Genomic DNA, 54,972 nt, shown 5'->3' on the forward strand with positions numbered 1-54,972 from the left:
CCCTACACGTATCGCTGAAATCGGGTGCCGCTCGCTGAATCCGTAGCGGGTTTGCATTACCGCAGGCTGGGCCTGCGCGTCTGTCGAGCCTGGTCGCGACTTCATGCGCTCAAGGCTCTTGTGGCTCAAGGCTTTGTTTCCGGGAACATCGCGCTCTGTGCGGCGAGATTCCCGTCGGACGGCCTCACGTCCTGAAAGGGTTGCGCTCGGCAGGGGATGGTAGGTTGTCGATCATCCGCTGACCGGGCCGCTTTTGGCGGCGTTCGCGACTATAGCAGCAATGATTAAGTGCTTCAATTCCATAAAAAATTGTTATGATTCCTGGCATGACTACTGACAATTCTCCAACCTCCGGCGTCCAGCTGCTTGAGGTTGCGCCGGAGCATGCCGGCCAGCGTATCGATAATTTTTTGCTTGCCCGCCTCAAGGGCGTGCCGAAAACCCTCATCTATCGCATCCTGCGCAAGGGCGAGGTGCGGGTGAACAAAGGGCGGATCAAGCCCGAGTACAAGCTGCAGGCCGGCGACATCGTGCGAGTGCCACCGCTACGCCTGGCTGAGCGTGACGAGCCGGCGCCGTTGGCGCAGAGCCTGTTGGAGCGCCTGGAGGCGGCCATCGTCTACGAGGACAAGGCGCTGATCGTGCTGAACAAGCCGGCCGGCATCGCCGTGCATGGCGGCAGCGGCCTGAACTATGGGGTGATCGAGGCGTTCCGCCAGCTGCGCCCCGATGCCAAGGATATCGAGCTGGTCCATCGCCTGGATCGTGATACCTCGGGTCTGCTGATGATCGCCAAGAAGCGCAGCATGCTGCGCCACCTGCACGAGGCCCTGCGCGGCGATGGTGTGGACAAACGCTATATGGCCCTGGTGCGCGGCAGTTGGCCGACTTCGAAGAAAAAGGTCAGCGCTCCGCTGCTGAAGAACAATCTGCGCTCGGGCGAGCGCATGGTCGAGGTCAATCCCGAAGGCAAGGAGGCGCTCACCGAGTTTCGCGTGCTGCGCCGCTTCGGCGAGTTCGCCACCCTGGTCGAGGCCAGTCCGATCACCGGGCGTACCCATCAGATTCGCGTGCATGCCAAGCATGCCGGGCATTGCATCGCCGGCGACTCCAAGTACGGCGAAGACGAGTTCACGCGCGAGGTGCGTGAGCTGGGCGGCAAGCGTCTGTTCTTACATGCCTATCAGCTGAAGATCGAGCTGCCGGATGGCCAGCGCCTGGAATTGGAGGCGGCGGTCGATGATATGTGGGGTGCGACCCTGGAGCGCCTCGGTGTCTGACTCCCGGTCGTCGAGCTATCAACTGCTGATCTTCGACTGGGACGGCACACTGGTCGATTCCATCGGGCGCATCGTCGAATCCATGCATCGCGCCGCCGATTCCTGTGGACTGCCGCAACTCAGCGATGAGGCGGTCAGGGGCATCATTGGGCTGGGCCTGCCGGAGGCGATCCAGACGCTTTACCCCGAGTTGGACGAGGCGGCAATGGTCGAGCGCTTCCGCGTTGGCTATGCCGAGCATTACATGGCGCTGGAAAACGAGCCCTCGGCGCTGTTTCCCGGGGTTGAGGAGTCTCTGCAGGCTTTCCGCGAGCAGGGCTATCAGTTGGCTGTGGCGACCGGCAAGAGTCGCCGGGGTTTGCACCGTATCCTGGAAGGACGCGGCTGGCTGGAATATTTCGATGTCACGCGCTGCGCGGACGAAACGGCGAGCAAGCCGCATCCGCGCATGCTCCATGAGATCCTGGCGCATTGCGCCGTAGTGCCCGAGCGGGCGCTGATGGTGGGCGACTCGGTCTTCGACCTGCAGATGGCGCGCAATGCCGGTGTCGATTCGGTTGCCGTAGGCTTTGGGGCGCAGCCGCTGGAGAGCCTGCTCGGCCACGGGCCGCGGCTGGCGATCAATGAATTTCCCGAATTGCGTGCCTGGCTGGAAGGGCGCGCACCCGTTAGAACTGTCGAGGTAGGCGAGTATGTCGGATGAATGGAAAGCGTCGACCACCGCTGGTGGTGACGAGAAAGCCTGGAAGCTGCTGGAAAAGACCCTGCAGGCCGGAGTGGTGGAGCAGCGTCGTGCGCGGCGCTGGGGCATCTTCTTCAAGCTGCTGGCGTTCGTTTATCTATTCGGCGCGCTGGCCCTATTCGCGCCGGGCCTGAAGCTGGACAAAGCGGCGTCTTCGGGCGAAAGCCATACGGCGCTGATCGAGGTGCGCGGCATGATCATGGCCGACGAGGAGGCCAGTGCCGACAATATCGTCAGCAGCCTGCGCGCGGCCTTCGAGGACAAGAAGACCAAAGGCATTGTCCTGCGCATCAACAGCCCAGGCGGTAGCCCGGTACAGTCCGGCTATATCTACGACGAGATCAAGCGCCTGCGTGGCGAGCACCCGGACACCAAGGTGTACGCGGTAATCAGCGATCTGGGCGCCTCCGGCGCCTATTACATCGCCAGTGCTGCCGATCAGATCTATGCCGACAAGGCCAGTCTGGTGGGTTCCATCGGTGTCACCGCGGCCACCTTCGGCTTCGTCGGAGTAATGGAGAAGGTCGGCGTCGATCGCCGCGTCTACACCTCGGGTGAGCACAAGGCCTTCCTCGATCCGTTCCAGCCGCCGAAAGCGGAAGAAACCCGTTTCTGGCAGGGTGTGCTGGAAACCACCCACAAGCAATTTATCGATAGCGTGAAGAAGGGGCGCGGCGAGCGACTCAAGGTCGATCAGCATCCGGAGCTGTTCTCCGGGCTGATCTGGTCCGGCGAGCAGGCCTTGGAGCTGGGGTTGGTCGATGCTATGGGTAGCAGCAGCTACGTGGCGCGCGAAGTGATCGGCGCCAAGGATATCGTCGACTTCACTCGCGAAGAGAATCCCTTCGATCGCTTCACCAAGAAGCTTGGCACTAGCGTGGCCGAGCGCCTGGCGCTGTGGATGGGCTTCCAGGGGCCGACGCTGCGCTGAGTTCTGTTGGAAGTGAGCAGGCCCGGCCTTAGTCGGGCCTCTTCCTTTATATAGGGCTCAGGGAATGGCGACGCCTTGCCTGTCCAGCATCTGCACCAGGCGAATCAATGGCAGGCCGATGAGGCTGGTGCCGTCTTCGCCCTCGGTGGTGCGGAACAGGCTGACACCCAGGCCTTCGGCCTTGAAGCTGCCGGCGCAGTCGTAGGGTTGCTCGGCCTCCAGGTAGCGGGTGATCTGATCCTCGCTCAAGTGGCGAAAGTGTACGGTGAAGGGCACGGCATCCACCTGGCATTCGCCGGTGGTGCTGTCGAGCAGGGCCAGGCCGGTGAGAAAGGTCACGCTGCGGCCACTGGCTGCCAGCAACTGGCTGCGGGCGCGACTGAAGTCATGGGGCTTGCCGAGGATCTGTCGGTCGAGCACGGCGGCCTGGTCCGAGCCGATGATCAGGTGCGCGGGATGCAGGTCGCTCAGGGCCCTTGCCTTGGCTTCGGCCAGCCGACGTACCAGTGCTTCTGCGTTTTCTCCCGGGTGTGCCGTCTCGTCTATGGCTGGCGAGGCCCAGGTGAAGGGCTGGCGCAGGCGGGTCAGTAGTTCGCGGCGATAGGGCGAGCTAGAGGCGAGTACCAGCGGCAGCATGATCGATCTCCTGACCGGAATTGCGAGAGGCGGGGGCGATTCTAGCGACCGTGGTGGCCGACGGACAGGGCGGAAATTCCTTTGACAGGGGCGGGGGGCATCCCTAGAATACCGCGCCTATGTCGAATGGGCCGATTCCACCTCACGTTGATCCGCGCAAACTCGCCGATCGCGCTGCCACCCTGGAAGGGGAGGTGCCGCTGGCCAGTTTCGAGCGACTGTGCGACTCGCTGGAAGATAATTCCGGCAAGGTGCGCGCGAAGCTGGTCTTCGAACGTGGCGAGCGCCGAGCTGTGAGTATTCACAGTGAGCTCGAGGTTGAGGTCAAGATGGTTTGCCAGCGTTGTCTGGAACTGGTCGCCCTGCCGATCCGCAGCGAGTGTCATTACGCGGTGGTGAAGGAAGGTGCGGATACCCAGTCGCTGCCCAAGGGCTATGACGTGCTGGAAGTGGGTGAAGATCCATTGGATCTGCTGACGCTGGTCGAAGATGAGCTGTTGCTCGCTCTGCCCATCGTTCCAGCCCATGCCCCTGAGGATTGCCAGCAGCCGGCCGGTGCCAACGAGCCCGAGTCGAGCGAGGACGAGGTATCGCGGTCCAACCCGTTCAGTGTTTTGGCGCAGTTAAAGCGTGACCCAAACGTTTAGGAGTTATTGAGTTATGGCTGTTCAGCAGAACAAAAAATCCCGCTCTGCCCGCGACATGCGTCGTTCCCACGATGCCCTCGAGGCCAATGCCTTGTCCGTCGAGAAGAGCACCGGTGAAGTTCACCTGCGTCACCACGTGTCCCCGGAAGGTGTCTACCGCGGCCGTAAAGTGATCGACAAGGGCGCCGACGAGTAATCCTTGTCCGCTCCGATCGCTATCGATGCAATGGGTGGGGACTTCGGTCCCCATCGCATTGTTCCAGCCTGCATCGCCAGTCTGGCTGAATTCCCCTCGCTACACTTGGTCCTTGTCGGCCAAGCCCCCGTCCTCGAAGAACTGCTCGCCCGTCATCCGGGTGTCGATCGCGCGCGCCTGCAGGTCGAGCATGCCAGTGAAGTGATCGGCATGGACGAGCGTCCGACCCATGCCTTGCGCGGCAAGCCCGATGCCTCCATGCGCGTGATGCTGGAACTGGTGCGCAGCGGCCGGGCCAAGGCCTGTGTCAGTGCCGGCAACACCGGTGCGCTGATGGCGCTCTCCCTCTATGTGCTCAAGCCCCTGCCGGGCATCGACCGGCCAGCGATGGTCACGGCTGTGCCGACGGCCAAGGGCGTCTGCCATCTGCTCGACCTGGGTGCCAATGTGGACTGCAGCGCCGAGCAGCTCTATCAGTTCGCCGTGATGGGTGCGGTGGCCGCCGAGGCCCAGGGCATGGCGCGCCCGCGAGTGGCGCTGCTCAACGTGGGTACCGAGAACATCAAGGGCAACCAGCAGGTCAAGCTGGCGGCCAGTCTGCTGCAACAGGCGGAAGGGCTGAATTACATCGGCTTCGTCGAGGGTGATGGCCTGTATCGCGGTGAGGCCGACGTGGTGGTGTGCGACGGCTTCGTCGGCAACATCCTGCTCAAGGCCAGCGAAGGCCTGGTGTCGATGATCTCCGATCGCATCGAGGCGCTATTCAATGAAGGCTTCGTGTCCAAGCTGGCCGGTGCGGTGGCCATGCCGTTGCTCAAGCGCCTGCGTGGCGAGCTGGCGCCGGCGCGGCACAATGGTGCGAGTTTTCTCGGTCTGCAGGGTATCGTGGTGAAGAGCCATGGTTCGGCGACGGTCGAGGGCTTCCAGAGCGCCATTCGTCGGGCGGTGATCGAGGTGCGCGAGAACCTGCCGCAGCGCCTGCACGGCCGTCTCGAGGACCTGCTGCTCTGACCTGCGGCAGGTTGATGTGTCTTGCCGCTGTGCAGCCCCGTCTTCTGAACTCCTGGTGTTCGCCACTCTCCAAGGCTGGGCGCTGTGGAGCTGGCCTGTGACCGCTGCCGCGGCCACTCCATCCAATCTGCAATTCTCGGCTCGGCATCGCCGTGTCGTCTCCTCCGACTAGATAAGGGAAAGTTTGATGTCTGCCTCCCTCGCATTTGTCTTCCCTGGCCAGGGCTCGCAATCGCTCGGCATGCTCGCTGAACTCGGTGCCCAACAGTCACTGGTGCGCGACACCTTTGGCGAGGCCTCCGAGGCGCTCGGCTATGACCTCTGGGTGCTGACTCAGCAAGGCCCGGAAGAGCGTTTGAACGAAACCGACAAGACTCAGCCGGCCATCCTCACTGCCTCTATCGCCTTGTGGCGTCTGTGGCAGGCCGAGGGCGGTGCGCGTCCGGCCTTTGTCGCAGGCCACAGCCTGGGTGAATATTCCGCGTTGGTCGCCGCCGGGGCCATTGGCTTCCGCGATGCGGTCAAGCTGGTCGAGTTGCGTGGCCAGTTGATGCAGCAGGTCGTGCCGGCCGGGCAGGGCGGCATGGCCGCGATCCTTGGCCTGGAGGATGCCGATGTACTGGCTGCCTGCGCCGAAGCGGCGCAAGGTGAAGTAGTCAGCGCCGTCAATTTCAACGCCCCTGGCCAGGTAGTGATCGCCGGTGCCGCGGCTGCCGTCGAGCGCGCCATCGAGGCCTGCAAGGCGCGCGGCGCCAAGCGTGCCATGCCGCTGCCGGTCAGCGTGCCGTCGCACTGTGCGCTGATGCGCCCGGCTGCCGAGAAGTTCGCCGATGCGGTCAACGGCCTGGCCTGGCAGGCGCCGCAGATTCCGCTGGTGCAGAACGTCAGCGCCGCCGTGCCGGCCGATCTCGACGTGCTCAAGCGCGACCTGCTGGCGCAGCTGTATAGTCCGGTGCGTTGGGTGGAAAGCGTGACCTACCTGGCAGCCCAGGGCGTCTCCGAGCTGGTCGAATGTGGCCCCGGTAAAGTGCTGGCGGGCCTCAACAAGCGTTGCGTCAAAGGCATCAACACCCACAATCTGGAAACCCCGGACGCCTTCGCCGCCGTGCGTGCGGCGCTGGTCTGAGTACAAGGAGAGCATCATGAGTCTGCAAGGCAAGGTTGCGCTGGTTACCGGCGCCAGCCGTGGTATCGGTCAGGCCATCGCGTTCGAGCTGGGGCGCCAGGGCGCTACCGTGATCGGCACCGCCACCAGCGAGGCGGGTGCTGCCCGTATCGGTGAGGCGCTGAAGGAGCAGGGCATCCAGGGCGCCGGCATGCTGCTGGACGTATCCAGCGATGAGTCGGTGAATGCCGTACTGGAGCAGATCCAGAAGGATTTCGGCGCCGTGGCCATTCTGGTCAACAACGCCGGCATCACCCGCGACAATCTGATGCTGCGGATGAAGGACGAGGAGTGGTTCGATGTCATCAATACCAACCTCAACAGCCTGTTCCGTTTGTCCAAGGCCGTGCTGCGTGGGATGACCAAGGCGCGCTGGGGGCGCATCATCAGCATTGGCTCGGTGGTGGGCGCCATGGGCAACGCCGGGCAGGTCAATTACGCGGCGGCTAAGGCCGGTCTGGAAGGTTTCAGCCGAGCCCTCGCCCGTGAAGTCGGTTCGCGCTCGATCACCGTCAACTCGGTGGCGCCCGGTTTCATCGATACCGACATGACCCGCGAACTGCCGGAGGCCCAGCGCGAGGCGCTGCTGACCCAGATTCCGCTGGGCCGTCTGGGCCAGGCCGAGGAGATCGCCAAGGTGGTCGGTTTCCTCGCCTCCGACGGCGCGGCCTACGTCACCGGTGCTACCGTTCCGGTGAATGGCGGCATGTACATGAGCTGAATGTGACTCGGACCTTCGGGAAACTGTCATAAAAGCCGTCTAAAGTCCGTTACAAAAGTGCAACCGGCGGAAGACGGCAGTTCGGGAGGGGCCGGGGATCCGGCTTGAAACTTAGAAAACCCTTTCTATACACTGCAGCCCAGCTGCACGGAATTTTTCCACTAGGAGTGAAAACTAGACATGAGCACCATCGAAGAACGCGTCAAGAAAATCGTCGCCGAGCAACTGGGCGTTAAAGAAGATGAAGTGACCAACAGCGCTTCCTTCGTAGAAGACCTGGGTGCCGACTCCCTTGACACCGTTGAGCTGGTGATGGCTCTGGAAGAGGAATTCGAGACCGAAATCCCGGACGAGCAGGCTGAGAAGATCACCACCGTTCAGGAAGCCATCGATTACGTCACCGCGCACGCCTAAGCGCCCGTAATCGCCGGTTTTCGGCCCAGGAAAAGCCGCACTGCCCCTCAAAGGCGTGCGGTTTTTCTTTATCGGGCCAGCAAGTTTCAACGAGAAGGAGGATTGTGCAGTGTCGCGTAGACGCGTCGTAGTTACCGGTATGGGCATGCTGTCGCCGCTGGGCACCGATGTTGCCAGCAGTTGGCAGGGTATCCTGGCCGGTCGCAGTGGTATCGGCCTGATCGAGCATATGGATCTGACCGCCTTCTCCACCCGTTTCGGCGGTTCGGTGAAGGGCTTCAATGTCGAGGAATATCTGTCGGCCAAAGAAGCGCGCAAGCTCGACCTGTTCATCCAGTACGGCCTGGCAGCCAGCTTCCAGGCGATGCGCGATTCCGGTCTGGAAGTCACCGACGCCAACCGTGAACGTATCGGCGTGGCCATGGGCTCTGGCATCGGCGGCCTGACCAATATCGAGAACAACTGCAAATCCCTGTTCGAGCAGGGGCCGCGGCGCATGTCGCCGTTCTTCGTGCCCGGCTCGATCATCAACATGATTTCCGGTTTCCTGTCGATCCATCTGGGGCTGCAGGGGCCGAACTACGCCATCGCCACCGCCTGCACCACCGGCACCCATTGCATCGGCATGGCCGCACGCAATATCGCCTACGGCGAGGCCGATGTGATGGTCGCCGGCGGCGCCGAAATGGCCACCTGCGGCCTGGGCATGGGCGGCTTCGGCGCGGCGCGCGCGCTGTCCACCCGCAACGATGATCCGAGCAAGGCCAGCCGTCCTTGGGACAAGGACCGTGATGGCTTCGTGCTGTCCGACGGCGCCGGCGCCCTGGTGCTGGAGGAGCTGGAGCACGCCAAGGCGCGTGGCGCAACCATCTATGCCGAGCTGGTCGGTTTCGGCATGAGTGGCGACGCCTACCACATGACCTCGCCGCCGGAAGACGGAGCCGGCGCGGCGCGCTGCATGAGCAATGCCCTGCGCGATGCCGGTCTGAACCTCGATCAGGTGCAGTACATCAACGCCCACGGCACCTCCACGTCAGCCGGCGACAAGGCCGAGGCCAGCGCGGTGAAATCGGTGTTCGGCGAGCATGCGTACAAGCTGTCGGTCAGCTCCACCAAGTCCATGACCGGCCACTTGCTGGGTGCCGCGGGCGCGGTGGAGGCGATCTTCAGCGTGCTGGCCCTGCGCGACCAGGTGGCGCCGCCGACCATCAACCTGGATGAGCCGGACGAGGGCTGTGACCTCGATTTCGTCGCCCACCAGGCCAAGTCGCTGGCGATCGACGCCGTGCTGTCCAACTCCTTCGGCTTCGGCGGCACCAACGGTTCGCTGGTGTTCCGTCGCTTCAACGGCTGATGCTGAGCTGGGTCGATGGCCGCCCGGCCACGGATTTGCCACTGAGCGACCGTGGCCTGGCCTATGGTGACGGCCTGTTCGAGACCATCGCCGTGCGCGACGGTCGCGCCAGGCTGCTGCCGCGCCATCTGGCGCGCCTGAACGAAGGTGCGCAGCGCCTGTCCATCGATCTCGACCTGTCCGCGCTGGAAACCGAGTTGTCGGCCTTCTTTGCCGAGTTGGGCGAGGGCGTGGCCAAGCTAATGATTACTCGTGGCGACGGCTTGCGTGGCTACGCCTCGCCACAGCCTTCCAACCCGCGCCGCATTCTGCTGGGCAATCCGCTGCCCAGCTATCCGGCGAGCAATGCCGAGCAAGGCGTACGCCTGTTTCCCTGCATCACGCGGCTGGCCGAGCAGCCCTTGCTGGCCGGGCTCAAGCATCTCAATCGCCTGGAGCAGGTGCTGGCCCGTGGCGAATGGCAGGATGCTGCCTTCGCCGAAGGCTTGATGCGCGATGCCTCCGGACGTGTCATCGAGGGCGTGTTCAGCAACCTGTTCCTGGTCAAGGACGGCGTGCTGCTGACTGCCGAGCTGTCGCGCTGCGGCGTGGCGGGCGTGATGCGCGCCGAAGTGCTGGAGCAGGCCGCGCATCAGGGTATCCCCTGCGAGGTACGCGATATCGCCTTCGACGAGCTGCTGGCGGCCGACGAGGTATTCGTCTGCAACAGCCTCTACGGCATCTGGCCGGTACGCGAACTGGCCGCCAGCGTCTGGCCGGCCGGCCCGCTCACCCGTAAACTGCAGGCCCTTATCCGCAGTCTTCTGGATTCCTGATTCGTGATTCGCAAGTTGATGCTGTTGCTGGTCTCCGGCCTGGCGCTGCTCGTGCTGGCATTGGCCCTGGCCGGCTGGCGCCTACACAGCGCGCTGAACCAGCCGCTCAAGCTGGAGAGCGAGCGCCTGATCGAGGTAGTTCCCGGTGATACTCCTGGCGGCCTGCTCAATCGCCTGGAAGGCGAGGGTGTGCTGGAGGGCGCCTTCTGGTTGCGCCTGTACTGGCGCTTCAATCTGCCGAACCAAGCGCTGCACAGCGGCGAATACCGCCTCAGCCCGCAGCAGAGCGTGCGCGATCTGCTCGGCCTGTGGCGCCGTGGCGAGGTGGTGCAGTACAGCCTGACCCTGGTCGAAGGCTGGAGCTTCCGCCAGGTGCGCGCGGCGCTTACCCGCCAGGATGCGCTGCAGCAGAGCCTGGCGGGGCTCGACGACAAGGCGCTGATGCAGCAGCTCGGCCTGCCCGGCGTCAGCCCCGAGGGGCGCTTCTTCCCCGATACCTATCGCTATGTGCGCGGCATGAGCGACCTCGACCTGCTCAAGCAGGCCAGTACCCGTCTCGACCAGGTGCTGGACGAGGAGTGGAGCAAGCGCGCCCAGGGCCTGCCGTATCGCAAGCCGTATGACGCGCTGGTGATGGCCTCGATGGTGGAGAAGGAGACCGGCGTGGCCGAGGAGCGCGGGCAGATCGCCGGCGTGTTCGTCCGTCGCCTGCGCAGCGGTATGCGCTTGCAGACCGACCCGACGGTGATCTTCGGTCTGGGCGAGCTGTACAACGGCAACCTGACTCGCGCCCATCTGCTGCAGCCGACGCCCTACAACACCTATGTGATCGACGGCATGCCGCCGACGCCCATTGCCCTGGCCGGCCGCGAGGCGATTCACGCCGCGCTCAATCCGGTACCGGGCAAGAGCCTGTACTTCGTCGCCCGCGGCGACGGCAGCCATGTATTCTCGGAAACCCTGGAGCAGCACAACCGTGCCGTGCGTGAGTACCAGCTCAAGCGCCGCAGCGACTATCGCTCCAGCCCCGCGCCCAGATAAGGAAAACCCGTGAGCGGTCTGTTCATTACCCTGGAAGGCCCGGAAGGGGCCGGCAAGAGCACCAACCGCGAGTACCTCGCCGAGCGTCTGCGCGAGCAGGGCATCGAGGTGGTCCTGAGCCGCGAGCCCGGCGGTACGCCGCTGGCCGAGCGCATCCGCGAACTGCTGCTGGACCCCAGTGACGAAAAGATGGACAGCGATACCGAGCTGCTGCTGGTGTTCGCTGCCCGCGCCCAGCACCTGGCTCGGGTCATCCGCCCGGCGTTGGTGCGCGGCGCTGTGGTGCTCTGCGACCGCTTCACCGATGCCACCTATGCCTACCAGGGCGGCGGTCGCGGCCTGGACGATGCGCGCATCGCCGAGCTGGAGCGTTTCGTTCAGGGCGAACTGCGCCCGCACCTAACCCTGGTATTCGATCTGCCGGTGGAGATCGGCCTGTCCCGCGCCGCCGCACGCGGGCGTCTGGATCGGTTCGAGCAGGAAGGCCGCGACTTCTTCGAGGCCGTACGCCAGACCTACCTGCAGCGCGCCGCCGCCACTCCAGCGCGCTATCGCGTGTTGGATGCCGCGCAGTCGCTGGACGCGGTGCAGCGCTCCATCGACACGTTGCTGCCGGAAATCCTGGAGCGCTGCCGTGGCTGAAGCCTACCCCTGGCAGGCGCAGCTCTGGCAGCAGCTGGCCAACCGCCCGCAGCATGCTCACGCCTACCTGCTGCATGGTCCGGCCGGCATCGGCAAGCGCGATCTGGCCGAGCGCCTGATGGCGCGCCTGCTGTGCCAGCGACCGAATGGCGCCGATGCCTGCGGCCAGTGCAAGGCCTGCCATCTGTTGGCTGCCGGTACCCATCCGGATGTGTTCGTGCTGGAGCCGGAAGAGGCGGACAAGGCGATCAAGGTCGACCAGGTGCGCGAGCTGGTCAGCTTCGTGGTGCAGACCGCGCAACTCGGCGGGCGCAAGGTGGTGCTGCTGGAGCCAGTGGAGGCGATGAACCTCAATTCCGCCAACGCCCTGCTCAAGAGCCTGGAAGAGCCCTCGGGCAATACCGTGTTGTTGCTGGTCAGCCACCAGCCCAGCCGCCTGCTGCCGACCGTGAAGAGCCGCTGCGTGCAGCAGGCCTGCCCGCTACCGAGCCAGGCCGAAAGCCTGACCTGGCTGGCCCAGGCCCTGCCGGACAACAGCGACGAGCAGCGCCGCGAATTGCTGACCCTGGCCGGCGGTTCGCCGCTGATGGCGCGTCGTCTGCAAGGGCAGGGCGTGCTGGAGCAGCGCGCTCTGGTGGTCGAGGGCGTGAAGAAGCTGCTCAAGCAGCAGGCCAGTGCCAGCCAACTGGCCGAGGCCTGGAAGAGCCTGCCGATGACCATGCTGTTCGACTGGTTCTGTGACTGGGCGCAACTGATGCTGCGTTATCAGCTGAGCCGCGACGAGGAAGGCCTGGGCCTGGCCGACATGCGCAAGGTCGTGCAGTACCTGGCCGACAAGACTCCGCAGCGCAAGCTGCTGGCCATGCAGGATTGGCTGCTGCAGCAGCGCCAGAAGGTACTGGGCAAGGCCAACCTGAACGGTGCTCTGCTTCTCGAAGCCCTGCTGGTGCAGTGGGCAAGCCTGCCCGGGCCGGGCTAGAATCGAAAAATTGGATTAAGTCGCCAGGAATAGTGCATGAGCTTGCCACCGAACCTAGGACCGCGTAACGGGATCCTGTCCCTGACCATCAAGGACAAGTCCGTGCTGTACGCCGCCTACATGCCCTTCATTCGCAACGGCGGGCTGTTCATCCCGACCGCCAAGAGCTACAAGCTGGGCGACGAGGTGTTCATGCTGCTCAACCTGATGGACGAGCCGGAGAAGATTCCGGTCGCCGGCAAGGTGGTGTGGATCACCCCCAAGGGCGCACAGGGTAACCGCGCCGCGGGTGTCGGTGTGCAGTTCAACGACGGCGACAACACCGCCCGCAACAAGATCGAGACCTACCTGGCCGGTGCGCTGAAGTCGGATCGCCCGACTCACACCATGTAAGTCGCATCACAGGCTTCAAGGCAGAAGCGCCCGAAATGGGCGCTTCGTCATTTCAGAGACAGAGAAATCCCATGCTGGTTGATTCCCACTGCCACCTCGACCGCCTCGACCTGGCGGCCCACGACGGTTCCCTCGACGCAGCGCTGGCTGCGGCCCGTGCCCGCGGCGTGCAGCATTTTCTGTGCATCGGCGTCAGCGCCGCCAACGCTGGCGCGGTCAAGGCCCTAGCCGAGCGCTACGCCGATGTCGACTGCTCGGTGGGCGTGCACCCGCTGGACCTGGAGAAGGGCGAGGCGCCGGCGATGGACTGGCTTCTTGGCGAACTGAACCACCCCAATGTGGTGGCCATCGGCGAGACCGGCCTGGACTACCACTACGAGCCCGAAGCGGCAGAGCTGCAGCGGCAGTCTTTCAACCTGCACCTGGAGGCGGCGAAGATCACCGGTAAGCCGGTCATCGTGCATACCCGCGAGGCGCGGGCCGACACCCTGGCATTGCTGCGCGAGGCGGCGCTGCCGCAGGCCGGCGTACTGCACTGCTTCACCGAAGACTGGGAGATGGCCAAGGCGGCCCTGGATATCGGCTTCTATATCTCGCTGTCCGGCATCGTCACCTTCCGCAATGCCGATGCCCTGCGCGAAGTGGCGCGCAAGGTGCCGGCCGACCGGCTGCTGGTGGAAACCGACTCGCCCTACCTGGCGCCTATTCCCCATCGCGGCAAGCCCAATCTGCCGCAGTACGTGCGTGAAGTGGCGGAGTTCCTGGCCATGGTGCGTGGCGAGTCGTTCGAGGCCCTGGCCGAGCAGACCACGGCCAACTTCAAGCGCCTGTTCCCGCTGGCTCGGGTGGTCTGATCTGTAGATCCACAAAAATCGCGGACAAAAAAAACCCGGGTTCTGGGGGATGAATCCGGGTCAAGACCATTAGGAGTAAAACAAAGGTACGCGATCCACGGTACCTCGACTGGCGGGACACTTGGGGGGAGATGTCGCACACCAGTAGTTCCAGTATTAGCCAGGATTCCCGATCGTCCAGATTGGTCGCGGCGGTTTCTTAAACGTATTTGGAATACCGCCGCGGCTGCTGAGCACTCAGCCTTGTCGCAGCTGGCTCAGCACCGTCAGGCTTTGCTCGATCAACGCCGGGTCGGTGTAGAAGTGCGGGGAAAAACGGATGCCTTTGCCCCGTTGCGCACAGATCACCTGCTGTTCCCGGAGTTTGGCGAACAGCGCCTGGTTGTCCCAGCCATCCCAGCTGAAGGTCAAAATGCCGGCGCGGCGGGCCGGGTTCAGCGGGCTGTGCAGCTGAATGCCCGCGATTCGTTGCAGTCCTTCCTGCAGCTGCAGCACGCGCTCCTCGATGCTTGCCGCCACCTGATCCATACCGACTTCCTCCAGCAGCGACAGGCTGGCTTCCAGTGCCATGGCGCCGAGCATGTTCGGGCTGCCGCATTCAAAGCGTCGGGCGCTGCGGGCCGGTTGCCATTCCGTGCGGTCGTAGTCGCCAGCGTGCTCCAGCATGTGCCAGCCGTATTCGTGCAGGGCCAGTTGCTCGCGCAGGTCGCTGCGGCAGTAAAAGACGCCCAGGCCTTCCGGGCCGAGCATCCACTTGTGCCCGTCAGCCATGGCGAAGGCGCAATCGCAGGCCTGCACGTCCAATGGCTGGGCGCCGAGCTGCTGAATGGCGTCGACGCACAGCAGCACGCCCTTGTCGCGGCAGCCGGCGCCCAGGCGCGGCAGGTCCAGGCGCAGGCCGCTGGCGAACTGCACCGAACTGATCGACATCAATCGTGTGCGTGGCCCGCAGGCAGCGAGCAGAGCACCTTCCGGGTCGCTGCCACTCAGGTTGACCTGCACCACCTCGACGCCGCGAGGCTTCAGGGCTTCCCAGACGATGCGGTTGGAGGGGAACTCCTCGTCGCTGATCACCACCTGGTCGCCGGCGCGCCAGTCCAGGCCGAAGGCAACGAAGGACAGCGCCTCCGAAGTGTTCTTCACCAGCGCGATATCCGCCGTGCTGGGGGCATTGAGCAGGCGCATCAGGCGTTCGCGCAGGTGCTTTTCCACCTTCAGCCATTCGGGATAGTGGCGCGCGCCGAGGCTGATGTTCTCCTCGGCGAAGCGCCGTACGGCATCGCTGGCGCGCTTTGGCCAGGGCGCCACAGCGGCGTGATTGAGATAGCGCAAGCCGGGAGCTAGAGGAAATTCGTCGTTTAAATTGAGCATTGGGCCGATGATCCGTGCATTTTCGCGCTGAACAGGCATAATGACGCGCCTCGATTTTTCATCCTGTAGTCACTTTATGAACAAAGAACCTCGCAAAGTCCGTGAATTCCGTCGTCGCGAACAGGAAATTCTCGATACCGCGCTCAAGCTCTTCCTTGAACAGGGTGAAGACAGCGTAACTGTCGAGATGATCGCCGATGCGGTCGGAATCGGCAAAGGCACCATCTACAAGCACTTCAAGTCCAAGGCCGAGGTCTACCTGCGCCTGATGCTGGACTATGAGCGCGACCTCAACGCCCTGTTCCACTCCGAAGACGTGGCCCGCGACAAGGAAGCCCTGTCCCGCGCCTACTTCGAGTTCCGTATGCGTGATCCGCAGCGCTACCGCCTGTTCGACCGCCTGGAAGAGAAGGTGGTCAAGGGCAACCAGGTGCCGGAGATGGTCGAACAGCTGCACCAGATCCGTACCTCCAACTTCGAGCGCCTGACGCTGCTGATCAAAGGCCGCATCGAAGAGGGCAAGCTGGAAGACGTACCGCCGTACTTCCACTACTGCGCCGCCTGGGCCCTGGTACACGGCGCCGTGGCGCTGTACCACTCGCCGTTCTGGAGCAGCGTGCTGGAGGATCAGGACGGCTTCTTCCAGTTCCTCATGGACATCGGCGTGCGCATGGGCAACAAGCGCAAGCGCGACGGCGAAGCGCCGGCAGCATAGGGTCTCCCGTTTAATTCACGGCCCGTCCCTTCGGGTTGCGCGGAAAATATCGCCATGCGTCGTTGTGGAACTTGGCAAGGGAGCACCATTACCTGCGTTCCACGCCTAGCCTGGCGATATTTTTCGCAGCAACGCGGTTCGCGAACTAAACGGGAGCAGACCCTCATGCCATTCAGCCCGCCAATGATGCGTTCTGCGCAGTCGGCGGCGGGCATATACTCCGGATTGAACACTGCCGGAGTTCTCCATGATCGTTGACCATCAAGGTCGGCGCTTCCGCAACCTGCGCATCAGCCTGACCGCCGCGTGCAACTACGCCTGCACCTACTGCGTGCCGGACGGCAAGCGCCTGGTCGCGGCCCAGGATGAACTCTCGGCCGAGGCCATGGTGCGTGGCGTGGCCTACCTGATCGAGGCGGCCGGTATCGAACGCCTGCGCATCACCGGCGGCGAGCCACTGGTCAGCCCCAAGCTCGAACACTTCCTGCGAGAGACCAGCCAGTTCGGCCTGCAGGACATCAGCCTGACCACCAATGGCCAGCTGCTGTCGCGCAAACTGCCGCTGCTGCTGGAGTGCGGCCTCAAGCGCATCAACGTGTCGCTGGACACCCTCGACCCCGAAGACTTCAAACGCATCGCCCGTGGCGGCGATCTGCCGACCGTGCTGCAGGGCCTGGAGGAGGCACGCGCGGCCGGGTTGAAGATCAAGGTCAACATGGTGCCGCTGCGTGGGCAGAACCACGAGCAGGTGTTGCCGATGCTCGACTACTGCCTGGAGCGCGGCTTCGAGCTGCGCTTCATCGAGCTGATGCGTATGGGCCACCTGGCCCGCGAAGGGGCGAGCTTCCAACAGCAGTTCTACGGCATGCCCGAATTGCTGGCGGCGGTTGCCGAGCGCTACGAGTTCGCCCAGGCGCCGGCGCCGCTGGATGCCACGGCACTGCGTTACGAAATCCCCGGTCACGGCTTCTTCGGCGTGATCGCCAACGAGAGCGTGCCGTTCTGCCGCACCTGCTCGCGCCTGCGCCTGTCCTCCACGGGCTGGCTGCACGGCTGCCTGTCGTCGAGCAACCGTCACTATGTCGGCGACCTGCTCGACAAGCCTCGCCATCAGGCCTTGCCGGCGTTGCAGCGCCTGCTGGTGCGCGCCCTGGCGGACAAACAGGACGCCGCCTTTGCGGGCGGCGCCACCGTCATGAAAATCATCGGCGGCTAGTCGTCGCCTCATCTACTTGTACGAAAGCCATGCCTGCCGAATTCCCCATCGCCTATATCGAACCGGTGTTCCGTCCGCCGAGCGAAGCCAACTCCCTGATCCTGCCGGTGACCAACGGTTGCTCGTGGAACGCCTGTACCTTCTGCGAGATGTACACGGCACCGCAGAAGAAATTCCGCGCCCGCGACGAAGACCAGGTGCTGGAGGAGATCCGCCGCGCCGGCCAGAGCCTGATCGTGCAGCGGGTGTTCCTCGCCGACGGCGATGCCTTGGTGTTGCCAACGCGGCGCCTGCTGAACATCCTGCAAGCGATCCGTGAGCACATGCCCGAAGTCGACCGCGTCTCCAGCTACTGCCTGCCGCGCAACCTGCGCAAGAAGTCGGTGAGCGAACTCAAGGAGCTGGCCGACGCCGGGCTGAAGATGGCCTATGTCGGCTGCGAATCCGGCGACGACGAGGTGCTGGCGCGGGTCAACAAGGGTGAGACTTATGAGTCCAGCATCAGCGCCCTGGACAAGCTTGGCGAGGCTGGCATCACCCGCTCGGTGATGATCCTCAACGGTCTCGGCGGCACGGCCCTGAGCGAGCAGCATGCCGATAACTCGGCGCGCCTGATGAACGCCGCTCAGCCGGAATTCCTCTCCACCCTGGTGGTCAGTTTCCCCATGGGCGAGCAGCGCTTCCGCGAAGGTTTCGCCGACTTCCAGCCGCTCGGTCAGCAGCAGCTGTTCCTCGAAGTGGAGCGCCTGCTGCAAGGCTTGGAACTGAGCGACACGGTGTTCCGCAGCGACCATGCTTCCAACTATCTGGTACTCAAGGGCAACCTCGGCGCCGACAAGGCGCGCCTGCTGGCCCAGGTGCGCCAGGCCATCGAGCGGCCGCAGAGCGCGCACCTGCGCCAGGAATGGCAACGCGGTCTGTGAGGCAAGGTTGGCGCGGAAGCTGCTATGACTCTCTATCCGCCGGTTTTCCGTCACCGGCAGGGAGGAAATGCAATGCGTAGCCTGATTCTGCTGCTGGCGCTTACCGCGCTCGGTGGCTGCATGAAAGTCAGCGACATGGCCGCTGGCACCGAGTATCACCTGCGCGACGCCGGTGTGCTTGACCGCAGCGATACCCGCCGCTCCGCCTCCTGGCGGCTGCAGGCCGATTCGTTCATTTTCATTTCCCAGGCCCACTACGTGCCGCCGGGTGATGCCCGTCCGCGTCCCAACGTGGTGGCCGAGGAGGCCTTCAAGTCCTTCGTCGAGTACTTCCCGCTGGTGCGCCGCGCCAGCAAGCCACAAGGTCTGGACGAGGCGATGAACGAGGCGCGCGTCGCTGGTGCCCACTATCTGCTGTACACCCGCTTCGCTGACGCCGATGACCGCATCGGCACCGTGGAGGAGTGGGAAGACCAGGAAGCCGTGGATCGCCTGGGCGTGGACTCCGGCGTGATCCAGCTGATGCTGATCGAGACCAGCACCCGTTACCTGGTGGATACCGCACGCATCCGCAACCACGGCGGCTTTCTGACGTTTTATGACAACCAACCCGCCGACCAGCTGCGTGCGCCGTTCGATCAATACGCACGCACGCTGCTGGGCGTTAGCGCACGCTAGGTTCAGTATGAAAAGTCGGCGAGCGAAGGTGAGGCTAGGCAAAAGTCGGTGAGGAAGCGGAGTTTACGAGTGGTAAATGAGCATTCCGAACCGACTTTCAACAACGCATTACCGAGCGCAGCCACTTTTAAACTGAACCTGGCCACCATACTGTCGGCTGGACAAGGAGACACCGCATGACCGATCCGGGCAAGGCCGGCGACCTGTTGGCGCAGATTCCCAAGGGCGAGGGCAAAGGCCTGCCGCCCGTGCACCTGTGGAACCCGGATTTCTGTGGCGACATCGACATGCGCATCGCCCGCGACGGTACCTGGTACTACCTGGGCACGCCGATCGGGCGCAAGCCGATGGTCAAGCTGTTCTCCACCATCATCCGTCGCGACGACGACAAGTACTTCCTGATCACCCCGGTGGAGAAGGTCGGCATCATCGTCGACGACGCCCCCTTCGTGGCTGTGACCCTGCAGGTGATCGGGGCGGGCGAGGCGCAAGTGCTGCGCTTCACCACCAATGTCGACGAGGAGGTCGAGGCCGGGAGCGAGCATGCGCTACGGGTCGAGATCGATCCCGCGACCCAGGAGCCTGCGCCCTACCTGCATGTGCGGCGCAACCTGGAGGCACTGGTGCATCGCAATGTGTTCTATCAACTGGTGGACCTGGCGGTGGATCGGCAGATCGACGGGCAGACCTGGCTCGGCGTCTGGAGCGGGGGAGAGTTCTTCCCGATTGGGCCGCAGCCGGAGTAAGCCGCTACGCCTCGTCCCAGGCTTAGCGGCTTAGCGGACCTGTAGCACGACCAGCCAGAGTCCGAGCGCGGCCAGGAAGTTGATCATAAACACCAGGCCACGCAGCCGGATGTTCGTGGTGAAGATCTGCACGCCGCTGTGGATCAGGCGCCCCGCGATAAAGACCCAGGCCAGGACAAGCGCAATAGCGCTGTCCGTGCCGCTCTGCAGGAGCAATAGGCAGGCGACATGGAACAGCAGCGGCCACTCGAACTGGTTGGACAGGTTGGCGCTGATGCGCGGCTCGACCGCGGCCCAGGGGTTGGAGCCGTCTGCGCGCTGGCCTATGCCCCATATCTTCGGAGCCCGCGCCACGGTGAGCAGAACATAGAGTAGCGAGGCGAGCGCTACGTGAGCGGCCATCGGCAGAATCAACGATTGCATCGGGTAGTCCTTTTCGGCGATGTCTGGATCGGCACGGGCGCGGCGTGCTAGATATTCTGCGCGATACGCCAGAGCACCCCGCTCGGGTCGAACAGCACGAATTCGCGCATCTTCCACGGCTGATCCACCAGATCGCCCATACGCACGCCGTAGCGCTCAGCCAGGCCCGACTCGCTGACATGCCGATGCCAGGCATCCACATCCTCCACCAGCAGGTGCATCACGAAGTTTTCCGCCTGCTCGCGCACGTAGAAGTCCTGCAGCAGGAAGCTGCTGTTACCGTGGTGAAAATAGGCCACACCGTGGCCGTCCGAGGCCATGCGAAAGCCCAGGTCTTGGTAGAAGGCTTTGGAGCGCTCGAAGTCTTTGGCCGGCACGAAGGCTTTGATTTCCGTGGTGTTCAGATTGCCCATGGGAGAACTCCTTGACGATCAGTACAGGTCGGTACGTTTGCTCGGTTTCACCGCCTGGAAGAAGCTGTAGCCCAGACCGATATCGGTGATCACGCGGGTGCACACGGCGGGGATGGCGATCAACGCGTGGATCAGCATGGCCACCGCCGCATAGGTGCCGAACTCGACGATACGCAGGGGCAGCGGTAGCGGGTCGCGACGGCTTTCCAGCAACTCCTGGCGCAAGGCGGGCAGGTCGGCCCAGTGCTCGCCGTCGATCTTCTCGCGCATGGCCAGCGGGTACAGGTTGCGGCTGCGGCAGCCACGGCGGAAGGCGCGCCACATACGCTTGGACTCCAGCACCAGGCCGGTGGAGAGGGCGATCAGGTTCATGGTGCCGAGCAGCGGCGAGTTGAGCATCGAGCCCGTGCCCAGCTCCCAGGCGCTGACCTCGCCCTCGCCGATGCGCCCGGTGCTGTAGCCGGTCGTCACGTGGTGCAGGTCGTGGTACTTGAGGTAGACGTGGCGCGTTTCGATGTTCGGCAGCGGCACCAGCAGGCAGCCGGTATACACCGGTACGGTGCAGGCCTGGCGGTCGGCGGTGTCGCTGAAGCCGCAGCGCCGGTAGAAGGCGGCGAGTTCTTCCTTGAGGGTCATGGGCGATCCCCGCGAATGTGTCGGGCCAGTTCGGCGAGAGCGTCGTCGTCGGCACGTTGGTAGTCGTGCGAGGAAAGATAGCCTTCGTACTGTAGGAAATACTTGTCCACCTTCGACTCGATTGGCCGCCAGGCTTCGGTGCTGGCCGTGCCGTGCATGGGCGCCAGCTTGCTGTGCACATGGTCGACGCCAAAGCCTTCGAAGAACAGGCCGGTGCGGCCCACGCCGTCGAGTCGGCTGTCCAGCAGTTGGGCGACCTTCTTGCTGGCGAGCAGCAGTTTGCTCAGGGCTGCGTCCGGCATGGCGAAGGCGTAGCTCGGGTAATGCTGTCTGGGAATCACCACGCTGAAGCCCGGCGTGTTGGGGTAGATGGACAGGAACGCCAGGTGCTCCTCGTCCTCCCAGATCTTGTGGCACGGGGCCTGGCCAGCGGCTATCGCACAGAAAATACAGGTCATCGGCAGGGCGTCCTTGCTCTGGTAGTTGCGTGAGAGGTCAGCGTGGGTACAACGGCGGCAGCGGGCTGGCTTCCTGCGGTTTGGCCGCGGCTTCCAGGGCCGGCAGGCTGCGGATCGCCTTCCACAGACTCTCGCCTTGCCATTGGTGGCCGCTCTCGCTGTACAGCGCGCCATTGAGGCCATCGAGGGCGTCGGACAGGGTGGCGAAGCGTGCGGCCATGTCCGCCAGGGTTTCCGGTTGCTGGCGGGCCCAGGCGTCCAGGGCCTGGCGGGTGGCATGAGGGTCGTTGGCCAGGCAGGCGCGTTTGAGATCGTCGAGCAGGGTGCGCGGGCTGGGGCCGGTCTGCGCGGTGGGCAGGATCGCCGGCTGGCGGCGGGCACGCCACCACAGGCCGAAGCCCAGGGCGGTGGTCAGGCCGAGCAAAGCGCAGGCCAGCTGCCAGGGCCACAGCAGCACGTTACCGTTACCAACCAGGGCGGGCTGGCCGGTGGTCGTGGGCTCCACTTCCAGGTTCGGATTGACTGCCACCTCCAGGGTGCGTGCCGGCAGGCTGGCGACTTCCAGGCGATCCTCGGCGACGTTCCACCAGTGCACCTGCACTTCCGGCAGGGCGATGCGTCCGCTCTGGCTCGGCACCAGGGCCTGGCTTTCCTCGCGACTGCCGATCAGGCCCTTGTCGTTGGTCTCGTTGCGCAGCTGCGGCTGGTCCGGGTAGCGGCGCAGGCCGGGGCTGTCCTGCACCGGCAGGGGAGGCAGCTGGGCGCTGGACAGGCCCTCGGCGCGCAGCATGATGCTGCGGGTCAGCGAATCGCCGACGCTGGCCTTGTTCGGCTCCGGGTTCCAGGCCTCGCTCAGGCTGAGGTCGCGGGCCGGCAGCCAGGGCGCGTCGGCCGGCCAGCTGGCGGGGCGTGGTTTGACCGTCAGCGGAATCTCCGGTGACTGCACCCGGGTCAGGCGCCCCGGACGCGGGCCGAAGGGGTTGTAGTCGTTGTCGCGCACGGCCGGGGTGGCGCTGAACACCTGCGACGGAATGGTCAACTGGCCGCTGTGCTGGGGGAAGATCGCGTAGCGCAGCTCGATCACCCCGTGGCGCACGCCGTTGACGTCGGTCTCGAAGGTGCGTGGGTCGCCCAGTTGCTCGACGCGGGCGTCGGGGATGTTCAGCGGGGTCAGGCTGCTGTCGTCGTACAGCGACACCGAGTGGTAGATGCGCAGGGTCAGCAGCACCTGGGCCTGCACGTAGATGCTCTCCTGGTCCAGGCTGGCGTCGATGAAGATCGGCGCCATTTTGCCGCTGCCGCTGGCGTCGCCCTTGACCACCTGCAGGGTGATCGGCTGGCTCTCGGCATCGCCCAGCTTGAGCGGTGGTACCACCACGTAGCCGCTCTGCAGCGGCAGCAGGGTGATGATCCAGCGGGTGCTGGAGCGCGCCTTGCCGCCGAAGGAGGACAGGCGGTTTTCCTGGCGCGTGCTGACCACCTCGAACTGCTGCCTGAGCGGTTCCAGATCGGGCATGCCGAACTGGGTGACGTCCTCCGATTCGAGGATCAGGTCGAAGGTCTCGCCCTCGTTCAGGCGTGCGCGGTCGACGGTGGCGGAGAAGCTGGCGGCCCAGGCCTGGGTGCCGATCAGGCAGAGGAGGAGGGCGCAAAGCAGGCGATTCATCGGGACTGTTCCTGGCGCTGCTGTTGTTCGTAGAGGAATTTGCGCCGCAGCAGCTCGCCCGGATCGTCCGGAATCTGCCGCAGCCATTGTTCCAGCGCATCGCGCTGCTCGCCGTCCAGCGGCTCGGCGCTGGCGGTCTGGGTGGCGTCTGCCGGCTTGTCGCCAGCGCCCGCCTGCTGTTCGCCGGGCTGGGCTTTCTGGCCCCGGCCGTCCTGCTGGCCTTCCTGGCTCTGTGGCTGTTGCGACGGCTGCTGCTGGCCTTGCTGGTCCTTCTCTTGGCCCTGTTCCGCTGACTGCTGCTGATCGGCTGGCGATTGTTGCGGCTTCCCGTCTTGCGACTGGCTGGAAGAGGACTGCTGCTGTTGCTGGTCCTGCTGTTGCTCGTCGCCCTGCTGCGATTGCTGTTGCTGTTGCTGCTTTTGCTGACGCAGCAGCTGCTCGACCAGCGCCTTGTTCTGCTGCGCCGGCTGCAGCTCCGGCTGGCGCTCCAGGGCCTGGTCGTAGGCGTCCAGCGCCGCTTCCAGCTCGTTGCCCTTGGCCAGCGCGTTGCCACGGTTGTAGTGGGCGCTGGCGCTGTCGGACTGGGCGAAGCGCTCGGCGGCGCCGGCATAGTCGCCGGCGCGGTACAGCGCCTCGCCCTGCCATTGTGAATCGCGAAAGCGCGCAGCCGCGTCCTTGGGCTTGTCCGCCTCTAGCAGGCGCTGGCCCTGCTGGTCCGGGCGCAGCCACAGGTCGTCCCAGCCCAGGGCGTAGCTTGGTTGCGGGCTGACGAACAACAGCAGCGGCAGGCAGAACAGCCAGCCGCGGCGTCCGGCGCAGGCGGCGATCAACAGCAGCGGCAACAGCAGCCAGTGGCCCTGGTCGGCCCAGGCCTGCAACTGTGTCGGTTCGGCGCCTTCACGCAGTTCCTGCGGGCCGTCGAGCAGGTCCAAAGCCTGCAGATCGCGGTCGTCCAGGCGCGCGTTGCGGTACTGGCCGCCCAGCTCGCTGGCGAACTGGCGCAGGCCGGCACTGTCCAGGCGCGGCACCAGGATGGCGCCGTTGGCGTCCTTGAGGAAGCTGCCGTCCTCGCCACGGATCGGCGCGCCCTGGGGCGAGCCGATGCCGAGTATGGCCAGGCGCTCGCCGCGGCTACCGAGGGCCTGGCGTGCGCCTTCGCGCTCTTCCGCGCTCATCTCGCTGCCGATCAGCAGCAGGCGGCCGCGACCCTGGGCGCCGTGGTCGAGCAGCTCCAGGGCGCGGCTAACCGCCAGATCGGCACGCCGCCCCGGCTCCGGCATGATCGACGGCTTGACCGCTTCCAGCAGGTTGCGCGCGGTGGCCAGGTCATCGGACAGCGGCACCAGGGTGTGGGCGCTGCCGGCATACACGATGATCGCGGTCTGCGCGTCGCTGCGCGCCTGCAGCAGGTCGAGCAGCTTGCGTTTGGCCTGTTCCAGACGACTCGGCGCGGCATCGGTGGCGAGCATCGCCGGGGTCAGTTCGAGCAGCACCACCAGCGGGTCGGCGCGTTTCTGGCTGGCCTGTTCCATGCGCTGCCAGCTCGGTCCGAGCAGGGCCAGCACGGCCAGCAGCCAGGCCAGGCCGAGGGCGATCCACGGCAGCTTGTTGCTGCGGGTGCGACCACCGGACAGCAGCACGGCCTGGAACGCGGCCGGCAGCAACAGCTGCCAGCGCCCGCTGCGCCTTTCCCGGTGCCACAGTTGCCAGAGCAGCCAGCCGAGCAGCGGCAGCAGGAGCAGCCAGAACGGGCGCAGCCAGTGCGGCCAGAGCATGTCCATCAGGCCTGCCCCCCGAAGCGCGCGGTCAGCGTCTGCCAGTGCTGCGGCCACAGTTCGCGGGCCACCAGCAGCAGGCTGATCAGCAGCGCGGCGGCCAGTGGCCAGGCATACAGGGCCAGCGCCGGGCGGGCGCGGGTCGGCAACTGGGCGGCCGGCTCCAGCTGGTCGAGGGCCTCCTCGATCTGCTGCAGCTCTTCGCTGGTGCGGGCGCGGAAGTAGGTGCCGCCGGTCTGCTCGGCGATGGCGATCAGGGTCGCCTCGTCCAGGTCGACGCCTGGGTTCAGCCCGAGCATGCCCATGATCCCGCTCTGCTCGGGATCGGCGCCGATGCCGATGGTGTAGATCTTGACCTTCTGCTCGGCGGCCAGGCGCGCGGCAGTCTTGGGTTCGATCTCGCCACCGTTGTTGGCGCCGTCGGTGATCAGCACCAGCACGCGGCTGTCTGCCGGGCGCTGGCGCAGGCGTTTGACGGCCAGGCCGATGGCGTCGCCGATGGCGGTCTGCGGCCCGGCGATGTTGATCAGCGCCTCGTCCAGCCAGGTGCGCACGGTGTGGCGGTCGAAGGTCAGCGGCGACTGCAGGTAGGCGCGGCTGCCGAACAGGATCAGGCCGATGCGGTCGCCGCGGCGGTCCTCGACGAAGTCGCCGAACAGCTTCTTCACAAGCTCCAGGCGTGAGATGTCTTCGCCTTCCCACTGCATGTCGTCATGGTCCATGGAGCCGGACACGTCCACCGCCAGCAGCAGGTCGCGGCCGCTGGCCGGCAATGGCAGCGGCTCGCCGACCCATTCCGGGCGCGCGGCGGCCAGCAGCAGGAACATCCACAGCAGCACGAAGGGCGCCTGCTGGCGCCAGGCTGGCTGGTTGGCGCGGGCGCGGCGACCGCTGAGGCCTTCCAGCTCGCCGAGGAAGCTGACCTTGAGCGCCGCCTCGCCACTGTCTGCCGCCGGCAGCAGCAGGCGCAGCAGCCAGGGCAGGGGCGCGAGGAGCAGGGCCCAGGGCCAGGCGAACTCAAACATGCTTGCGAATCCAGGTGTCGACGGCCTGGTTGAGGCCGTTGATGGCCTTGTCGTCGAGGCTGCAGTGGCTGCGGTAGGTGCCTTCCACCAGGATCATCCAGCGGGTCAGCCCGGCGGCCGGGCAGCGGCTGTCGAGGAAGGCCAGCCAGGCGCGGCCGCTGAGCACATGGCTGTTGTCGGTAGGGTAGTCGGCGCGGGCCAGGCGCTTGAGCAGGGCGTTGAGCTGCTGCAGCCAGGGGCCGGCGTGCTGGCCATCGTAGGGCCGCACCAGGCGCGCCAGTTCGGCCAGTGCGGCCTGGCGCATGGGGTCGAGCGGCTGTTCGCCTTGAATCGCCTGCTGCCGGCGGCGCGGCAGGTAGCGGCGCAGGTACCACAGGCCCCAGAGCAGCAGCGGCACAAGCACCAGCAGCGCCCACCAGCCAGGCGCCAGCGGCCACCAGGACACCGGTGGCGGAGCGATGGTCGGCTGTAGTTGGTCGAGCGGATTCATGCGCGCTTGCCCGCCTGCGGCCCGGTGAGCTGTTCGCGCAGCTGCTCCACCAGGTCATGCGCGGTGCTTAGCGCCAGCAGCGGCACGCCGAGCTTCTGCGCCAGGCGTTGCCAGCGCGCGCGGCGTTGTTCGGCCAGGCCGCTGTAGGCCACGCGCAGGTCGTCGCCGCGGGTGTCCAGCTCCAGCTGCGCGCCGCGTTCGACGAAGCGCAGCAGGCCGGCGTTGGGCAGGTCGTGGTCGAGCGGGTCGGACACCGGCAGCAGGAGCAGGTCGGTATGCCGTGCCAGCAGGCCGAGCTGCTGCTCGGCGGAATCGTTCAGCGCGCGCTCGTCGCAGACGATGATCGCCAGGCTGCCGGGGCGTAGCACCTCGCGGGCGCGGCGCAGGGCCAGGCCGAAGCTGTCGCGCTCGCCAGTGGCATCCGGGTGCAGGGCCTGGTTGGCGCGGGTCAGGCGGTTGAGCAGCTGTAGCAGGCTCTGTTTGCTGCGCCGCGGCTTGATTTCGTGGTGCTCGGCGTCACCGAATACCAGGCCGCCGATGCGGTCGTTGTGCGCCAGGGCGGCCCAGCCGAACAGGCTGGCGGCCTGGGCGGCGAGCACCGACTTGAACTGCAGGGCCGAGCCGAAGAACAGCCGGCGGCTCTGCTCGACCATGATGAAAATCGGCCGCTCGCGCTCCTCGTGGAACAGCTTGGTGTGCGGCTCCTGGGTGCGCGCGGTGACGCGCCAGTCGATGGTGCGCACGTCGTCGCCGGCCTGATACACGCGCACCTGGTCGAAGTCGACGCCGCGCCCGCGCAGCTTGGAGTGGTGCAGGCCGATCAGAGGGCTGCGCTTGGCCGGGGTGGAAAACAGCTGCACCTCGCGCACGCGGTGACGCATCTCGATCAGCTCGGCGAGGCTGACACGAATGCCCGGCGGGGTCGGCTGGATATGCATGGGATGGTCAGCCGCTAGCCCGGATGCAATCCGGGCGCGAGGTGCGGGCAATCCCGGATTGCATCCGGGCTACGACTTGCGGCTGCACTCAGGCCACCGCCACCACGTCGAGGATGCGCTGCACCACGCGGTCCTGGTCGATGCCGGCGGCTTCCGCCTCGAACGACAGGATGATGCGGTGGCGCAATACGTCGAACAGCACCGCCTGGATGTCCTCGGGGCTGACGAAGTCGCGCCCGGCCAGCCAGGCGTGAGCGCGGGCGCAACGGTCGAGGGCGATCGAGCCGCGCGGGCTGGCGCCGTAGGCGATCCACTCGGCCAGCTCGGCGTCGTGCTTGGCCGGGGTGCGGGTGGCCATCACCAGCTGCACCAGGTATTCCTCCACGGCGTCGGCCATATACAGGCCGAGGATTTCCTGGCGGGCGGCGAAGATCGCCTGCTGGCTGACCCGATGTTCGGGCTTGGCCTCGCCATTCAGCGCATCGCCGCGAGCCTGGGCGAGGATCTTGCGTTCCACGCTGGCGTCGGGGAAACCGATCTTCACGTGCATCAGGAAGCGGTCGAGCTGGGCCTCGGGCAGCGGGTAGGTGCCTTCCTGCTCGATGGGGTTCTGGGTGGCCATGACCAGGAACAGCGGCGACAGGTCGTAGGTGCTGCGGCCGATGGATACCTGACGTTCGGCCATGGCCTCCAACAGCGCCGACTGCACCTTGGCCGGGGCACGGTTGATCTCGTCGGCCAGCACCAGGTTGTGGAAGATCGGCCCCTGCTGGAACACGAAGCTGCCGGTTTCCGGACGGTAGATCTCGGTGCCGGTGATATCGGCGGGGAGCAGGTCGGGGGTGAACTGGATGCGGTGGAACTCGGCCTCGATGCCTTCCGCCAGTTCCTTGATGGCCTTGGTCTTGGCCAGACCGGGCGCGCCTTCCACCAGCAGGTGGCCGTCGGCGAGCAGGGCGATCAGCAGGCGCTCGATGAGCTTTTCCTGGCCGAGGATCTGGGTAGCGAGAAATTGCCGCAGCGCGACAAGCGCCTCACGATGTTCCATCGAGGATCTTCCTGGAAAGGGACTGACGGGTTGCCGAACTCACCCGATCGGATCAGGGGTCTGCTGCTGTTTTTTCACGGATCGCGTTGCTGCGAAAAAATGCGCCAGGCTAGGCGCAGGACGCAGGCAATGGTAATCCCCTTGCCAAGTCCTGCAACGACGCATGGCGCATTTTTTCGCGCAACCCGCAGGGACGGGCCGGTTTGTGAGCGGGACGTTGTTGCTCGTCGCTCATTTGGCGGACCAAATCTCGCTTCTCGCGCCTAGCCCCGCTCAAAAACCGGCACCGGCGCGACCGTGAAAAAACAGCAGCAGACCCCTCACTCTACTGCATCGGAGCGGCAACTGGCATGCCCTCGGATGGGCTCTGCCGACCAGTTCCGCTTGCGGGCGCGGCTCAAGCGGGCTGCCGCGCTTCGACCCGCTCTACGGCCTTCGGCCGGCTCGGGCCGGGCAGGACGCTGGTGCAGCGCAGGGTGCTGTTCCGCGGCCGTGGGCCACGTACATCCGGCGCACCGAACAGGCGCACCGCCAGGTAATAGGAGAAGGCCGGCAGCCAGAGCATGCCGGCCTCGCGCAGCATGCGGAAGAACAGCAGGTCGGCCTCGTGCTTGGCCACCGGCGCGGCGTTGAGGTACTGGTACAGCGCGTCGTGCACCAGGCTGGCCGGGTGGGTCAGCGGCCAGAACACCTCGGCCTCGCAGAGCTCGCCACCGTGCAGGTGCAGCACCCGGTGCGGCTTCTCCCACCAGTCCGGCACGCCGATGATCGCCAGCCAGTAGAACGGCACCTTGGGCGTGCAGCCGTCCCAGGCGTAGGTGCTCGGCCGGGCGAAGTCGTAGTGCACTTCCTGGCGCTGGGCGTCCAGGGTGGAGTGCCCCGGATTGACGATCAGCAGGCCGTCGTGGATCACCAGCCACTCGCCATAGAAGTAGCGCCCGGCGAACTCCGGGCAGTGGCGTAGGTAGGGCTGGTCGATGTAATTGAGCCAGGGCCCGCAGTGGTCGCGGCTGGCGAAGCCCCACTTTTCCTCGGCTGCGGCCAGGGCCAGGGCGGCTCGGCGCAGGCGTTCGCGGCGGCCGATCCAGCGCGGCAACAGCACGCCGAGGTAGACCGGCACTCCGGCCCACAGCAGCGGCTGGATCAGGCTCGGCCGCAACCAGGCCGCCAGGCCGAGCAGGGCCAGGCCGATGGCGGTGATCAGCAGGTTGCCGAAATGGATGAGCAGATGACGGCGGAGTGGGGACTGCATGGTTTCCCTACCGGACTACGTGGAGTCGCACCTTAGCAGCGGGGCGGCTGCAAGGCGATGAACGAATATGTCGCGCCGCCGCAATCCAGCTGCCATGGGCTGTCGCTAAGCTTGCCGTGACCTGATGGTCGCCCTGCGCCTGCCGAGTCCAGTCTATCGCCTAGACTGCTTGGAACCTCCGGCGCCGCGCGCCCAACTCGAATAACACGTCCAGTGGAGCATCAACATGGCGTTCTTCACCGCGGCCAGCAAAGCCGACTTCCAGCACCAACTGCAAGCGGCCCTGGCGCAGCACGTCAGCGACAAGGCGCTGCCACAAGTGGCCCTGTTCGCCGAGCAATTCTTCGGCATCGTCTCCCTCGACGAACTGACCCAGCGCCGCCTCGGCGACCTGGCCGGCAGCACGCTGTCCTCCTGGCGCCTGCTCGAACGCTTCGACGTCACCAAGCCGGTGGTGCGCGTGTACAACCCGGATTACGAGAAGCACGGCTGGCAGTCCACCCACACCGCGGTGGAGGTGCTGCACGCCGACCTGCCGTTCCTGGTCGACTCGGTGCGCATGGAGCTGAACCGCCGCGGTTACAGCATTCACACCCTGCAGAACAGCGTGTTCAGCGTGAAGCGCAAGAAGGGCGGCGAGCTGCAGGAGCTGCTGAGCAAGGGCAGCGCCGGCAAGGACGTGCAGCACGAAGCGCTGATGTACCTGGAGATCGACCGCTGCGCCAATGTCGGCGAGCTGCGTGCCCTGGAGAAGGGCATCCAGGACGTGCTGGAAGAGGTCCGCCTAGCGGTGGCGGACTTTGCGCCGATGAAGACCCGCGCCGAGCAGCTGCTGGCCTGGCTGGACAAGGCCAAGCTCAAGGTCGATGGCGCCGAACTGGCGGAGGTGAAGACCTTCCTCACCTGGCTGCTGGACAACCACTTCACCTTCCTCGGCTACGAGGAGTTCACCGTGGTCGACGAGAAGGACGGCGGCCACCTGGTGTACGACGAGGCTTCGCTGCTGGGCCTGTCCAAGCGCCTGCGCAGCGGGCTGAAGAAGGACGAGCTGCACATCGAGAAGGAGGCCCTGGATTACCTGCGCCAGCCGGTGCTGCTGTCCTTCGCCAAGGCCGCCACGCCGAGCCGCGTGCACCGCCCGGCCTACCCGGACTTCGTCTCCATCCGTGAGCTGGACGCCAAGGGCAAGGTGGTCAAGGAATGCCGCTTCATGGGCCTGTACACCTCGTCCGTGTACGCCGAGAGCGTCAATCGCATCCCCTATATCCGCCGCAAGGTGGCGGAAATCTCCGAGCGCTCCGGCTTCGACCCCAAGGCCCACCTGGGCAAGGAGCTGGAGCAGGTCCTCGAAGTGCTGCCGCGCGACGACCTGTTCCAGACCCCGGTGGACGAGCTGTTCAACACCGCCATCGCCATCGTGCAGATCCAGGAGCGCAACAAGCTGCGCCTGTTCATCCGCCGCGATCCCTATGGCCGCTTCGCCTACTGCCTGGCCTATGTGCCGCGTGACGTGTACTCCACCGAGACGCGCCTGAAGATCCAGCAGATCCTCATGGACCGCCTGGGTGCCAGCGACTGCGAGTTCTGGACCTACTTCTCCGAATCCGTGCTGGCGCGGGTGCAGTTCATCCTCAAGGTCGACCCGAAGAACCGCGTGCAGATCGACCCGGCGCGCATCGAGAAGGAAGTCATCCAGGCCTGCCGTTCGTGGAAGGACGACTACGCCAGCCTGATCATCGAGAGTTCCGGCGAGGCCCAGGGCACCCAGGTGCTGGCCGACTTCCCGAAAGGCTTCCCGGCCGGCTACACCGAACGCTTCGCCCCGCACTCGGCGGTGGTGGACATGCAGCACCTGCTCAGCCTGTCCGAGAAACGTCCGCTGGTGATGAGCTTCTACCAGCCGCTGACCCAGGGCGAACAGGAACTGCACTGCAAGCTGTACCACGCCGACACGCCGCTGCCGCTGTCCGACGTGTTGCCGATCCTGGAGAACCTCGGCCTGCGCGTGCTCGGCGAGTTCCCCTACAAGCTGCGCCGCGCCGATGGCCGCGAGTACTGGATTCACGACTTCGCCTTCACCACGGCGGAAGGGGTGAGCGTCGATATCCAGCAGCTCAACGAGACCCTGCAGGACGCCTTCGTGCGGATCGTCGAAGGCGCCGCCGAGAACGACGGCTTCAACCGCCTGGTGCTGACCGCCGCCATGCCCTGGCGCGATGTGGCACTGCTGCGTGCCTATGCCCGTTATCTGAAGCAGATTCGCCTGGGCTTCGACCTTGGCTACATCGCCAGCACCCTGGTCAACCATGCCGATATCGCCAAGGAACTGGTGCGCCTGTTCCGCACCCGTTTCTACCTGGCGCGCAAGTTGTCCGCCGAGGACCTGGAAGACAAGCAGCAGAAGCTGGAACAGGCTATCCTCGCCGCCCTCGACAACGTCGCGGTGCTCAACGAGGACCGCATCCTGCGGCGCTACCTGGACCTGATCAAGGCCACCCTGCGCACCAACTTCTTCCAGAACGGTGCCGACGGCCAGGCCAAGCACTACTTCAGCTTCAAGCTCAGCCCGCGGCTGATCCCGGAGATCCCGCGGCCGGTGCCGAAGTACGAGATCTTCGTCTATTGCCCACGCGTCGAGGGCGTGCACCTGCGCTTCGGCGACGTGGCCCGTGGCGGCCTGCGCTGGTCCGACCGCGAGGAGGACTTCCGCACCGAGGTGCTGGGCCTGGTCAAGGCGCAGCAGGTGAAGAACGCGGTGATCGTGCCGATGGGCGCCAAGGGTGGCTTCATCCCGCGTCGCCTGCCGGTGGGCGGCTCGCGTGACGATATCCAGGCCGAGGCCATCGCCTGCTACCGCATCTTCATCAGCGGCCTGCTCGACGTCACCGACAACCTCAAGGAAGGCAAGGTGGTGCCGCCCGAAGGCGTGGTGCGCCACGACCCGGATGACCCCTACCTGGTGGTGGCGGCGGACAAGGGCACCGCGACCTTCTCCGATATCGCCAACGGCATCGCCCTGGACTACGGTTTCTGGCTCGGCGATGCGTTCGCTTCCGGTGGCTCGGCCGGCTACGACCACAAGGGCATGGGCATCACCGCCAAGGGCGGCTGGGTGTCGGTGCAGCGCCACTTCCGCGAGCGCGGCATCGATGTGCAGAAAGACCCGATCACGGTGATCGGCATCGGCGACATGGCCGGCGACGTGTTCGGCAACGGTCTGCTGCTGTCGGACCAGCTGCAGATGGTCGCCGCCTTCAACCACCAGCACATCTTCATCGACCCGAATCCGGATGCGGCGAAGAGCTTCGTCGAGCGCCAGCGCATGTTCGCCCTGCCGCGCTCGTCCTGGGCCGACTACGACACCAAGCTGATCTCCGAGGGCGGCGGCATCTTCCTGCGCAGCGCCAAGAGTATCGCCATCACCCCGCAGATGAAGGAGCGCTTCGACATCCAGGCCGACAAGCTGGCGCCCACCGAGCTGATCAACGCGCTGCTCAAGGCGCCGGTCGACCTGCTGTGGAACGGCGGCATCGGCACCTACGTGAAGTCGAGCCGCGAGACCCATGCCGACGTCGGCGACAAGGCCAACGATGGCCTGCGCGTCAACGGCAACGAACTGCGCGCCAAGGTGGTGGGCGAGGGCGGCAACCTCGGCATGACTCAGCTCGGCCGCGTCGAGTACGGCCTCAACGGCGGCGCCAGCAACACCGACTTCATCGACAACGCCGGCGGCGTGGACTGCTCCGACCACGAGGTGAACATCAAGATCCTGCTCGGCGAGATCGTCGCCGCCGGTGACATGACCGGCAAGCAGCGCAACAAGCTGCTGGCCGAGATGACCGACGCGGTCGGCAACCTGGTGCTGGGCAACAACTACAAGCAGACCCAGGCCCTGTCCCTGGCCGAGCGCCGCGCCCGCGAGCGCCTGGCCGAGTACAAGCGCCTGATGGCCGCGCTGGAAGCGGCCGGCAAGCTGGACCGCGCCCTGGAGTTCCTGCCCACCGACGACGAGCTCAACGAGCGCGCCGCCAATGGCCGCGGTCTGACCCGGCCGGAGCTGTCGGTGCTGATCTCCTACAGCAAGATCGACCTCAAGGAAGCCCTGCTGAAATCCCTGGTGCCGGACGACGACTACCTGGCCCGCGAGATGGAGACCGCCTTCCCGGCGCGCCTGACCGAGAAGTTCGGCGAGGCCATGCGCCGCCACCGCCTGAAGCGCGAGATCGTCAGCACCCAGATCGCCAACGACCTGGTCAACCACATGGGCATCACCTTCGTGCAGCGCCTGAAGGAGTCCACCGGCATGAGCGCGGCCAATGTCGCCGGCGCCTATGTCATCGTGCGCGATGTGTTCCGCCTGCCGCACTGGTGGAAGCAGATCGAGGCGCTGGACTACAAGGTGCCGGCCGAGCTGCAGCTGCAGCTGATGGACGAGCTGATGCGCCTGGGCCGCCGGGCCACCCGCTGGTTCCTGCGCAGCCGCCGCGAGGATCTGGACGCTGCCCGCGACGTCGGTCACTTCGCCCCGCGCGTGGTCGAGCTGGCCGGTCGCCTGGACGAACTGCTCGAAGGTCCGGCCCGCGAGCAGTGGCTGGCGCGCTACCAGAGCTTCGTCGAGGCCGGCACGCCGGAAGAGCTGGCCCGCGTGGTCGCCGGCACCAGCCACCTGTACACCCTGCTGCCGATCATCGAGGCCGCCGACGTCACCGGCCAGCCGGCGGCGGACGTGGCCACCGCCTATTTCGCCACCGGCGGGGCGCTGGAGCTGTCCTGGTACCTGCAGCAGATCACCAACCTGCCGGTGGAGAACAACTGGCAGGCCCTGGCCCGCGAGGCGTTCCGCGACGACCTGGACTGGCAGCAGCGGGCGATCACCATCGCCGTGCTGCAGATGGCCGACGGTCCGAAGGACATAGAGGAGCGGGTGAGCTTCTGGCTGGAGCAGCACAAGCCCCTGGTGCAGCGCTGGCTGGCCATGCTCGCCGAACTGCGCGCCGCCACCGGCACCGACTACGCCATGTACACCGTGGCCAGTCGCGAGCTGATGGACCTGGCGCAGAGCGACCAGCAGGGAGTGTGCATTCCCTGAGGCTTGTCACCCCTCTGTGCTTGTCTCCCCTCTCCCTCTGGGAGAGGGGCGGGGGGTGAGGGGCTGATAAGTTCTTCGGTCCCTCACCCGCCCTACGGCCCCCCTCTCCCGGAAGGAGAGGGACTGGCCTGTCTGTTCTGCCTCGGTTAGCCTGCTCCAAACAATTAAGTTCGCCAGACAAGGATGGTCCCGCATATCGGCACGGGCCTTGCCTTGCCAAGCGGACAACGGAGAGTAGTCATGACCGACATCCTGATTCTGACCCACGTCGATTATTGTGCTCCGGGCCACCTCGCCACCGTTCTGGATGAGCAGGGCCTCGACTTCACGGTGCTGCGCACCGACCTTGACGAGCTGAACGGCTTCGACCTGGATCGCCCCCGCGCGGTGGCGGTGATGGGCGGGCCGATGAGCGTCAACGACGACCTGCCCTGGATCGGGGCGGAAATCGCCGCACTGCAGCACTTCATTCGCCGCGACATCCCCATCATCGGCCACTGCCTGGGCGGCCAGCTGATCGCCAAGGCGCTGGGCGCCGCCGTGCACCGCATGCCCTACACCGAGGTGGGCTGGCAGCCGCTGGTGCGGCGCGACAGCGGCAGCCCATGGCTGGCGCACCTGCCCAAGGAGTTCCCCGTCTACCAGTGGCACAGCGATACCTTCGAGCTGCCCTCGGGCGCCGAGTGGTTGCTGTCCAGCCCCTGGTGCCCGAACCAGGCCTTCGCCTGGGGCGACAAGGTGCTGGCCCTGCAGGGCCATCCGGAAGTCACCGAGGGCCTGGTGCGCTGGTGGCTGCAGGACTGGGCGCACCTGCTCGACGAGACCCAGGCCAGCCAGCAGGGCCAGCGGCAGATGCTCGCCGACCTGCCGGCGCGCATCGCGTCGCTGAACAAGGTGGCCGAGGGCTTCTACCAGCACTGGCTACGCCTGGCCTTCGGCGAGCCGGTGGTGGCCCAGGCAGTCTGAAGCTCGCCCGGATGCCATCCGGGAGCTTTGCCGCGCCCACACCCCTCACAGCGCGCGGATAGATAGGGTGACCTCGATAGGCAGGGTTGCCGGATAGGCAGGGCGTACTCGCCGAAGGCAGTACACCAGCCGCCGCTCAGGCATCGCTCGGCTTCGAGTCTCGTCCGAAGGCGAGCAAGGCAACCTCCCTTGGCTCGCGCTGCTGATCAGTCCAGCACCACCGCATTGCCCGCCAGCGGGTCGATATCGCCGGCGATCAGCGCCTCGGCCAGCTGTTGCGCAGCGGGCAAGCCGGCATGCTCGTCCACCCGCATCCATGGCTTCTGCGCGTCGCCCACGCGGCGGATAAAGGCCAGTTGCGCCTCGTTGAACTTGCGGGTGACCTCGGCTGCGCCCCAGTCGGCGTTGCGTTTCTTGATCTGGTAGGGCGCGAAGTAGGGCTGCGGCTGCGGGCCGGGCAGCTGCGTGTCAGCAGCGCCGATATGCTCGTGGCTCTGCGCCGAGCCGGCGTAGCAGTCGTGCACCAGGGTGCCCTCGAAATGCCGGTGGATGCGCGCGCGCAGCTCGCGGTTGCCGGAGAAGTCCACGTACAGGGTCGGCCGGCTCGGGTCCAGGCTCTCCAGCTGGCTGTAGTCCAGCGCGCTCTGGTAGCAGCCGAGCTGTTCGACGAACCCGGTATTGCCCGCCGAGGTCAGGCCGACCAGCGCCACGCGCGGGTTGTCCTGCAGGCAGAAGGCGGTGCCGTAGGCGGTCTTGCTCGATGCGCTGGAGATCACCACCTGGCGCGCGCCGAAGAAGTCGTTGTCTTCGAGGAAGTCCGCCAGCATGAACGAGGTGATGAACAGCGGGCGCAACAGCATCTGGTAGTTCTCGTCGGCGGCGCGGTAGGCGGCGTCGGTGCGGGTGCGCTGGTACTGGTTGTACGCGGAGGTCAGCTCCAGGCGGTGGGCGGTGCCGTCGTAGAAGCCGCGCTCGCTGACCCGTACCGGCTGCATGACCACATGGCTGGCGATCGGCCAGAAGCCGTAGAAGCGCTCGCCTTTGGCCAGTCCCTCGACGGTGGATTGCACCACCTCGGCAAAGCCCCAGGCCGGCATGTGGAACCACTCGCTGTCGCCGGTCGGGTAGAAGTCCCAGTAGCGCAGGTGCGGAGTCTCGCCGAAGGCCGCGTAGGTGATGTTGTTAGTGGTCAGCGCCAACCGGCTGATGCGCAGCAGGGCCTCGCCCTCCTGCAGCGCCGGCAGCTCGCGGGTGTGGATGCGGGTCTGTTGCAGGTCGGCCTTGTTGTTCTGCAGCTGGCTGATCAGGGTCATCTGGGCACCTTGGGCTCGTGAATCGACGGGGAAATGACTGTAGCCTGTGCCCCCCAGCCCCGGGTTCGGATTCCATGACCAGCAAACCACCCGCCCAACCACAGCGCGCCAAGCCGCTCAAGCGCCCGACCCAGGCGCGGGCCAAGGTCACCGTGCAGGCGATTTTCGACACCTATGTTCGGATTTGGCAGCGCGATGGCTGGCAGCGCCTGACCACCCGCGCCATCGCGCTGGAGGCGGGTGTAGCGGTGGGCACGCTGTACGACTATTTCCCCAGCAAGCACGCGCTGCACTCGGGCTATGTGCGGCATTGCATCGAGGCGCTGCTGGAGCGCATCGAGGCGCAGGCGGTGCAGCCGGCGGGGCTGAGCTGGCGCGAGCGTCTGGGTCGCCTGGTGCAGCTGCTGGCCGGCCTGGATGGCGGCTTGCCCTGGTTCCACCCGGACATGCTGGAGCTGGAATCCCAGGTGGCCGAGCGCAAGCATCAGCGGCGTGCCTATGAGGATCTGCTCGGCGCCTGGCAACGAGTGATGGAGGCTTCGGTCGACCTGCCAGCGCAGCCGTCTGTAGCGACGCTGGAGGCGCTGCACCTGGCCGTCTGGGGTGGGCGGCGCTATGCGATGCTGGTGCAGCTGGAGCCGGAGCGCATGACGACGTGGGCTGAGGAGATGGAGCGCTTCTGTGCGCTGGCCATCGCCCCGAGCGGCGAGCCTGCGAAGTAGGGTGGACAACCGCGAAGCGTTGTCCACTGGCTGATCCGCAGCCTTCCGGTTTTTGGAGCGTTCGGCTATGCCGGCGGGTCCCTCACTCGGCTTCGTGCCGGGTCATGGCCGTCAGGCTTTGCGTCCAGGGCAGTGCCGAGCGACACCACTCCTGCTGGCGTGGGACCAACGCTCGGCGCTCGTCGAGGCAGCCGACGCGCAGGCCGTAGATCTTGGGGTGGTCTGCGTCATAGGTGTACAGGGGCGAGCCGCAATTCGGGCAGAACGCCTGGGCGCGTCTCGATCCGGCATCGCCGATCTTTACGTAGATGGACGGCTCTCCGCTGACCAACTGAAACGAGCCTTCAACCGCCGGCACCGACACGCGGTAGGCCGAGCCCGTGAGCTTCTGGCAATCGGTGCAATGGCAGATGCTGGTGCACTCGGGGTCGATCTGGGCTTGGTACTTAACGCCACCGCAGTGGCAGCTTCCATGAACGTGCATGGGCGGGTCTCCAACGCTTGGCGGGTTTAGCTCTCTGGAGTCGTAGCCTCCGGAGCGGTCTCGGCAGCGAGCTTCAGTCGGTCGGCTTTGCTGATGTACTTGTTCTTGCTCTTGGGGGCGAGCTTGGCGCTGGCCTTTTTGGCGTGGGCCTTGAGCAGTTGGTTGATTTTCTTACGGCGATTCATGGTTCAGCTCGGGCTTGTAGGTGCTTGGACATCGTTGGCTTGAAGTATGTGGCAGATCGAGGCGAGGCCCTTTTCCGTGTTGATTGAAGCATTGGTTCCGCCCTGCTGGGCGGGTCCCTTTTGGCAGTCGCCCCAAAAGGAACCAAAAGGTCTTGCCCCGCCATCCGGCCCTCCGCTTCGCTCCGGGTTCGTTCCCTCCATCGCCGCTCCAGGGGCCCGGCGCGAAGGGCCATCCCTGGCCCATCGCGCCTCTCGCGGCATCCATGCCGCTCAACCCCTTCCACGACGATTCCACTCACCCTTCTGAAGGGGCGTTTGGCGCTGCCTGATAGTTCTGTGTCTTCTCCACCGATAGCTCCCACGCTGAGCGTAGGAACGATCGGGCCATCAGGCAGTGAATACCGGCCGGAAGAAGGAGCGCTCGTAGCTCAGGATGCATTGGGTATCCGCAGCATATTTGAACGCGGCAATGCACTCGGGATCCGCAGCCGACTTGATCCGATACTGCTCGTACTCGGCCAGGCTGGGGAAGGTGAACATGGCGAGGCCTACGTTGTTGGCCCCTTCCGATGGCAGGAAATAGCCATGGTGCTGGCCGCCGAATTTCTCCACCAGCGGTATCCAGAGCTTTCCGTAATGCTCGAATTCTTTGAGCTTCTGCGGGTCGAGGATGTATCTGAGGTAGCAGGTAACCACTTGAATCTCCTTGTTTGAAAGGCTCGGACTGGTGCCGTTAGTCAGCGGCAGTTATCGATGTTACTGGTTTCGTGCCGTTGCTCGTTTTCGTGTTTGTTGGAGCATCTGTTCCGCCCTGCTGGGCGGGTCACTTTTTCCAAACGCGGAAAAAGTAACCAAAAACGCTTTGCCCCTGCATCCGGCCCTGCGCTTCGCTCCGGGTTCGTTCGCTCCATCGCCGCTCCGAGGGTCGGCTTACAAGGGCCGTCCTTGGCCCTTTAAGCCTCTCGCCGCATCCATGCGGCTCACCCCTCTACGCAACGATTCCGCTCACCCTCCTGAAGGGGCGTTTAGCGCTGCCTGACAGTCCTGCCTTCCCCGTAACAAGAGGACCCAGATAGTAGGAGCGAGCTCTGCTCGCGAAGCTTTTGCGTGCCTGATTCGCGAGCAGAGCTCGCTCCTACAGAGTTTTGCGAAACGTTCGAATAACAACCAAGCAACTCGGAGCCCGAGTCCCCGTCAGGAGGCCGAGTGGAGGTGCTGCACAGGGGGACGAGCCGCATGGATGCGGCGAGAGGCTTAAAGGGCCAGGGACGGCCCTTGTAAGCCGGCCCCCGGAGCAGCACCGGAGCGAGGGAAGTCTGGCCGTAGGCCAGACCCGGATGCCGGGGTGCGCTTTCTTTTGCTTACTTTTCTTTGCGCAAACAAAGAAAAGTGAGGCGCCGTAAGGGCGCAAAGCGTGATTCCAAATATGTAGAAAGTCTCGTGTCGCTCCGGTGGTGGACAAGCAGAGCGTTGCCCACCCTACGAACATCCAGGCTACTCGCTAAACCATGTCCGAGGCGATATGCGGATGGTCTGTCAATTGCAAACGAGTTTTGCGTCTTTCCAAAATTCGTCGCTTAAACTTTCCTGTTGGCAGTTCTCTATCGTGGCAATGATTGGCGCTAGTGATTCCAGCTTCAATGGGGGTAAGCCCTGGACTTGTACTTCGACAACACGCGCTGCCTTTATGTCTTTGATGTAAGGATCAATGACGGGGAAATCAAAGCGTACATAAGCCGATGTACGCTTGTCGCCGGTCCAGTCGCCGACAGCCAATGCCTTGCCTGTGAGTACATGCTGGCCATTTAAAGACAGGCTTGCCGCTGCTTCATCAACGCCTGGCTCCAACTGTTGATTACGGGTTGTGATTTGCAAAAACCATACTCCGTCCCGATATTTTCCCGTATCAGCCAACAGTGTCATATTTCGGCCGTTTTCTTCGCTTTGCCTTGCGGAGCACATTACAGAACTTAGCCTCTTAACGGCTTCAATCTGCCATCCTTGCACGTCTGGTAAATCGACCTCTAGCGCTGATGACCTCGCCTCCACAGTCGATTGGAATCCACTGGCAAGCAAGGAAATACAAATAAGGGCAAAGAGTTTCAATGTTGATATAGCAAAGCCATCCTTAAGGTGCACGGATTGGGTGGTTGTTTTAATTGGTGTATGGCAGTTGTGCTGGTGAGGATTGAGCATGGCAGCCTCGCGATAATAAGCGATATTTCTGCTGCATAAATTCACAGCAGTGTTTCGGGCTATACGCTTGTTTCTATGAATTGGGTTGGCTGCAAGTGAGTAAGTCGCGGTCGGAGTACGGCAGTTGTGAAGTTTGATGAGGGTAAGGCATTGCATGGCCACTCCTTGGCAGGTCGATAAGTATGATGCTTCCGCAAGCTAGCGCATCCGTTGAGCACGCGTAAAGCCACTACTGGCTGGCTTTGTGTTTTGCCATGTGCCCCAAATACCCAATCAATTCCCCCAACTCCCTATCACTCAAAACCTCCGCACTAAACCCCGGCATCCTCCCCTGCGGCCACTTTCGTAGGCTCTGTGGATCACGAATGTACTGCCGCAAGTAATCCCCCGCGAAATACTCTGTCGGGTTATGCGGAATATTCAAGTCGGGCCCGAAGTGCGAATCCCCCGCGCCGTTCAGGCGGTGGCAGGCCAGGCAGTTCTTCTGGAATACCGCGAACCCCGCCTGCACTTCGGGGCTGGCATTGGCTGCCGGGAGCAGGGCGGGGAAGCGTTGGGCGACTGGACTGAGCAGGCGGATGTGGGAGACCTGGAAGGGCCACTGCTCCGGGCCGATCTGCGCGGCCTCGGGGTTCTGCCACACCAGATAGAAAGGCCCGGCGCTGGGTTTGCCGGTGGCCAGGGCGGGCCAGGGTTGGGCCGGGTCTTCCACTGCCAGCCAGGCGCGGGCGCCCTGGGTGCTGAGTAGCGGGGCAGCGGGGAGTTCGGCGGCGAAGCCGTCCAGGGCCACGGCTTGCAGGTGGTCGCCGGGTTGCACGCCGTCGAGCAGGGTGGCTAGTGGCACGGCGCGATACTGCATGGTGCGCTTGTAGGCCACGTCGGCGGCGATCTCGATTTTCTGGGCCTGCGGGTGGCTCAGCAGTTGTTCGGTGCTCCAGCTGCGGCTGCCGCTGGAAAGTTCCAGTTTGAGTTCGGCGGCCCAGGCGGTGGGTGCCAGCAGGGCGGCAAGCAGCGGCAGGTGGGCGAGGCGTTTGCGCAGGGTGGGCATGGGGGGTGTCAGTCCTCGAGCAGGGGTTGCAGTTGTTCGTAGCCGCCGGCGTTGATCACCTGGGTGTAGCCGAGTTGTTGCAGTCGGTCCTGGGCGATGCCAGAGCGGCGGCCGCTGCGGCAGTAGAGGACGATGGGGGCGTGCTTGTCCGGGGCCACGGCGGCGATACGCTCGGCGATCTGTTCGTGGGGGATCAGATGGGCACCGGGCAGGGCGTAGCTGGCGAACTCTTCCTCGCTGCGCACGTCGATCAGCACGGTGTCGCTGCGTTGCAGTGCCTTCAGGGCGGCGGGTTTGTCGATGTCGCCGGCCTGCGCGGCGAGCGGCAGGCACAGGCAAAGGCTGAGCAGCAGGGTACGCATGGCGATGGCCTCGGGCATGGACGGATTTCCACGCTAGCACACAGGCGCCCGCGGCAGAGAGGGAGGAAGAGGGGATTGCAGGAGGGGGTTGTTCCGCAGCCCGAGCGCTACGGCATCGGGCCACGGCGGGGGAAGAACGATCAGCCGACCAGACGAGTCACGTTGGGCAGGATCAGGATAACGGTGGTGGCTAGGACGATAAGGCTCGCCTGCCGGTACTTGGCTTGTTTGAACATGATGCTACTGCCTTTGTTCTTGTTGGTATTTCGGCCAATGGCCTGCAGTTGCGTCGCAGGACGAGGCCAGAAATAACCGTGGCTCGGACAAAAAAGCCGCCCCGGCAAAACCCGGCGGCGGCACCTTGCACGGTTAATCCTAGGGGCCCCGTCACTTTCAGCTTAGACAACTTCGCTTCTACAAGGGGATCGGCAGAATCGCGTAGTTATTGACTCGGGGCTTTCCATGAGGCCCCGCGCCCTGAGCCAGACACGCCGCGGCCTTCAGCGAAACGCGGTGGTAAAAACAGACCGCTCGTCTGGGCCCAACGGTCAATAGGCCTGAGCGAATCGGTCATTGAGTCCTCGGGGCAGGCAATTAAGGTTATGCGACCCGGCATCCGCCGCTGCCTGTTACCGAGGACGTCATGACCGAAGCTTATATTTTCGACGCCGTGCGCACGCCGCGCGGCAAGGGCAAGAAGGACGGCGCGCTGCACAGCGTCAAGCCAGTCAATCTGGTGGCCGGCCTGCTGCGCGCGCTGCAGGAGCGCAACAGCCTGGACACCCGTCAGGTCGACGATATCGTGCTCGGCTGCGTGACCCCGGTGGGCGACCAGGGCGCCGACATCGCCAAGACCGCGCCGATGGTGGCGGACTGGGACGTCAGCGTCTCCGGCGTGCAGCTCAACCGCTTCTGCGCCTCCGGCCTGGAAGCGGTGAACATGGGCGCGATGAAAGTGCGCTCCGGCTTCGAGGACCTGGTGGTGGTTGGCGGCGTGGAGTCCATGTCGCGGGTGCCGATGGGCTCCGACGGCGGCGCCTGGGTGATGGACCCGGAAACCAATATCCACACCAGCTTCGTGCCGCAGGGCATCGGCGCCGACCTGATCGCCACCCTGGAAGGCTTCAGCCGCAGCGACGTGGACGCCTTCGCCCTGCGCTCGCAGCAGAAGGCCGCGCGGGCCAGCGCCGATGGCTCTTTCGCCAAATCACTGATTCCGGTCACCGACCAGAACGGCATCGTCATCCTCGACCACGATGAGTTCATTCGTGGCGACTCCACGCTCGAAGGCCTGGGCAAGCTCAAGCCGAGCTTCGAGATGATGGGCCAGATGGGCTTCGACTCCACCGCGCTGCGCGTGTACAGCCACGTCGAGCGCATCGAGCACGTGCATACCCCGGGCAACAGCTCGGGCATCGTCGACGGCGCGGCGCTGATGCTGATCGGCAGCCCGGCCAAGGGCAAGGAGCTGGGCTTGAAGCCGCGTGCGCGTATCGTCGCCACCGCGGTGACCAGTACCGACCCGACCATCATGCTCACCGGCCCGGCGCCGGCCACCCGCAAGGCCCTGGCCAAGGCTGGGCTGTCGGTAGAAGACATCGACCTGTTCGAGGTCAACGAGGCCTTCGCCTCGGTGGTGATGAAGTTCATGAAGGACATGGGCGTCTCCGAGGACAAGGTCAACGTCAACGGCGGCTCCATCGCCATGGGCCACCCGCTGGGCGCCACCGGCTGCGCCATTCTCGGCACCCTGCTCGACGAGCTGGAGAAGCGCGAGCTGCGCTACGGCCTGGCCACGCTGTGTGTCGGCGGCGGCATGGGCATCGCGACCATCATCGAACGCATTTGAGCCTTGTAGGGTGGATGACGCGAAGCTCATCCACCAGAAGTCGCCCCCGGTGGAAAACCGTTTCACGGGTTTTCCACCCTACGCGGCCCTCCGGATTCGAGGAAAGAAGAAATGACTGACGCCATCCGTTACGAAAAGGGCCAGGACAATATCGTCGTCCTGACCATCGACATGCCCGGCCAGAGTGCCAACACCATGAACGCGCAGTACCGCGAGGCCATGGGCCAGACCGTTGCGCGTCTGGAGGCCGAGAAGGACTCCATTGCCGGCGTGATCGTCACCTCCGCGAAGAAGACCTTCTTCGCTGGCGGCGACCTCAACGAGCTGATCAAGGTCACCAAGGCCGACGCCAAGCCGTTCTACGACATGATCCTCAACATCAAGGGCCAGCTGCGTCGCCTGGAGACCCTGGGCAAGCCGGTGGTCGCTGCGATTAACGGCGCCGCGCTGGGTGGTGGCTGGGAAATCTGCCTGGCCTGCCACCACCGTATCGCCCTGGACAATTCCAGCGTGCAGCTGGGCCTGCCGGAAGTGACCCTCGGCCTGTTGCCGGGCGGTGGTGGTGTGGTGCGCATGGTGCGCATCCTCGGCCTGGAAAAAGCCCTGCCGTACCTGGCCGAAGGCAAGAAGGTCCGCCCGGACGCCGCGCTCAAGGCCGGCTTGATCCACGACACTGCTGCAACTGTCGAAGAGATGCTGAGCAAGGCGCGCGCCTGGATCGCCGCCAACCCGAGCGCCGTGCAGCCGTGGGACGTGAAGGGCTACAAGATCCCCGGCGGCACGCCGAGCACCCCGGCTGTGGCACAGATGCTGGCCATCGCGCCGAGCGTGCTGCGCGACAAGACCAAGGGCTGCTTCCCGGCGCCGGAGAAGATCATGTGCGCCGCTGTCGAGGGTGCCCAGGTCGACTTCGACACCGCGCAGATCATTGAGGCGCGCTACTTCACCGAGCTGACCACCGGCCAGGTGGCGAAGAACATGATCGGCACCTTCTGGTTCCAGCTCAACGAGATCAACGCCGGCAGCTCGCGCCCGCAGGGCATCCCCCAGTACGTGACCAAGAAGGTCGGCGTGCTCGGCGCGGGCATGATGGGCGCCGGCATCGCCTACGTGTCGGCGGCTGCCGGCATCGAGGTGGTGCTGAAGGATGTGTCCGTCGAGGCGGCGGAGAAGGGCAAGGCTTACTCGGCCAAGCTGCTCGACAAGAAGGTCGCCAAGGGCCAGATGACGGCCGAGAAGCGCGACGCCTTCCTGGCCCGCATCAAGCCGACCGCCAGTGACGCCGACCTCGAAGGCTGCGACCTGATCATCGAAGCCGTGTTCGAGGATCGTGGCCTCAAGGCCAAGGTCAACGCCGCCGCCGAGGCCGCCGCGCTGCCGGATGCGGTGATCGCCTCCAACACCTCGACCCTGCCTATCACCGGCCTGGCCACCGCGGTGCAGAAGCAGGACAAGTTCATCGGCCTGCACTTCTTCAGCCCGGTCGACAAGATGCCACTGGTGGAGATCATCCGTGGCGCCAAGACCAGCGACGAGACCCTGGCCCGTGGCTTCGACTACGTGCTGCAGATCAAGAAGACCCCGATCGTGGTCGAGGACAGCCGTGGCTTCTTCACCTCGCGCGTGTTCGGTACCTTCACCAACGAAGGCATCGCCATGCTCGGCGAGGGCGTGAGCGCGGCGATGATCGAGAACGAGGCCCGCAAGGCCGGCATGCCGGTCGGGCCGCTGGCGATCAGCGATGAAGTGTCGATGAGCCTGATGGAGCACATCCGCCAGCAGACCGTTGCCGACCTGGCCGCCGAGGGCAAACAGATCCCACAACACCCGGCGTTCAACGTCATCGAGCTGATGCTCAAGGAGTACAAGCGTCCGGGCAAGGCCGCCGGCGGTGGTTTCTACAACTATCCGGCGGCGGGCGGGCCCGAGCGCGGCAAGAAGCACCTGTGGCCGGAGCTGAAGGCACGCTTCGAGAAGGCCGATGCGCAGATCTCCCAGGAAGACGTGCGTGATCGCATCCTGTTCATCCAAGCCATCGAGACCGTGCGCTGCGTGGAAGAAGGCGTGCTGAGGTCGGTGGCCGACGCCAACATCGGTTCGATCTTCGGCATCGGTTTCGCCGCCTGGACCGGCGGTGCGCTGCAGTTCATCAACCAGTACGGGGTGAAGGACTTCGTTGCCCGCGCCCAGTACCTGGCCGAGCAGTACGGCGAGCGCTTCCTGCCGCCGGCGCTGCTGCTGGAGAAGGCGGCCAAGGGCGAAGGCTTCTGATCGCTCTGTCGTGGGGCGGGTGAAACCCGCGTTGACTCGACGCGGGTTTCACCCGCCCTACATCCTTGAATGAAACCGGCCCTCGTGGCCGGTTTTGCTTTCCAGAGCCTTTCTGGCAGTCTTCCCTCTGCGCTATCGGGGGAGTGCAGAGGCGCGTGACGACCAACTCGACGATCACATCGATGCTGCTGGCGGCGACTCTGTTGCTGGTCATGGGGCGCGCCGGCGCGGCCGAGCCCCTGAATGTCTATATCGGCCAGGGGCAGATGCCGTTCGCCGATGACAAGCCAGACGACCGCGGCCTGTACGGCGACCTGATGGACGAGCTGTGCAAGCGCCTGCAGCGTGAGTGCCGCTACCACAGCGTGCCGTGGAAGCGCGTGCAGGTCGCTGTGGCTCACGATCCCCACGGCATCGTGCTCAACCTCGGGCGCACGGCCGAGCGCGAGAAAGGCTTCGTCTGGCTGCTCGGGGTGCTACCGACATCCTATGTGCTGGCCAGCCCGAAGCAGGGCTTCGACAGCCTGGCCGAGGCTCTGGAGGCCGGCCCGCTGGTGGTGATGGGTGGCACGCCGCGTGCCCAGGAGGCGCTGGCGCTGAAGAAGGACGGTCAGGCGGTGGTGGAGGTGACCGACCCGGAGCAGGCGGCGCGCATGCTGCACGGCGGCCGGGTGCTGACCTGGTACGAGATCGACCTGCGCGTGCTCTATCTCTGGCGGCGCCTGGGCTACAGCGAGGGGGCAGTGCATGCGGGGCGGCCGGTGAGCTCGAATGTCAGCTTCATCGCCGGCAGTCCGGTGCTGCGCGATGCCGACCTGCTGCGCCTGCAGATGGAGCAGGCTTTCGCGGCCATGTATGCGGACGGCAGCTGGCGGCGCATTCTGGCTCGCCACTTGGGCGAAGAGGTGGCGCGGCGCCTGGGCGGTTAGTCACTCGCCCGGGCGGCCTCGCTCAGGCAGCCAGGCACCAGCCGTTCTGCATGCACACCACACTGTGAATCGCCATCTTCTCGCTCTGCCGGGTCGGCATGCGCAAGGTCAGCAGGCTGCCGTCTTCCAGGTGCACGGCCGCTTCGGATTCGAAGTGCAGGCCGGATTCACCCAGGCTGACGTAGGTCACGCCATAGGTGGCGGTGTTGCTGAAGGCTTCGGTGATGGACATGGCTGATCCTCCGAGAATGGTTGCCGCCAGTGACTTACTGGCGGGCCCGGGCCTGTTGCGGTTGTTGGGGAGTGGCCGGCACGCTGTGGAAGGCGGAGGCGGCGATCAGGCTGGCGATGGCGGCGAAGCTGCTCATGGTGTTGCTCCTCTGGCTGGAATGGGTGTGAACCCGGTGGCTGCATAGTTGCCGAGCCGCTCCATCGACAGAAGTGAAGGCTGAGCATGGTAGGTATCGATGTCGGTGATGGTTGCCGGACATCGCCTGAATGGCTCTGCGGGCCGCGCCGCTGTTGCGTTTCGGTGACGCTTCGATGCACGCTAAACGTCTCCCTCACAATCCCTCGGCTGTCTCAGGTAATCCGCTCCATGTCACTGCGCATCTGCATTCTGGAAACCGATGTACTCCGCCCCGAACTGATCGACCAATACCAGGGCTATGGCCGCATGTTCGAGCGCCTGTTCGCCCAGCAGCCGCTGGAGGCCAGCTTCGAGGTATTCAACGTGGTGCAGGGCGAATACCCGGCGGACGAGCAGCGCTACGACGCCTACCTGGTGACCGGCAGCAAGGCGGATTCCTTCGGCAGTGACCCGTGGATCCAGACCCTCAAGACCTACCTGCTCAAGCGCTACGAGGCCGGCGACAAGCTGCTCGGCATCTGCTTCGGCCACCAACTGCTGGCCCTGCTGCTGGGCGGGCGTGCCGAGCGCGCGACCCAGGGCTGGGGCGTGGGCATCCATCACTACGAGATCAAGCAGCAGGCTCAGTGGATGAGCCCGGCGCTGGAGCAGTTCACCCTGCTGATCAGCCACCAGGATCAGGTCACCGCACTGCCGGAGAAGGCCACCCTGCTGGCTTCCAGCGAGTTCTGCCCGGTGGCCGCGTACTGCATCGAGGACCAGGTGCTGTGCTTTCAGGGCCACCCGGAATTCATCCACGACTATTCGCGCACACTGCTCGACATCCGCCAGAAGTGCATCGGCGAGCCGGTTTACAGCAAGGCCGTGGAAAGCCTGGTGCATGACCACCAGGGCGCCACCGTGGCCGAGTGGATGATGCGCTTCGTCGCCCAGGGCAAGAGCGCCTAAGCCCTCCTGATTGCGCGCGCCGGCATTCGCCCGGTCGCGCGCTATTCAGCCTTCCTACTACCCGACTTTACCGATTGCCGCGTGCGGCCGCGTTCTTCATCGTGCGGCGCACAGGCCACGGCGGACAGGACCATGTACAGCGAAATCAGCAGCGAGCCCCCGGTGCTGCCCGTCACGGCGCGGCCGTGGAGCAGCGAGCGTTACCAGCAGGGCATGCAGCACCTGCTGCATGTGGTTCAGGAACTGTCGCTGGCGCGTGATCTGGCCACCGTGCAGGAGATCGTCCGCCACGCCGCGCGCCGCCTCACCGGCTGCGATGGCGCCACCTTCGTGCTGCGCGACGGCCCGTTCTGCCACTACGCCGACGAGGATGCCGTGGGACCGCTGTGGAAGGGCAAGCGCTTCCCACTGGAAACCTGCATCAGCGGCTGGGCCATGCTCAACCGCCAGCAGGCGGTGATTCCGGATATCTACGTCGACTCGCGCATCCCCCACGACGCTTACCGGCCGACCTTCGTGAAGAGCCTGGTGATGGTGCCGATCCGCGCCCGCGAGCCGATTGGCGCCATCGGCAACTACTGGGCCGAGCACCGCCAGCCCTGCGCCGAGGAGGTGCAGCTGCTGCAGGCCCTGGCCGACTCCACCTCCATCGCCATCGAGAACGTGCAGCTCTATCGCAGCCTCGAACAGCGCGTCGAGGAGCGTACCCGCGAGCTGCAGGAGGCCTACGACCGCATCCACAGTCTGTCGATGACCGACGAGCTCACTGGCCTGTGCAACCGCCGCGGTTTCTATCTGCTGGCCGAGCAGACCCTGCTGCACGCGGCCCGCTACGGCGGTGGTTGTACGGTGATGTTCATGGACCTGGACGGGCTCAAACAGGTCAACGACCGCCTCGGCCACGAGGCCGGCGATGCGCTGATCCGCCAGGCCGCCGAGACGCTGCGCCGTACCCTGCGCGAGACCGATGTGGCGGCGCGCATGGGCGGCGACGAGTTCTGCGTGGTGGCGCTGGGCAATGCCGGCAAATGCCTGCAGCAGCGCTTGCAGCAGGCCATCGATGCTTTCAACGACAGCGCAGCGCAGCCCTTCGCCCTGTCCGCCAGCCTTGGCTGCGCGGAACTGGAGGAGTGCGCCGAGGCCTCGCTGGATAGCCTGATGGCGCTGGCCGATGAGCGCATGTACGAGGATAAGCGGCGGCGGCGCGTCGACCGCTAGAGCCAGCCCATCCGCTTGAAGTTGGCGAACAGCGCCACGCAGCCCAGGCCGATGACGCCGAGCACGCCGAAGTAGCCGTAGTGCCAGGTCAGCTCCGGCATGTTCTCGAAGTTCATCCCATAGATGCCGGCCACCGCCGTGGGGAAGGCCAGGATCGCCGCCCAGGCGGCGAACTTGCGCTGGGTCAGGCTCTGTCGAGAGGACTCCAGCAGCAGGCCGATCTCGATGGCATGGTCGGCCATCTCGCGCAGCCCGGTGAGGTCTTCCAGCAAGCGATTGACGTGGATCGCGATGTCGCGGAAGTACGGGCGCATGTGCTTGTCGATGAAGGGGAAGTCCAGCTGCTGCAGCTCCTGGCAGATCTCCGACAGCGGCGCCACCTGGCGACGCAGGCGCAGCAGGTCGCGGCGCAGGCTGTGGATGCGCTCCACGTCGCCCTGGGTGAGCGGGCGGCTCAGTACCGTCTGCTCGATGTCTTCCAGCTCGGTGTGGATGCAGTCCAGCAGCGGCCGGTAGTTCTCGATCACGAAGCTGAGCAGGGCATACAGCACGAAGTCTTCACCATGCTCCAGCAGCAGCGGGCGCGCCTCGCAGCGCTGGCGCACGGTGGAGTAGGGCGCGGAGTTGCCGTAGCGGGCGCTAATCACGTAGCCCTTGCCGGCGAAGATCTGGGTCTCGACGAATTCCAGACGCTCGCCGTGGCGAATCGGCGAGTAGAGCACCATGAACAGGGCGTCGCCGAAGATTTCCAGCTTGGGGCGGGTGTGCTGGGCGATGGCGTCTTCCATCGCCAGCTCGTGCAGGTTGAACTGCTCCTGCAGGGTCTGCAGCTCGATGTCGGGGTCGCGCAGCCCGATCCAGACGAAATGGTCGGGCTTGGTAGCCCACTGGCGGCCCTCGTTCAGGGCGATATCGGCGACTTTTTTGCCTTTGTGATAAGCGACGGCGGCAACGACCTGACCCATGGGCTGTCCTCTGCGTGGCGATGGCGCAGCTTAACCCATGGGCGGCGGGCGGTCAGGCCTTGGCCAGTTGCTGGTCGAGCTGCTCGATGCACTCGCGCATCAACTGCTGGCAGCGCTCCATCAGTTGCGGCAGGTCATCCAGGGTCAGGCCCAGGGTGGGGATGGCCGGCAGCGAGTTGATCAGCACCTTGCCGCTGCTCCAGCTGTTCAGCTTGAGGCGTCCGGCGTAGCTGCTGACGCATACCGGAATGATCGGCACGCCAGCGGCGATGGCCATCTGGAACGCGCCCTTCTTGAACGGCAGCAGGCCCTTGCCCAGATTGCGCGTGCCTTCCGGGAACACCCAGATAGAGGTGTCGCGGTTCTGCAGGGTCTCGGTGGTCTGCAGCATGGACTGCTTGGCCTTGCGGCCGTTGCCACGGTCGATCAGCACGTTGCCGGCCAGCCAGTAGAGTTGGCCGAAGAACGGCACCCACTTCAGGCTTTTCTTGCCGATGCTCACGGTGCGCGGCGGCACCACCCGGCCGAGCACGTAGAGGTCGTAGTTGGACTGGTGGTTGGCGACGATCACGCAGGGACGATCCTGACCGAACAGGCTGCTTACCTCGGTCTTCACCCGCAGGCGCAGCATGCACAGGGCGGGCAGGGAATACAGGCGCGCGCACAGGCGGCTGTTGTCCGGGTTGAACGGGCGGCACAGGCCCAGTATCAGGCCAAGGGTTCCGGCAATGATGAAGTGCAGCCCCATCAACAACATGCGCGCGAGGAAAAGCATCGGTAAGCCTTCAGGCAGACAAAAAGGCGCGCAGTGTACGGGCGTGCACTACTTTCGGCAATTGACGCCGATCAGAGGTTATTACCGGGCGTTTCCACGGCGTTGCCGGCTTTTCCCCAGAAAGCAGAAGCCCGGCACTGGGCCGGGCTTCTCGGTGCTGCGTACAGCTATCAGCCCAGGTGCTGCTGATCCAGCTCGATGGCCTTGTCCAGGGTCTCCAGCAGGGCCTTGCGCACCTTCAGCTTGGTGTTCTTGTGCGCGGTCATGTTGATCTTCTTCAGCTGCTGAGCGGCGGCCAGGGCTGCGGCCTGCAGTTGCTCGGCCGGTACCACCTTGTCGAGGAAGCCGGCGTCCACGGCGCCCGCCGGATCGAAGATCTCGCCATTGATCACCGAACGGTGGAAGGCGGCCTTGCGCAGGCGGTCGCGGGCCAGTTCGATGCCTGCGTGGTGCATGGTCATGCCGATCTGCACTTCGTTCAGGCCGATGTTGAACGGGCCTTCAACGCCGATGCGGTAGTCGGCCGACAGCAGGATGAAGGCGCCCTTGGCGATGGCGTGGCCCGGACAGGCGACGACGATCGGGAAGGGGTGGCTGAGCATGCGACGGGCCAGGGTGGAACCGGCGGTGACCAGGGCCACGGCGTTCTGCGGGCCGGAGGTCATCACCTTGAGGTCGTAACCGCCGGAGAGGATGCCCGGCTGGCCGGTGATGATCACCACGGCGCGATCCTGCGCGGCCTGATCCAGGGCGGCATTGAAGGCGGCGATCACGTCCGGGGAGATGGCGTTCACCTTGCCGTTGTTGAGGGTCAGGGTGGCGATGCCGTCTTCGAGATGGTAGCTGATCAGGTCGCTCATGGCGGAAGTCCTAGTCCAGGTTGCGGAAAGTGGCGCTGACGTTACCCAGCGCGAGGCCAGGGGTAAAGCGCTTTGGCTGACCGGAGGGTCATCCGCCCGTCGCCGCCGGGCTATCGCCGCCATCGGCAGGCTCAATTGGCTACTATACCGAGCAGTGACTTAGGTTAGCCGCGAACCTGAGGAGTGCCCTTCATGCGTCCGCCCCACATCGTCCTGCGTCTCGGCCCGCTGTTGCTGTTGATAGGCCTGACCCTGTTCGCCATCAGCCCCGCCAGCCACAGCCCGGCCGGCGTGCTGCAGCTGTTCCTGTTCAGCCTGTTCATCTCCCTCGGCTTCCTTATCTATGCAGGCCGTTACTACGAGGCAGGCGATGGCGAAGCCTGCAGCTCTGCATAAGCACATGAATCGCCTGAAAAAAATTTTGCATTCGCAAAGACGTTCGGCTACATTAGCGCGCCTCGACGGACCAGACTGGTTCGCCGAGATCCGGTGAAGTGTCCGAGCGGTTGAAGGAGCACGCCTGGAAAGTGTGTATACGGGAAACCGTATCGTGGGTTCGAATCCCACCTTCACCGCCAGACCCTGAAAAGCCCCGAGAGCGAAAGTTCTCGGGGCTTTTTGCTTTTCGGGCTGTGGGTTCCAGAGCCCAACGAGAGCCAGCGAGTTGTCGGCCGGCTCGGGTCGCTTGCCTCAAGCCCGTCTGGGTTCCTCGAACGGCAAGGTTTCACGCAGCAGGCGCAGTTCGGCGGCGTCCTGGTTCAGGCGGTGGATGACCTTGAACAGTTGCTGCCTGAGCAGTTCGTCGCTCATGCGCTCGGCGGCGCGCATCACGGCCAGGGCGGCGTCCTCGTTGTGGGAGGCGATGACGTCGATGGTCTTGCGGGTTGTACGGGCCGTGCGGGACAAGATGGTTCACCTTTCGCTGAGGAGTCTGAAAGCTAGACCATCGATATTTCCCTTTTGTTTCGGCAACTTGCGATCAGATGAATTCGTTGTGAATGGTATCGCCCGCGCCGCGCTGTGACGGCCTCAGCGGCTCGATAGAAAGGTCGCCAGTTGCCGTGCGTGAGAAGACAGCGTCTCCCAGTCCCGGATACAGATGCGCAGTTCCCGCGTGGCCCAGGCATCCGTCAGCGCGACGATCCTGACCGGCAGTTCCTGAACGAAACGCGCGGCGGCTGCCTCGGGCAGCAGGGCGATGCCGGCGCGCTGGGCCACCAGCTGCGCGATGGCGTCGAAGCTCGGGGCGCGTACCCGCACTTTCAGCGGCATGGCGTACTTGCTCGCCATCTCCTCGATGAAACGCTGCATGGCCCGCTCGGCGGGCAGGCAGACGAAGGCGAAGCCCAGCGCATTGCGCAGCTGGGTCACCTGATGGCCGGCCAACGCATGGTCGCGGGGCACCAGCATCACCAGCTTGTCGTCACGGAAGGGCAGGGAGAGCAGCCCGCCGGTGGACAGGTTGCCGTCGTACACGCCTATCTCGCTCTCGCCCGACTGCACGGCGCGCAGTACTTCGCTGCTGCTCTGCTCCACCAGTTGCAGATCGACTTCCGGGTAATCGACGAGGAAGGGGCCGAGGGTGGCAGGCAGAAAGGTGCTGTTCGCCACCGTGGTAGCCGACAGGCGCAGGGCGATGCGGCGTTCGCCGGAGAGCTCCTGGAGCGTTTCCTTGAGTTTCTCCGCCTCGCTGAGCACGCTGCGCGCGCCTTCCAGGATCAGCCGGCCCGCCGGGGTGAGGCGCATGCCGTCGGCCTTGCGGGTGAACAGCGTCAGGCCGCAGCGTTGCTCGAACAGGCGCAGGCGCGTGCTCGCCGCGGAGACGGCCACTGGCACTGCGGCGGCGGCCTTGCTCAGGCTGCCGGTGGCGGCGATGCTCGCCAGCAGGCGCAGATCGGCCAGATCGAAATGCACGGGCGTTCTCCTTTGTAGAAGGCTTCCTTCGTTAAAAAGCGATTCTAGCCAAAGAGCGTTATCTTCAGAATAAAGCCTTGCCTAGCTGCCTGGATTGCCATGAATACCTTGTCTTCCCTCTATCGGCGCGGTCTGGACGATGGCCGGCTGTTTGCGGTGCTGTCTGCCGCCGGCTTCAGCCTCAAGGCGATCTTCGTCAAGCTCGCCTATGCGGCGGGTCCGGTGGACGCCATCACCTTGCTGACCCTGCGCATGGGCCTGGCGCTGCCGCTGTTTCTCTGGCTGGTATGGTTGAGCCGCGGTGAGGCGAGCGTCCGGCTGGGTGGCGTGGATGTGCTTCGCATCCTGCTGCTCGGCATGCTCGGCTACTACCTGTCGAGCCTGTTCGACTTCTATGGACTGGAATACATCAGCGCCGGCCTCGAGCGGCTGATCCTGTTCTCCTACCCGACCCTGGTGCTGCTGCTCCATGCCCTCGCCACGCGCCAGCGGCCCAGCCGGCAGATGCTGCTGGCCATGGGCATCTGCTACTGCGGCTTGGCGGTGGCCTTCTTCCATGATGTGAGCGCGGTGGGCGGCGGCGAGCAGGTGCTGCTCGGCGCGGCCTGGGTGTTTGCCAGCGCCGTCACCTATGCCCTGTATTACTTCGGCACCGGCGTGATGGTGCAGCGCCTCGGCTCCATGCGCCTGGCCGGGCTGGCCGGAGGCGCCTCGGCACTGATGGTGCTAGCGCACTACGCGGTGACCGGCGATACGGCGCAGCTGGCGGGCCTGTCCGGGGAAATCTGGCTATACGCAGCGCTGATGGCGGTGCTGTCCACCGCCCTGCCGATCTACTGGATGGCCCTGGCCGTGCAGCGCATGGGCGCGGCGCACACCGCGGCCATCGGCAACCTGGGACCGGTGCTGACGAT

The 54,972-nt window shown here is 65.1% G+C and carries 58 protein-coding genes and 1 tRNA gene (1 of these 59 cut by a window edge); 32 read left to right on the forward strand and 27 right to left on the reverse strand.

What is annotated here, in order from left to right:
• The first annotated feature begins 326 nt into the window (after window positions 1-326).
• From rluC to sppA, 3 genes are read left to right on the forward strand one after another with little or no spacing between them, the layout of a single operon-like run.
• On the forward strand, window positions 327-1,280 hold the full coding sequence (gene rluC, locus N7607_RS09805) for a 23S rRNA pseudouridine(955/2504/2580) synthase RluC (RefSeq protein WP_192397318.1): 954 nt from the start codon (window positions 327-329) through the stop codon (window positions 1,278-1,280).
• Complete coding sequence (locus tag N7607_RS09810; RefSeq protein ID WP_279866383.1) at window positions 1,273-1,983, forward strand: HAD-IA family hydrolase; 711 nt, start codon at window positions 1,273-1,275, stop codon at window positions 1,981-1,983. Before rluC ends, N7607_RS09810 begins: the two co-directional genes overlap by 8 nt.
• Window positions 1,973-2,953 (forward strand): signal peptide peptidase SppA, encoded by a 981-nt coding sequence (gene sppA / locus N7607_RS09815; protein WP_279866382.1) that lies wholly within the window; start codon window positions 1,973-1,975, stop codon window positions 2,951-2,953. Before N7607_RS09810 ends, sppA begins: the two co-directional genes overlap by 11 nt.
• A gap of 57 nt (window positions 2,954-3,010) precedes the next feature.
• Here the strand turns inward: sppA and N7607_RS09820 are convergent, their stop codons facing one another.
• On the reverse strand, window positions 3,011-3,589 hold the full coding sequence (locus N7607_RS09820; protein WP_279866381.1) for a Maf family protein: 579 nt from the start codon (window positions 3,587-3,589) through the stop codon (window positions 3,011-3,013).
• Window positions 3,590-3,708: 119 nt separating this feature from the next.
• Here N7607_RS09820 and N7607_RS09825 point away from each other — a divergent pair, with 119 nt between their 5' ends.
• The 13 genes from N7607_RS09825 to N7607_RS09885 all read left to right on the forward strand — a co-directional run bounded on the left by N7607_RS09825 (window position 3,709) and on the right by N7607_RS09885 (window position 13,821).
• The gene (locus tag N7607_RS09825; protein ID WP_192397314.1) at window positions 3,709-4,236 is read left to right on the forward strand and encodes a YceD family protein; all 528 of its coding nucleotides are present in this window, start codon (window positions 3,709-3,711) and stop codon (window positions 4,234-4,236) included.
• Window positions 4,237-4,249: 13 nt separating this feature from the next.
• A complete protein-coding gene (gene rpmF, locus N7607_RS09830; RefSeq protein ID WP_013791824.1) occupies window positions 4,250-4,432 on the forward strand; it encodes a 50S ribosomal protein L32 in 183 nt (60 codons plus the stop codon).
• A 3-nt stretch (window positions 4,433-4,435) separates the two neighbouring features.
• Window positions 4,436-5,443, forward strand: coding sequence for a phosphate acyltransferase PlsX (plsX, locus tag N7607_RS09835; protein WP_279866380.1), 1,008 nt, complete (start codon window positions 4,436-4,438; stop codon window positions 5,441-5,443).
• 187 nt (window positions 5,444-5,630) lie between these two features.
• Window positions 5,631-6,569, forward strand: a complete 939-nt coding sequence (gene fabD, locus N7607_RS09840) for an ACP S-malonyltransferase (RefSeq protein ID WP_279866379.1) — start codon at window positions 5,631-5,633, stop codon at window positions 6,567-6,569.
• Between the two features lie 16 nt (window positions 6,570-6,585).
• Window positions 6,586-7,329, forward strand: coding sequence for a 3-oxoacyl-ACP reductase FabG (gene fabG / locus N7607_RS09845; protein WP_279866378.1), 744 nt, complete (start codon window positions 6,586-6,588; stop codon window positions 7,327-7,329).
• 180 nt (window positions 7,330-7,509) lie between these two features.
• Window positions 7,510-7,743, forward strand: a complete 234-nt coding sequence (gene acpP / locus N7607_RS09850) for an acyl carrier protein (RefSeq protein ID WP_068826648.1) — start codon at window positions 7,510-7,512, stop codon at window positions 7,741-7,743.
• A 109-nt stretch (window positions 7,744-7,852) separates the two neighbouring features.
• Entirely contained in the window at window positions 7,853-9,097 is a 1,245-nt protein-coding gene (fabF, locus tag N7607_RS09855; protein ID WP_279866376.1) for a beta-ketoacyl-ACP synthase II, read from the forward strand.
• The gene (pabC, locus tag N7607_RS09860; protein WP_279866375.1) at window positions 9,097-9,912 is read left to right on the forward strand and encodes an aminodeoxychorismate lyase; all 816 of its coding nucleotides are present in this window, start codon (window positions 9,097-9,099) and stop codon (window positions 9,910-9,912) included. The genes fabF and pabC overlap by 1 nt, the downstream gene beginning before the upstream one ends.
• Before the next feature lie 3 nt (window positions 9,913-9,915).
• Complete coding sequence (gene mltG, locus N7607_RS09865; RefSeq protein ID WP_279866373.1) at window positions 9,916-10,953, forward strand: endolytic transglycosylase MltG; 1,038 nt, start codon at window positions 9,916-9,918, stop codon at window positions 10,951-10,953.
• Between the two features lie 9 nt (window positions 10,954-10,962).
• The gene (gene tmk, locus N7607_RS09870; RefSeq protein WP_279866372.1) at window positions 10,963-11,595 is read left to right on the forward strand and encodes a dTMP kinase; all 633 of its coding nucleotides are present in this window, start codon (window positions 10,963-10,965) and stop codon (window positions 11,593-11,595) included.
• Complete coding sequence (locus tag N7607_RS09875) at window positions 11,588-12,574, forward strand: DNA polymerase III subunit delta' (protein WP_279866371.1); 987 nt, start codon at window positions 11,588-11,590, stop codon at window positions 12,572-12,574. The genes tmk and N7607_RS09875 overlap by 8 nt, the downstream gene beginning before the upstream one ends.
• Before the next feature lie 36 nt (window positions 12,575-12,610).
• The gene (locus tag N7607_RS09880; RefSeq protein ID WP_043310025.1) at window positions 12,611-12,967 is read left to right on the forward strand and encodes a PilZ domain-containing protein; all 357 of its coding nucleotides are present in this window, start codon (window positions 12,611-12,613) and stop codon (window positions 12,965-12,967) included.
• A gap of 71 nt (window positions 12,968-13,038) precedes the next feature.
• Entirely contained in the window at window positions 13,039-13,821 is a 783-nt protein-coding gene (locus N7607_RS09885) for a TatD family hydrolase (protein ID WP_279866370.1), read from the forward strand.
• Between the two features lie 237 nt (window positions 13,822-14,058).
• Here the strand turns inward: N7607_RS09885 and N7607_RS09890 are convergent, their stop codons facing one another.
• Entirely contained in the window at window positions 14,059-15,192 is a 1,134-nt protein-coding gene (locus N7607_RS09890; protein ID WP_279866369.1) for an aminotransferase class V-fold PLP-dependent enzyme, read from the reverse strand.
• Between the two features lie 76 nt (window positions 15,193-15,268).
• Between N7607_RS09890 and N7607_RS09895 the strand changes: the two genes are divergently transcribed.
• From N7607_RS09895 to N7607_RS09915, 5 genes are all read left to right on the forward strand, one after another.
• Window positions 15,269-15,907: a TetR/AcrR family transcriptional regulator gene (locus N7607_RS09895; RefSeq protein WP_192397304.1), complete on the forward strand. Its 639-nt coding sequence runs from the start codon at window positions 15,269-15,271 to the stop codon at window positions 15,905-15,907.
• 247 nt (window positions 15,908-16,154) lie between these two features.
• A complete protein-coding gene (locus tag N7607_RS09900) occupies window positions 16,155-17,123 on the forward strand; it encodes a radical SAM protein (RefSeq protein ID WP_279866368.1) in 969 nt (322 codons plus the stop codon).
• A gap of 29 nt (window positions 17,124-17,152) precedes the next feature.
• A complete protein-coding gene (locus N7607_RS09905) occupies window positions 17,153-18,046 on the forward strand; it encodes a radical SAM protein (RefSeq protein WP_279866367.1) in 894 nt (297 codons plus the stop codon).
• A 72-nt stretch (window positions 18,047-18,118) separates the two neighbouring features.
• Window positions 18,119-18,724 carry a DUF4823 domain-containing protein gene (locus N7607_RS09910; protein ID WP_279866366.1) on the forward strand — a complete coding sequence of 202 codons (606 nt, stop codon included), beginning with the start codon at window positions 18,119-18,121 and terminating at the stop codon, window positions 18,722-18,724.
• Between the two features lie 176 nt (window positions 18,725-18,900).
• Window positions 18,901-19,470 (forward strand): DUF1285 domain-containing protein, encoded by a 570-nt coding sequence (locus N7607_RS09915; protein ID WP_279866365.1) that lies wholly within the window; start codon window positions 18,901-18,903, stop codon window positions 19,468-19,470.
• A gap of 30 nt (window positions 19,471-19,500) precedes the next feature.
• Here the strand turns inward: N7607_RS09915 and N7607_RS09920 are convergent, their stop codons facing one another.
• The 11 genes from N7607_RS09920 to N7607_RS09970 all read right to left on the reverse strand — a co-directional run bounded on the left by N7607_RS09920 (window position 19,501) and on the right by N7607_RS09970 (window position 29,594).
• Window positions 19,501-19,893, reverse strand: coding sequence for an MAPEG family protein (locus N7607_RS09920; protein ID WP_279866364.1), 393 nt, complete (start codon window positions 19,891-19,893; stop codon window positions 19,501-19,503).
• A gap of 47 nt (window positions 19,894-19,940) precedes the next feature.
• Window positions 19,941-20,306, reverse strand: coding sequence for a VOC family protein (locus N7607_RS09925; protein ID WP_279866363.1), 366 nt, complete (start codon window positions 20,304-20,306; stop codon window positions 19,941-19,943).
• 18 nt (window positions 20,307-20,324) lie between these two features.
• A complete protein-coding gene (locus N7607_RS09930) occupies window positions 20,325-20,942 on the reverse strand; it encodes a hypothetical protein (protein ID WP_279866362.1) in 618 nt (205 codons plus the stop codon).
• Window positions 20,939-21,400, reverse strand: a complete 462-nt coding sequence (locus N7607_RS09935) for an HIT family protein (RefSeq protein ID WP_279866361.1) — start codon at window positions 21,398-21,400, stop codon at window positions 20,939-20,941. Before N7607_RS09935 ends, N7607_RS09930 begins: the two co-directional genes overlap by 4 nt.
• 37 nt (window positions 21,401-21,437) lie before the next feature.
• Window positions 21,438-23,066 carry a BatD family protein gene (locus N7607_RS09940; RefSeq protein ID WP_279866360.1) on the reverse strand — a complete coding sequence of 543 codons (1,629 nt, stop codon included), beginning with the start codon at window positions 23,064-23,066 and terminating at the stop codon, window positions 21,438-21,440.
• Window positions 23,063-24,847, reverse strand: coding sequence for a VWA domain-containing protein (locus tag N7607_RS09945; RefSeq protein WP_279866359.1), 1,785 nt, complete (start codon window positions 24,845-24,847; stop codon window positions 23,063-23,065). The genes N7607_RS09940 and N7607_RS09945 overlap by 4 nt, the downstream gene beginning before the upstream one ends.
• The gene (locus N7607_RS09950) at window positions 24,847-25,866 is read right to left on the reverse strand and encodes a VWA domain-containing protein (RefSeq protein ID WP_279866358.1); all 1,020 of its coding nucleotides are present in this window, start codon (window positions 25,864-25,866) and stop codon (window positions 24,847-24,849) included. Before N7607_RS09950 ends, N7607_RS09945 begins: the two co-directional genes overlap by 1 nt.
• Window positions 25,859-26,356: a DUF4381 domain-containing protein gene (locus N7607_RS09955; RefSeq protein WP_279866357.1), complete on the reverse strand. Its 498-nt coding sequence runs from the start codon at window positions 26,354-26,356 to the stop codon at window positions 25,859-25,861. The genes N7607_RS09950 and N7607_RS09955 overlap by 8 nt, the downstream gene beginning before the upstream one ends.
• A complete protein-coding gene (locus N7607_RS09960; protein WP_279866356.1) occupies window positions 26,353-27,294 on the reverse strand; it encodes a DUF58 domain-containing protein in 942 nt (313 codons plus the stop codon). The genes N7607_RS09955 and N7607_RS09960 overlap by 4 nt, the downstream gene beginning before the upstream one ends.
• 88 nt (window positions 27,295-27,382) lie before the next feature.
• Window positions 27,383-28,342, reverse strand: a complete 960-nt coding sequence (locus N7607_RS09965; RefSeq protein ID WP_137971839.1) for a MoxR family ATPase — start codon at window positions 28,340-28,342, stop codon at window positions 27,383-27,385.
• A 397-nt stretch (window positions 28,343-28,739) separates the two neighbouring features.
• On the reverse strand, window positions 28,740-29,594 hold the full coding sequence (locus N7607_RS09970; RefSeq protein WP_279866355.1) for a DUF1353 domain-containing protein: 855 nt from the start codon (window positions 29,592-29,594) through the stop codon (window positions 28,740-28,742).
• 226 nt (window positions 29,595-29,820) lie between these two features.
• On the opposite strand from N7607_RS09970, the gene N7607_RS09975 reads away from it, so the two are divergent.
• Window positions 29,821-34,683 (forward strand): NAD-glutamate dehydrogenase, encoded by a 4,863-nt coding sequence (locus tag N7607_RS09975; protein WP_279866354.1) that lies wholly within the window; start codon window positions 29,821-29,823, stop codon window positions 34,681-34,683.
• A gap of 240 nt (window positions 34,684-34,923) precedes the next feature.
• Window positions 34,924-35,649 (forward strand): type 1 glutamine amidotransferase, encoded by a 726-nt coding sequence (locus N7607_RS09980; protein ID WP_279866353.1) that lies wholly within the window; start codon window positions 34,924-34,926, stop codon window positions 35,647-35,649.
• A gap of 206 nt (window positions 35,650-35,855) precedes the next feature.
• Here N7607_RS09980 and N7607_RS09985 read toward each other — a convergent pair whose 3' ends face one another.
• Window positions 35,856-36,962, reverse strand: coding sequence for a DUF2855 family protein (locus tag N7607_RS09985; protein ID WP_279866352.1), 1,107 nt, complete (start codon window positions 36,960-36,962; stop codon window positions 35,856-35,858).
• A gap of 74 nt (window positions 36,963-37,036) precedes the next feature.
• Between N7607_RS09985 and N7607_RS09990 the strand changes: the two genes are divergently transcribed.
• Window positions 37,037-37,684, forward strand: coding sequence for a TetR/AcrR family transcriptional regulator (locus tag N7607_RS09990; RefSeq protein WP_279866351.1), 648 nt, complete (start codon window positions 37,037-37,039; stop codon window positions 37,682-37,684).
• An 82-nt stretch (window positions 37,685-37,766) separates the two neighbouring features.
• On the opposite strand, the gene N7607_RS09995 is transcribed toward N7607_RS09990, so the two are convergent.
• The 6 genes from N7607_RS09995 to N7607_RS10020 all read right to left on the reverse strand — a co-directional run bounded on the left by N7607_RS09995 (window position 37,767) and on the right by N7607_RS10020 (window position 41,959).
• Window positions 37,767-38,168, reverse strand: coding sequence for a GFA family protein (locus N7607_RS09995; RefSeq protein ID WP_279866350.1), 402 nt, complete (start codon window positions 38,166-38,168; stop codon window positions 37,767-37,769).
• 26 nt (window positions 38,169-38,194) lie between these two features.
• Window positions 38,195-38,353, reverse strand: coding sequence for a DUF2986 domain-containing protein (locus N7607_RS10000; protein ID WP_279866349.1), 159 nt, complete (start codon window positions 38,351-38,353; stop codon window positions 38,195-38,197).
• A gap of 387 nt (window positions 38,354-38,740) precedes the next feature.
• The gene (locus N7607_RS10005) at window positions 38,741-39,049 is read right to left on the reverse strand and encodes an NIPSNAP family protein (RefSeq protein ID WP_279866348.1); all 309 of its coding nucleotides are present in this window, start codon (window positions 39,047-39,049) and stop codon (window positions 38,741-38,743) included.
• 840 nt (window positions 39,050-39,889) lie between these two features.
• A complete protein-coding gene (locus N7607_RS10010) occupies window positions 39,890-40,705 on the reverse strand; it encodes a hypothetical protein (RefSeq protein ID WP_279866347.1) in 816 nt (271 codons plus the stop codon).
• A 73-nt stretch (window positions 40,706-40,778) separates the two neighbouring features.
• Entirely contained in the window at window positions 40,779-41,597 is an 819-nt protein-coding gene (locus tag N7607_RS10015; protein WP_279866346.1) for a cytochrome c, read from the reverse strand.
• Window positions 41,598-41,605: 8 nt separating this feature from the next.
• A complete protein-coding gene (locus tag N7607_RS10020; RefSeq protein ID WP_279866478.1) occupies window positions 41,606-41,959 on the reverse strand; it encodes a rhodanese-like domain-containing protein in 354 nt (117 codons plus the stop codon).
• 643 nt (window positions 41,960-42,602) lie between these two features.
• Between N7607_RS10020 and N7607_RS10025 the strand changes: the two genes are divergently transcribed.
• The 3 genes from N7607_RS10025 (at window position 42,603) to N7607_RS10035 (ending at window position 47,008) form a co-directional block, all read left to right on the forward strand.
• Window positions 42,603-43,808, forward strand: coding sequence for an acetyl-CoA C-acetyltransferase (locus tag N7607_RS10025; RefSeq protein ID WP_279866345.1), 1,206 nt, complete (start codon window positions 42,603-42,605; stop codon window positions 43,806-43,808).
• 111 nt (window positions 43,809-43,919) lie between these two features.
• Window positions 43,920-46,079 carry a 3-hydroxyacyl-CoA dehydrogenase NAD-binding domain-containing protein gene (locus N7607_RS10030; RefSeq protein WP_279866344.1) on the forward strand — a complete coding sequence of 720 codons (2,160 nt, stop codon included), beginning with the start codon at window positions 43,920-43,922 and terminating at the stop codon, window positions 46,077-46,079.
• 155 nt (window positions 46,080-46,234) lie between these two features.
• On the forward strand, window positions 46,235-47,008 hold the full coding sequence (locus N7607_RS10035) for a transporter substrate-binding domain-containing protein (protein WP_279866343.1): 774 nt from the start codon (window positions 46,235-46,237) through the stop codon (window positions 47,006-47,008).
• 22 nt (window positions 47,009-47,030) lie between these two features.
• On the opposite strand, the gene ptrC is transcribed toward N7607_RS10035, so the two are convergent.
• A complete protein-coding gene (ptrC, locus tag N7607_RS10040) occupies window positions 47,031-47,240 on the reverse strand; it encodes a type III secretion system co-regulatory protein PtrC (protein WP_279866342.1) in 210 nt (69 codons plus the stop codon).
• 34 nt (window positions 47,241-47,274) lie between these two features.
• Entirely contained in the window at window positions 47,275-47,376 is a 102-nt protein-coding gene (locus tag N7607_RS10045) for a PA2485 family small membrane protein (protein WP_279866341.1), read from the reverse strand.
• 230 nt (window positions 47,377-47,606) lie between these two features.
• On the opposite strand from N7607_RS10045, the gene N7607_RS10050 reads away from it, so the two are divergent.
• Window positions 47,607-48,326 carry an amidotransferase gene (locus tag N7607_RS10050; RefSeq protein WP_279866340.1) on the forward strand — a complete coding sequence of 240 codons (720 nt, stop codon included), beginning with the start codon at window positions 47,607-47,609 and terminating at the stop codon, window positions 48,324-48,326.
• A gap of 132 nt (window positions 48,327-48,458) precedes the next feature.
• A complete protein-coding gene (locus N7607_RS10055) occupies window positions 48,459-49,544 on the forward strand; it encodes a sensor domain-containing diguanylate cyclase (RefSeq protein ID WP_279866339.1) in 1,086 nt (361 codons plus the stop codon).
• Here the strand turns inward: N7607_RS10055 and N7607_RS10060 are convergent.
• From N7607_RS10060 to N7607_RS10070, 3 genes are all read right to left on the reverse strand, one after another.
• A complete protein-coding gene (locus tag N7607_RS10060; protein ID WP_279866338.1) occupies window positions 49,541-50,509 on the reverse strand; it encodes a magnesium and cobalt transport protein CorA in 969 nt (322 codons plus the stop codon). The two genes, N7607_RS10055 and N7607_RS10060, sit on opposite strands and share 4 nt — an antisense overlap.
• A 52-nt stretch (window positions 50,510-50,561) precedes the next feature.
• Window positions 50,562-51,284: a 1-acylglycerol-3-phosphate O-acyltransferase gene (locus N7607_RS10065; protein WP_279866337.1), complete on the reverse strand. Its 723-nt coding sequence runs from the start codon at window positions 51,282-51,284 to the stop codon at window positions 50,562-50,564.
• A 170-nt stretch (window positions 51,285-51,454) separates the two neighbouring features.
• The gene (locus tag N7607_RS10070; RefSeq protein WP_279866336.1) at window positions 51,455-52,144 is read right to left on the reverse strand and encodes a crotonase/enoyl-CoA hydratase family protein; all 690 of its coding nucleotides are present in this window, start codon (window positions 52,142-52,144) and stop codon (window positions 51,455-51,457) included.
• Between the two features lie 192 nt (window positions 52,145-52,336).
• Between N7607_RS10070 and N7607_RS10075 the strand changes: the two genes are divergently transcribed.
• A complete protein-coding gene (locus tag N7607_RS10075; protein WP_279866335.1) occupies window positions 52,337-52,540 on the forward strand; it encodes a hypothetical protein in 204 nt (67 codons plus the stop codon).
• 92 nt (window positions 52,541-52,632) lie between these two features.
• Window positions 52,633-52,722, forward strand: a tRNA-Ser gene (locus N7607_RS10080).
• 112 nt (window positions 52,723-52,834) lie between these two features.
• Here N7607_RS10080 and N7607_RS10085 read toward each other — a convergent pair.
• Window positions 52,835-53,050, reverse strand: a complete 216-nt coding sequence (locus N7607_RS10085; protein WP_279866334.1) for a hypothetical protein — start codon at window positions 53,048-53,050, stop codon at window positions 52,835-52,837.
• A 123-nt stretch (window positions 53,051-53,173) separates the two neighbouring features.
• Window positions 53,174-54,058: a LysR substrate-binding domain-containing protein gene (locus tag N7607_RS10090; RefSeq protein ID WP_279866333.1), complete on the reverse strand. Its 885-nt coding sequence runs from the start codon at window positions 54,056-54,058 to the stop codon at window positions 53,174-53,176.
• Between the two features lie 99 nt (window positions 54,059-54,157).
• Here N7607_RS10090 and N7607_RS10095 point away from each other — a divergent pair, with 99 nt between their 5' ends.
• Window positions 54,158-54,972 carry the 5' portion of a DMT family transporter gene (locus N7607_RS10095; RefSeq protein ID WP_279866332.1) on the forward strand. Its footprint extends 124 nt past the window's final position, so only the first 815 of its 939 coding nucleotides appear in the window; the start codon lies at window positions 54,158-54,160; its stop codon lies off the right edge, out of view.

It is taken from the genome of Pseudomonas sp. GD04019 (assembly GCF_029837695.1).
GTDB lineage: Bacteria > Pseudomonadota > Gammaproteobacteria > Pseudomonadales > Pseudomonadaceae > Aquipseudomonas.

Coding starts and splice junctions, on each gene's coding strand:
- rluC (WP_192397318.1), top strand. CDS start 327: ATGACTACTGACAATTCTCCAACCTCCGGCGTCCAGCTGCTTGAGGTT.
- sppA (WP_279866382.1), top strand. CDS start 1,973: ATGTCGGATGAATGGAAAGCGTCGACCACCGCTGGTGGTGACGAGAAA.
- N7607_RS09820 (WP_279866381.1), bottom strand. CDS start 3,589: ATGCTGCCGCTGGTACTCGCCTCTAGCTCGCCCTATCGCCGCGAACTA.
- N7607_RS09825 (WP_192397314.1), top strand. CDS start 3,709: ATGTCGAATGGGCCGATTCCACCTCACGTTGATCCGCGCAAACTCGCC.
- rpmF (WP_013791824.1), top strand. CDS start 4,250: ATGGCTGTTCAGCAGAACAAAAAATCCCGCTCTGCCCGCGACATGCGT.
- fabD (WP_279866379.1), top strand. CDS start 5,631: ATGTCTGCCTCCCTCGCATTTGTCTTCCCTGGCCAGGGCTCGCAATCG.
- fabG (WP_279866378.1), top strand. CDS start 6,586: ATGAGTCTGCAAGGCAAGGTTGCGCTGGTTACCGGCGCCAGCCGTGGT.
- acpP (WP_068826648.1), top strand. CDS start 7,510: ATGAGCACCATCGAAGAACGCGTCAAGAAAATCGTCGCCGAGCAACTG.
- pabC (WP_279866375.1), top strand. CDS start 9,097: ATGCTGAGCTGGGTCGATGGCCGCCCGGCCACGGATTTGCCACTGAGC.
- N7607_RS09880 (WP_043310025.1), top strand. CDS start 12,611: ATGAGCTTGCCACCGAACCTAGGACCGCGTAACGGGATCCTGTCCCTG.
- N7607_RS09885 (WP_279866370.1), top strand. CDS start 13,039: ATGCTGGTTGATTCCCACTGCCACCTCGACCGCCTCGACCTGGCGGCC.
- N7607_RS09890 (WP_279866369.1), bottom strand. CDS start 15,192: ATGCTCAATTTAAACGACGAATTTCCTCTAGCTCCCGGCTTGCGCTAT.
- N7607_RS09895 (WP_192397304.1), top strand. CDS start 15,269: ATGAACAAAGAACCTCGCAAAGTCCGTGAATTCCGTCGTCGCGAACAG.
- N7607_RS09900 (WP_279866368.1), top strand. CDS start 16,155: ATGATCGTTGACCATCAAGGTCGGCGCTTCCGCAACCTGCGCATCAGC.
- N7607_RS09905 (WP_279866367.1), top strand. CDS start 17,153: ATGCCTGCCGAATTCCCCATCGCCTATATCGAACCGGTGTTCCGTCCG.
- N7607_RS09910 (WP_279866366.1), top strand. CDS start 18,119: ATGCGTAGCCTGATTCTGCTGCTGGCGCTTACCGCGCTCGGTGGCTGC.
- N7607_RS09915 (WP_279866365.1), top strand. CDS start 18,901: ATGACCGATCCGGGCAAGGCCGGCGACCTGTTGGCGCAGATTCCCAAG.
- N7607_RS09920 (WP_279866364.1), bottom strand. CDS start 19,893: ATGCAATCGTTGATTCTGCCGATGGCCGCTCACGTAGCGCTCGCCTCG.
- N7607_RS09925 (WP_279866363.1), bottom strand. CDS start 20,306: ATGGGCAATCTGAACACCACGGAAATCAAAGCCTTCGTGCCGGCCAAA.
- N7607_RS09930 (WP_279866362.1), bottom strand. CDS start 20,942: ATGACCCTCAAGGAAGAACTCGCCGCCTTCTACCGGCGCTGCGGCTTC.
- N7607_RS09935 (WP_279866361.1), bottom strand. CDS start 21,400: ATGACCTGTATTTTCTGTGCGATAGCCGCTGGCCAGGCCCCGTGCCAC.
- N7607_RS09940 (WP_279866360.1), bottom strand. CDS start 23,066: ATGAATCGCCTGCTTTGCGCCCTCCTCCTCTGCCTGATCGGCACCCAG.
- N7607_RS09945 (WP_279866359.1), bottom strand. CDS start 24,847: ATGGACATGCTCTGGCCGCACTGGCTGCGCCCGTTCTGGCTGCTCCTG.
- N7607_RS09950 (WP_279866358.1), bottom strand. CDS start 25,866: ATGTTTGAGTTCGCCTGGCCCTGGGCCCTGCTCCTCGCGCCCCTGCCC.
- N7607_RS09955 (WP_279866357.1), bottom strand. CDS start 26,356: ATGAATCCGCTCGACCAACTACAGCCGACCATCGCTCCGCCACCGGTG.
- N7607_RS09960 (WP_279866356.1), bottom strand. CDS start 27,294: ATGCATATCCAGCCGACCCCGCCGGGCATTCGTGTCAGCCTCGCCGAG.
- N7607_RS09965 (WP_137971839.1), bottom strand. CDS start 28,342: ATGGAACATCGTGAGGCGCTTGTCGCGCTGCGGCAATTTCTCGCTACC.
- N7607_RS09970 (WP_279866355.1), bottom strand. CDS start 29,594: ATGCAGTCCCCACTCCGCCGTCATCTGCTCATCCATTTCGGCAACCTG.
- N7607_RS09975 (WP_279866354.1), top strand. CDS start 29,821: ATGGCGTTCTTCACCGCGGCCAGCAAAGCCGACTTCCAGCACCAACTG.
- N7607_RS09980 (WP_279866353.1), top strand. CDS start 34,924: ATGACCGACATCCTGATTCTGACCCACGTCGATTATTGTGCTCCGGGC.
- N7607_RS09985 (WP_279866352.1), bottom strand. CDS start 36,962: ATGACCCTGATCAGCCAGCTGCAGAACAACAAGGCCGACCTGCAACAG.
- N7607_RS09990 (WP_279866351.1), top strand. CDS start 37,037: ATGACCAGCAAACCACCCGCCCAACCACAGCGCGCCAAGCCGCTCAAG.
- N7607_RS09995 (WP_279866350.1), bottom strand. CDS start 38,168: ATGCACGTTCATGGAAGCTGCCACTGCGGTGGCGTTAAGTACCAAGCC.
- N7607_RS10000 (WP_279866349.1), bottom strand. CDS start 38,353: ATGAATCGCCGTAAGAAAATCAACCAACTGCTCAAGGCCCACGCCAAA.
- N7607_RS10010 (WP_279866347.1), bottom strand. CDS start 40,705: ATGCAATGCCTTACCCTCATCAAACTTCACAACTGCCGTACTCCGACC.
- N7607_RS10015 (WP_279866346.1), bottom strand. CDS start 41,597: ATGCCCACCCTGCGCAAACGCCTCGCCCACCTGCCGCTGCTTGCCGCC.
- N7607_RS10020 (WP_279866478.1), bottom strand. CDS start 41,959: ATGCGTACCCTGCTGCTCAGCCTTTGCCTGTGCCTGCCGCTCGCCGCG.
- N7607_RS10025 (WP_279866345.1), top strand. CDS start 42,603: ATGACCGAAGCTTATATTTTCGACGCCGTGCGCACGCCGCGCGGCAAG.
- N7607_RS10030 (WP_279866344.1), top strand. CDS start 43,920: ATGACTGACGCCATCCGTTACGAAAAGGGCCAGGACAATATCGTCGTC.
- ptrC (WP_279866342.1), bottom strand. CDS start 47,240: ATGTCCATCACCGAAGCCTTCAGCAACACCGCCACCTATGGCGTGACC.
- N7607_RS10045 (WP_279866341.1), bottom strand. CDS start 47,376: ATGAGCAGCTTCGCCGCCATCGCCAGCCTGATCGCCGCCTCCGCCTTC.
- N7607_RS10050 (WP_279866340.1), top strand. CDS start 47,607: ATGTCACTGCGCATCTGCATTCTGGAAACCGATGTACTCCGCCCCGAA.
- N7607_RS10055 (WP_279866339.1), top strand. CDS start 48,459: ATGTACAGCGAAATCAGCAGCGAGCCCCCGGTGCTGCCCGTCACGGCG.
- N7607_RS10060 (WP_279866338.1), bottom strand. CDS start 50,509: ATGGGTCAGGTCGTTGCCGCCGTCGCTTATCACAAAGGCAAAAAAGTC.
- N7607_RS10065 (WP_279866337.1), bottom strand. CDS start 51,284: ATGCTTTTCCTCGCGCGCATGTTGTTGATGGGGCTGCACTTCATCATT.
- N7607_RS10070 (WP_279866336.1), bottom strand. CDS start 52,144: ATGAGCGACCTGATCAGCTACCATCTCGAAGACGGCATCGCCACCCTG.
- N7607_RS10075 (WP_279866335.1), top strand. CDS start 52,337: ATGCGTCCGCCCCACATCGTCCTGCGTCTCGGCCCGCTGTTGCTGTTG.